Consider the following 50,886-nt stretch of genomic DNA (forward strand, 5'->3'; position numbering starts at 1 on the left):
CTGTTTGAGGAAACCTTCGCTGGCTCCCACACACAACTGATGGTTACACCAAAAGAAGCAGACTATTGGATTGATCGCTATGCAAAATTAGTGGCTTCTATGCTAATGAATTGGGCAAGTGATTTATAAAATAATGAAGAAACAACGCTTAGAGTAGACCTTCTAAAACACGCTTATTTATGCGTAAAACAAGAAATTTATTTTCGTTCTAATTAACATCCCCCCTCCATACGATATGGGGAGGAGGGTGTGACTTTGCTAAAAAAACTACAATGGTCATTTGGTATATTATTGTTCTTTTTCGTATTACCTGTCATTGCTGGGCAACTTCCGTTCAACAAGCAAGCATCGACTCCGATCAAACAATCAGAAGATAAGCAAGTCGTGTTTGCTGCTACCAATTTAGCTGAACAAAGTGTACTGGAACAAACGAAAGAACCTGAACCAGATCAAGCCCTAGACCCGGACCCATTTAAAGTGTTAGTGTTATTTACCCATACGCATGAAGCATATGAACCTATGGTGAAAGCAGTGAGTGGTAAGGTAGCGACTTCTCATGAAACGGTCAATATTATGAGCCTGAAGGATAAGATTGTGAATCATTTTAATGTAAATGGTTTAAAGACGGATGTTCTTGATGTAGATATTATGAAGAAATTACAAGAAGAAGGTAAAGGCTATCATGAATCTTATAATGTGATGAGGCCATATTTAAGTAAGCATTTAGAAACAAATAATTATGATTTAATAGTTGATTTACATCGTGACTCATTAAAACATGATCTTACAACGATCTCATATAATGGGGAAAATTATGCGAAAATCGCTATTGTTGTTGGGGCAGAACATGCTAATTACCGCTGGAATACAGCCTATGCTGAAAGTTTATCATCCACACTAAACGCCATCGTTCCAAAAATTTCCAAAGGGGTTATTTCTAAAAGTGGTGATGGGGTTGATGGGCGATACAATCAGGATTTAGCAAAGCAAATGATGATTATTGAGATTGGTGGAATTGGTAATACTGAGGAAGAGGTTAATCGTACGATTGCTGTAATTGGTAAGGCAATATCAAAAGCGTTTGTCAATGATTCAACAAAATAGACCAATCATATTAAAAAGTGGGACTCTTGTGGGCTCACTTTTTTAATATTGTATGATAATAAAATTTCCAGAAATAATTCTCATTAATTGTCTTTCCATTGCTTCATTCTTGTCTTATAATTTTCAAGTTGGCTCGCGAATTTCATGATAAAACGTTAAATGAAGGCATATGCAAATAAAGCAAACTTACTTTTGGAGTATATACCATTTTTGGGAATGCCTCTATAGCAAATATACATATGAATTTTTAGAAGACTAAAAATGATAACGTTTCATTTTTCTCTCAAACTTTTATCGTATTTCAATCGTCAAACATATAAGTGAATAAGCAAAAATAATAGAGAGGGGATGGTTATCAATCCAAAAGGTTTATTACGTGACAACAGGTTTTATCTTGATGCAGAAGGGAATACCTTCAAAAAGCGATACTCCTTGTAGCATTTGGATGTAACTAACATCATTTAACCAAAGTCGTGTGCGGTTATTACAGATTGTGACAGCGCTTTTAGATTGACTTCTACTTTGTACAGCTAGAAAAAACCAACACATTATACCGAAACGAAATTGAGAGATTATTGAAGGAAGGAATAGTATGTCAGGCAAGTCATTAAATCATCGTTATATTCCTGGACTAGACGGGATTCGAGCATTGGCTGTATTAGCAGTTATTGCTTATCATTTTAACTTCAGTTGGGCTAGAGGTGGCTTTTTAGGAGTAGATATCTTCTTTGTATTATCGGGCTATTTAATCACCTCTACCATCTTACCTTTAAAGGGCAATCAATTAACAGTCAGCCTAAAGAAATTTTGGGTGGGACGATTTAGAAGGCTACTACCAGCTGCCTACGTTATGATTGTTACATCATTTGTTTGGGCAATGCTCTTTCATAAAGAGCTTCTCCATACTTTGCGCGGGGATGCATTGTCCTCCATTTTTTATTCAAGTAATTGGTGGTTCATTTTTCATAAACTCTCTTATTTTGATAGTTTCGGTTCTCCATCACCTTTAAAAAACCTATGGTCATTAGCTATTGAAGAACAATTTTACTTGATTTGGCCATTGCTCTTAATGATTGGACTTTTTGTTGTTAAAAAACAAAATAAACTAGCAAATATCATCTTTTGTGGTGCCCTTTGTTCAGCATTCGTAATGGCGTTACTCTATCAGCCAGGCGCTGATCCTAGTCGTGTTTATTATGGAACGGACACACGTTGTTTTGAATTATTAATAGGCTGTTGGCTAGCACTCGTTTGGCCTATGAAAAGATTATCTTCTCAAAAATTATCAGCGAACCATGTGAAGAAACTAAATACGATGAGTTTCATTGCACTTACTATTTTTTTAGTAAGCATAGTGTATGTGGATGAATATCAATCCTTTCTTTATAGAGGAGGCATGTTTTTATTTTGCTTGAATGCTGCTGTTTTGATTGCATGTATTTCTCATCCAGTCAGCATACTAGGAAAAATATTAGCATGGAAGCCATTATGTTGGATAGGCTCTCGTTCATACGGCATTTATCTATGGCATTATCCTGTCATGGTTTTAGGGACACCCATTCATGAAATTGGTAATCCTTCCCATTGGCGAATATTCCTGCAGCTTTTACTAATCCTGATGATTGCAGAGCTATCCTATCGCTTCATTGAGATGCCCATCCGGAAAGAAGGGTTCCGAGTCTATTGTCAAAAATATCTGATTTGTAATAAAAACAAGTGGGGAAGCCTTACTTTTCCACGAAAAATATCAACGGTTATGGTTCCTCTTTTTCTGCTTGTATTTTTCACAGGCATGACAGGTGTAGTGGGTGAAAGTCAGCAAAACCCATCTAAAACGCTGCCAACAACGATAAAAATTAATGGCGATGAGCCTACACCCAATCTGAACAAGCAGGACAAACAAGCTGAAGCCTCAACAGACAAGCCTTCTCAAAGTAAGGAAGAGGGAGTAGAGGATGTTCAGGAGATAGAAACGCCTAAGCAAGAAGAAAATAACACCATTATAGAGCCTGAAAAAGATGAGTTTTATCGTGGCATACTAGCCATTGGTGACTCCCTAATGATTGATATTGCACCGAGCTTACATAATATGTATCCGACTATTACAATCGATGGAAAAATAGGCCGTCAAGTTTCGCAAGCTGTAAAACTTGCACCAAATTATGCAAGTTTTAATCAACCTAATCATGCAGTCATTCTACAATTGGGGACAAATGGTTATTTTACGACTGACCAAATGGATGCACTCCTTGAAGCTTTTTCAAATGCCGATATTTATTTAGTGAATACACGTGTGCCGCGATCTTGGGAAGCAAAGGTGAATGAAGCTTTACTGCAAAAAGCACAGGAACATGAGCGAATAACACTAATTGACTGGCATGCAGCAGCAATCAATCACCCTGAATACTTTGCCCCTGACGGTGTACATTTAGAGAAAAAAGGGATAGAAGTTTTAACAAAGCTCATTCAACAATCCTTAAATAAATAAAATAAAAAAGGTCAGTATACACAGTTTTATCTGCGTAGCTGACTTTTTCTATATCTTAGAAAGGGAACTATTTGCTCTACCTATATTTATTCTATTAGTTGTTCCTGTATGGTAAGCTTGATATTTGATCTGTTCCATTATGTGGAAGATGGTGCGGTGTCCATTCTTTCTTTTACTAATCATAGTTTAGGTTTATAAAAATGGGATTGTGTTCACGCTTTTTAGCAATATGGATGATGATATCTTTTGGAGATAGCGTGCTTTTTCTTGGTTGATCAGGCGAGAATCTCTCCTCATGTCGAGTAGACGCATTTTCATTTCAACTGCTACACATCGAGTACCACTATATCTGATTTGCCTGCATTTATATACTTAATACTGTAAAATTTAAAAACGTCATGGAACACTGAAAGTATTGATATTATAGGCTTTCAAGTCTAGTTGCTGTTGTACTTTGCGTTATGTTCATAGTATAATTCATTATAGTTTAATTAGGAGTGGAAAAGATGAACCGAGAAGCACGTTTAAAACGACAAGAGAATATACGAAATTTCTCTATTATTGCACATATTGACCATGGGAAATCAACGCTTGCTGACCGTATTTTAGAGCAAACAAAATCTTTAACTTCCCGTGAAATGAAGGCACAGCTCCTCGACTCAATGGATTTAGAGCGTGAGCGAGGCATTACAATTAAGTTAAATGCAGTTCAATTAAAGTACGAAGCAAAAGACGGCGAAGTGTATACATTTCATTTAATCGACACACCAGGACACGTCGATTTCACATATGAAGTATCACGAAGTTTAGCTGCTTGTGAGGGTGCCATTTTAGTTGTGGACGCAGCACAAGGTATTGAAGCACAAACACTAGCAAATGTTTACTTAGCACTAGACAATGATTTAGAAATTTTACCTGTAATCAATAAAATTGATTTACCTGCAGCTGACCCTGAACGTGTACGTCAAGAAGTAGAAGATGTTATTGGATTAGATGCCTCTGAAGCAGTATTAGCTTCTGCGAAAGCAGGTATTGGTATCGAGGATATTCTAGAGCAAATCGTAGAGAAGGTACCAGCGCCAACTGGTGATCCAGATGCACCACTACAAGCTTTAATTTTTGACTCTGTTTATGATGCCTATAAAGGTGTTATCATTTCGATTCGTGTCATCAATGGTACTGTCAAGCCTGGCGATAAAATTCGTATGATGGCAACAGGTGCGGAATTCGAAGTTATTGAAGTTGGGGTACATACACCAAAAGTTGTGCCACAGGCTGAGTTAACAGTGGGTGATGTAGGTTATTTAACCGCATCTATCAAAAATGTAGGTGACACACGGGTAGGGGATACTGTAACCTATGCAAACCGTCCTGCAGCTGAGCCATTAGCTGGTTATCGTCGCTTAAACCCAATGGTCTACTGTGGTTTGTATCCAATTGATACAGCCAAATATAACGATTTACGTGAAGCGTTAGAAAAGCTAGAGTTAAATGATTCAGCTCTACAATATGAGCCAGAGACATCGCAAGCACTTGGTTTTGGTTTCCGCTGTGGATTCTTAGGATTACTACATATGGAAATTATTCAGGAGCGTATTGAGCGTGAATTTAATATCGACTTAATTACAACAGCACCTTCCGTAATTTACAATGTTCATATGACAGATGGTACTGAGCTGAAAGTCGATAACCCTTCCTTTATGCCAGACCCGCAAAAAATTGATCGTGTCGAGGAACCATATGTGAAAGCAACAATCATGGTACCAAATGATTATGTGGGAGCGGTAATGGAACTTTGTCAAATGAAGCGTGGTAATTTCATGACGATGGATTATATTGATACATCGCGTGTAAGTATTATTTATGAAATGCCATTATCAGAAATTGTCTATGATTTCTTTGACTATTTAAAATCAAATACAAAGGGCTATGCTTCATTCGACTATGAACTTATTGGTTACCAGCCATCGAAATTAGTGAAAATGGATATTTTATTAAATGGTGAGCAAGTCGATGCCCTAAGCTTTATCGTACACCGTGACTTTGCCTACGATCGAGGCAAAATCATCGTAGAAAAATTAAAAGAATTAATCCCACGCCAACAATTTGAAGTACCAATTCAAGCAGCAGTTGGACAAAAAATCGTGGCGCGTTCAACAATTAAAGCCATCCGTAAAAACGTATTAGCGAAATGTTATGGTGGAGATATTTCCCGTAAACGAAAACTTCTTGATAAACAAAAAGAAGGTAAAAAACGTATGAAACAAGTAGGCTCAGTCGAAGTCCCTCAAGAGGCATTCATGGCTGTGCTGAAGATGGATGATTCGAAGTAATATTGATATAACAGGGTTTATAGGGGTTTAAGCAAATAGTTTTGTATCAGTTAGGTGGAGATTGCCACCGATTTGCCACTGCATTGAAATTGTGCAAGCAATTTAAAAATCTTTAGCGATGGAATCAAAAATATCGGCAGCATCTCTTGCCATCTTCTGTGTTAAATGGACATAGCGGTCTTCAGTAATTGCTGATCTGCTATGTCCTAATCTTTTTGAACTGTTTTTATTGGTTGTCCATTTTCAATTAGCATCGTTAATAATAATGCCGAGATACTCGTATTTATTGAGTATCTGGGTATTTGGCTACTATCAGCTACTTTTTTTCAGGTAGTTGGCTAATTTACAGTGAATCTTTTCACAGAGTCTCGAATCTCCTACTTTTAATTAAGTTATCTTCTCCTTACTCTTTTTCTTTTCTCTTCAATTTTTCTGAATAATAAATAAACTATTGTAATTATAAGATAAAGTATGACAAAATTTGGTATCACATTATTATCACTTTTACTGGCTATATATACATATCCCCCTACTACCACCGCTAAAATTAATGGCTTATATATTGAATTCATAATCAATCCACCTTTTCTTAGTGTTAGACATAATTCACAATATTCTCTTGGAATATATAGTTTATATATTAATATTTTAAATGTTAATCTATAATTAATTATCATATATGGAAATATTTATTTAAATTATTTTTTATGAGGTATTATTAAACTGAAAGAGATTAAGAAGTATATTATTTGTGAAAATCATATAGAGAGGGGAAGTTTAATTTAAATGAGAAAAGTGTACTTGTTATTTGCGATTATCGGCACAGTATTCCCGTATTATTTTTTGGTGCAATTCTTGAACAAAAACGGATTTGATTTAGGGTTATTAGTAGATTTATTATTTGCAAACTCGATATCGACCTTCTTCGCTGTTGACTTTTTTATTTCATGCTTTGTTTTTATAATCTTTATGTTTAATGAGTCAAGAAAGTATAACATTAAAGAAAAGTGGATATGTCTATTAACTTTGTTTACAGTTGGTTTATCGCTGGCATTACCGTTATTTTTGTTTTTCAGAGAGTCATACATAAAGAAAGAAGTGTTGTTAAACTCCAATGAAAGAATGTGAAAATCTTACATTTTCTATGGTGTTGTATTGATTTTGTGTTACATGGATGGCAAACGGAGCAGGTTAGTTTAACAACCGTAAATAATTCTACAGTCCTTATTTAGATAGAGATTACATTAATTAGGGGGAGAAAATGAGTGATTTTAGAGGGATAATCTTAGAAGGCTATTCGAATGCTGGAAAAACATCAGTCTTAAAAGCGTTGAAACAACTTCACGCAAGTGATGATGCCGAACGTAGTGTCATAGTTCTCAGTGAGCATTATTCGCAAGTATTACACAAAGTAAATGGTGAATTAAAGTCGTTAAGTCGAGAGGAACACTTACAAGTCTTAAGAGAAAGAGTCACGATGTTGAAAATGTTAAATAATTGGTCAAGAGAAATTGGACAAACTCAACGTTCAAAAGGCTTATTCTTTATTTTGGAAAGGTTTCATTTAAATCATCGAGTAGCATTTTCTCATTCAATATCAGATGAAATTAAGGAATTAGAAGCCCAGTTACTTGGAATGGGAGCAAGATGTACTTTGTTAACTGTATCACCAGAGAATTTAGAGGAAAGAATAAGTAGTAGAAATCCCAATGAATGGGAAGGGAAAACCATGCAAGAAAAGAAATTAGCGTGTGAATTATTATTAGACCAACAACAAGAGTATAGGAGTCAAGCTGAAAATTCAATCATACCTACAATTGAAATAAATACTGATAATAAAGATTGGGATTCCTACGCAAGACAGATTTACTTATTCAACTAACGGAATGCTTTAATTAAATACACCATAAAAGACCACTCCAAAATGGGTGGTCTTAAATTTTTCCCCATCAAACCTATAGCAAGGCTGGGAAGCGGTCTAATATGAAGTCTAATCATGCATTTCATATAAAAGAAACCCCATATAAAAAACGTTCAGTAACTTTTAATAATTGATTAAATATAAGTGATAGTATTCCAAAAAATATAAATAGACCTAATTTGGAGAATTGGCTTTTATAATAAATGGAAATAGTTATCCAAATAAAATTTAATTGAGGTATTATTAAAAGAGTTCGAACAAAATTGAACTAGGGGGAGGAGTATGTAATATGAAAATACAAAGCGTTATTATAACAATTGTCGCACTTTTATTTGTAATTATTGCAGGGTGTAGTTCAGAGACAGAAGAAGAGTCTATGGGCGAAGTTGAAAAGGAAATTCATACGCAAGAACTAGTAGAGTCTATGTTCAGTGAGGACAGCCTGGAGGCAGCGAAAGAAAGAATAGAGGAACGGGGCGGCTCAGTTTATATGATTCCACCACCTGAGCATACTGCTATCTGAGAAAATCAATCAACTGTAGTAGAACTTAAAGAGTCGGACATTTTAGACGGAGAAGATTCTAGTTTTGAAAATTATGACAACGTAGGAGAAATACGTCTTGATACGTTAGAGCTGGACTCTACTTTTGAGGAGCAAGATACATATATAAATGTCATGCTTACAGAATTAGGAATGGAGAAAGCTTATTATGCAATGCGTAAAACTTTATTGTGGACAGCCGGTAATCCTCCAGATGGACTCGAAAAACATAGTGATGGCACTCTATCTTTTTATCTAAGTAAATACTCTGAGCTTATAAATTGTCACTTTCAGAGCGCTAACCCTGACGTGAAAGAAAAAATTATCAGAAACATGCAGAACGCTTATAAAAACAATACACCTATAATTGTCTATGGAGAATTTGAGGAGTTTCTAGACGAAGAAGGATACTCTGGCTATCGTCTTATCATACATCGGATAGGCTTTAAAGAGGTCATAAATTAATAAAAGAATTTGATAAAAATCTTGAATTATTCATGGAAATGATGTTTAGAAACCTGCCAATTAAGACCACTCTGTTATGGGGGCTTCGATGTTTTCTTCCACCTTCATGTCACAGTGTTCAGAGCCTACTAAGAGATAAAGAAAAATATAATGAGCATTTCTGCGAGCTTATGAAAATGGTAATCGGTAATATGATAAATGCATATAAAAAAGAGGAACTTCGGAATAAAATTTGGTGCTTCCTTTGATTCCAAAACAACCATTATTTAACTATTCAAAATGGTATAATACATACACAACGTAGTAATTAGTCATAATAATGCCCAGTTACTTGTTTTTTATTGAGTACTTGGGCATTTTTTGTTTTGGCTACTATCCTCTGCTTTTTTTCAGATAGTTTACAGTGAATCTTTTCAAAGGTCTCGAATCTCCTACTTTTAATTAAGTTATTTTTCCTTACTTTTTTCTTTTTCAATTTTTCTGAATAATAAATAAACTATTGAAATTATAATATAAAGTATGACAAAATTTAGAAGCACGCTATTTTCACTTTTACTGGCTGTATATACGTATAACCCTATTACCACTGCTAAAATTAATGATTTGTATATTGAAATCATATTACTTCCACCTTTTCTCAATATTAGAAATAATTTTATAGTACTTTCATATAATTTTATATTAATAGCCCTTTGTAATTGCAATCTCTTCAATTTTTGGAAAAATCAAATTATTCGCGAAGTGCAATTTAAAGATTTTACGAAACGCTCCGTAGCTACTTGCTTGGAAATATGGAATTCAAAATCCCTAACAATACATTCATCTAGATTATTTCTATTACTATGTAGGAGTTTATGACATGACTATTAAATGGAACAGAGAAGAAATACTTTTCGATACTCTATATGAAGCTGACACCTGGGCAGATTCAATTGCAAATGAAATATATGGAAGAATTTACAACGGATATGATACTCCAGATTACAAAATAGCCTATTCGCTTGCTTTTAGATTAGCTTCTATAAAAGAGTGTAGAGTTTATACAGAAAATAGTATTGAAGGTAGATATAAAGTTTGGGTCATTTTTGAAATTGAATAGTAATGATGAGGTGCTCATTTAATATTGAGTAGTTAATTTTTAGTAATTTAAGGTTCTTCCTTTTCATTTATTTAAATGTAGTGGTGTAGAAACTAACGAAGCAACAGTATGTCCTGAGCTTCTCTCACTCTCTCTTTCATTTCCTGGAGCTTTAAGGTATATAGGCACCCACAACTTCAAACGTTAGTTTGTCATCAACAATAATATATTTTATATCTATTTCTTTATCAGATGGGAACAACAGAATGTGTACTATTTGGATAACTGTTTCTACCTGAGCTTGCAGCGTATTGCAGTTAATTATGGTCACAGTTAAGTAGAGTTATTACTTTGGAATTGTTGGTTTAAATAGTTCACATTTGTTTCATGAATAAATTGGGTGATTGTTTAAATGAAACCAAGCATAGAATTAGCTTGATGGTCATGTTGAAGAATTTTATAATATCGTTATAGAACAGTATTTGGTAGTTGAGTTTAGATTAGTAAGTCAAGAAAGGTGAGAGGTCGTTGGGACAAATTAAAATTTATGGTGTTAAGGGAAGGTTAAATCCCATTAAGGAAACATTATCGAATATTATCCATTCTTGTATGGTGGACGCACTTGAATATCCATTAGATAAGAAATTTCATCGCTTTTTTCCTATGGACAAAGAGGATTTTTATTTTGCAAGTGAAAGAACTGAATCATATACAATAATAGAAATTAGTATGTTTGAAGGTAGAACGATTCAAGCTAAAAAACAATTAGTAAAGCTACTATTTGAACGCATAAATAACAAATTAAATATTTCACCTCAAGATGTTGAAATTACAATTTTTGAAACGCCTAAACATAATTGGGGAATAAGAGGGTTACCTGGGGATGAATTAGCACTTAATTACAAAGTAAATATTTGATATAAAGCTGCTAATTTTTTAGAGTTAATTCGACTATGTGAAATGTGCTCTGTCTTATTAATTATCTGACCACTAAAAATCGGTAAATGAAGAACCTATAAGGACTAAAATAATCTACATAACTTTATTTAATGAATGATTCTAAATAATGCTTGAAGTAATGGGTTTGTCGCTATTCACAATTTATTTACTATTTTTAGGGAGGAGAAAATTGTATCAGTTATATCATAGACATTTCACATCATCAAGGAGATATTGATTGGTCTGAAGCGGTTAAAGATGTTGATTTGGCTATCATCCGCACTCAATATGGTACAAGCACAATTGACCGTAAATACGTTCAAAATATAGAAGCTTGTATGAAGTACAAGGTACCTTTTGGTGTTTATATTTATGTTACCTTTAAAAATGATACTGAGGCATTGGAACAAGCAAAAGACTTCTATAACAGAGCAAAAAACTATAATCCGCTATTTTATGTTGTAGATATCGAAGAAAGCTTTGGTGCTAGTGTCCAAAATATCGTACAAGGCACACAGGTGTTTATTGATTATTTAAAAAGTAAGGCTGTAAAAGTCGGGCTATATACAGGCCATCATTTTTACAAACCTTATCTGATGGATACCGTTAAAAATTATGATTTCCTGTGGATTCCTCGCTATAGTGGCTCTAGCTCACCTGGACTAAAGCCAAACTTTGCCTGTGATTTATGGCAGTACACAGACAAAGGGATTGTAGCAGGTATTAAAGGAACTGTAGATTTAAACCAATTAAATGGATCTAAGTCTTTATCCTGGTTCACAGATACTGATAAGAAGAAGGAAATATCATTGTCTCAGTATGAAGAATTAAAGAAAGAAAATAAACAACTAAAACAGGAACTTACTGAAATGAAAGAGTTATTAGTTGGGATAAAATCAAATGCTATGGTATCACCAGCACATAAAGAAGATTGGGAGTGGGCCATTGAAGAGGAAATTATACGAGGAGATGGCAAGTGTATGAATCCTACAGATACACTCACAAGACAACAAATGGCAACGATGCTCAAACGGTTCTATGATAAATTTATTAAATAATAGCATTGTCTCGCCCATAAGTACCTGAGAACTAGCAGCAAAATATTTAGCCTAATATTGTGTGTATTCGTCATAAAAGGAATCACTATTTATAGTGATTCCTTTTATAGTGCGACCAACCTGTTTGAAATTTAGTGAAACAATAGGAAAAACTTGGCTAATAAAAAAATGGGGACTCCTACAATTATTACGCCTGCAAAGAAATAACAAAACAACATAAAAACATCGAAAACCGCACCCGCTAAATCATCAATGAATTTTAACATTTCATTCCCCTCCAAACATAATAAGTATTAGCATTTATAATCTCTTTATTGCTTATCAATCATCATACTGATCTAAAGTCTTTTTAGAGTCTTATCCCACATATCGAGAGTCCCGTAAATTGTTATTAGGATATTTTCACCAGATGGTAACACTTGAAAGCTAAGTGGAAATCATACTGAGTATTCATTGTAATTTGTCATACCCTAAACCACGAACCTTATGTGTAATTCCTAATAACACCCTGTAAATCATTTGGGAAAGTGTTTTATATTGTATGCATAAAGCATGTTATTGACTAAAGATTTGTTTTTTACATTGAGGTTCTTGTGTAATCTGATAGAGCATTTTTTACTTCTATATTTGAAATGGTAGTGTTCGTTTCCATATCATATGGTGACTATTTGCTCCCCAATAGTTCTCAAGGACAAAATCAGGCTGTCCAAATTTCTTCTGCCAGATCATTTGCGCTTGTTTATATCCACTATCTAAACAAAAACTAGGAACCCTTTGATTTTCTAACGTCAGGAGCATTTTCTGTAGTAGCATGGTGCCAATCCCACGATTTTGATAGTCAGGATGAACAAAAACGGTACCGATTTCTAGACAATTGAATAGTTCCTCTTTGATCGTTTGTTGAATGATTTCGTTGGCTGCACCGCATTCGATAGTGCCTATTATGTCATTGGTTTCTTCATTTAAAGCTAACCAGAAAAATCTTTTTTTGCCCTGGCTTTCTAAGTCCATTGCTACATACTGTTTTTTCGTTTCCCATTCATCCTGTTGATCATCCACTAGCTCGGCAATTCCTTCTTTTTTATAAGTATCCCGAATGACAAGATCAAAGAATTCGTGTAACGCCTGGATGTCCGACTGTTCTGGACGTCTAATAAGTAATTTCATGATTGCTTGCTCCTTATAATGGATGTCGTTGGTGATTTAGTAAGGATCGAGCTCGTTGCACATCCACATCTAGTAAGTCATTTATATCTTGCTGTCCTGCGGTCAATCGATCAAGTGCCAGCTGTAACCAATGATCGGAGGCATCATATTTTTCAGCGTGCCATAGCAACTCTCCATAACAAATGGCAGCACGAATAAATGTGATATGGTCATTCAGCAGATTTGCCAAATGGGTGGCTTGTTTGAGACATGCTTCCCCTTGTTTTACCTTGCCATAATCTAAATAGCGAAGTGCTTTCAAAAATTCCGTGTTGGCTTGCTGTATTATCTGTTCATTCGTATGTTGCATGACAGATCGCTCCCATCCGTTATTTTTGTTCACGTTATGCATACTACCAGTCTATTTTAATGATTATAACATGTTCCCCTTATTTGGTTAATGATGGGGTATGTTAAAATGCAAGAAAGACACTTGGTCATCAAAAGGAGAGAATTCCATTGAAAGATTTAGAAAAGAAACTCGATGCAGTATTACAGCAAATGCGTGATTTTATTGATGAGCTTCAGGAGCGGGAGTCAGCCTATCCCATGGTTTTTTATCATCACCCAGAAGAGGATATTAGCCAATTTGTGGATGGTAGGTGGTCATTGCCAGCAGAGTATGTTTATTTTTTGAGACATTATGTTGTTGAAAGGGTTACATGGGCTACAGGTGATTATATTAATCTAAATATCTATGGCGCAAGAGATTTAATACGTGGGCAGGAGGGCTATAATTATAATCCAGTGACAGATGAGATGATTGAGGATTGGCCACATGATTATTTAGTCATTGCAACAGATGAAGGCGATCCCTATTGTCTGGATCTATCAAGAGGTGATACGGCTGTTTTTACCGCTCCCCATGGGACAGGCAATTGGCATTTTTCAATGGCTTATGACAATTTAATTTTGTTCCTTGAAAGTGTACTGATTCCACCTAGTTTAGAAGAAATGTTGCCTGAAGAAAGTTCTGTAGCGTACTATGAACTAACTATTACTGGGGACGGAAAAGATAAACTAAAGACATTATTGTTGCTAAAAAAATTATTATCTTATGATTATTCACAAGCGAGAAAGGCTTTAGAACAGCCTCCGCTAGTAATTTATAGGGGAGTTGAAGCAGGTGCCTTAAAGTTAGAAGCCGAGTTACAGGCTATCCGTGCAGATTTTCAAAAAAGGAAAATTAGCTTAGCTGAATTTATTGAATGAGGGAAATTAACAAGAATGATGGATATCCCTCCTCTAAAGCAGGAAAGGAAGTGTAAGGATGAAAATTAACAAAGCATTAGCACAACACTATCAATGGGGTGCACAGTGTGATGGCTGGCATCTTGTTCAAAATAAGGAGCTTAGTGTGATACATGAGCGAATGCCTGCTCAAACAGCTGAGGTAAATCACTATCACCATCATGCACAGCAATTTTTCTTTGTTCTTTCAGGCACAGCTACAATAGAACTGAATGACCAAAGAATTGAGTTAAAGCAACATGACGGAATTGAAGTACCACCAAATTTACCACATCAAATGCGAAACGATTCACAAGAAGATGTTGAATTCCTCGTGATATCGCAGCCAAATAGCAGGGGAGATCGAGAGCTTCTCTAACTATACGAAAGTAAACTTCATTCTTTTGCATGAAGCCATTCTAATCAGCTACTTGTATAGTAGGGAGTGTAAAGGGGTGCTTAAAGATGAAGATTACGAAGGTAAAATTATATGTCCATGATATGCAAAAAATGGAGCAATTTTATGTTGATCTGTTAGGTTTTACTTTGTTAGAAAGAACAGCTGACTATTTTACAATTGCCGTGGGAGAAAGCAGGATGACATTTGAAAAGATGCCTTCTAAAATGCCAAAGCAGTATCATTTTGCATTAAATATTCCTAGTAACTTATTTCAACAGGCAAAGATTTGGGCAGAAGAGCATGTAGGCTTGCTGGATTCAGAGGGGCAGGATGAAGTCTATTTTGAGTTTTTAAAAGCATATGCATGCTATTTCTACGATCCAGAAGGCAATATAGTAGAGCTTATTGCAAGACAGGAAATAAATCCGAAACATGCTGAAGTTAATTTTTCTGTAGAGCAAGTGTTACATATTGGAGAAATCAATTTAACGTCAGATGACATTCAAACAATTGCTGAAAAATTAAAGAAGTATGCTATAAACCCTATAGCAAACAAGGAAATTCAACTGGATGGCCTTAATTTTCTAGGAAACTATGAAGACGGAGCCAATATCCTATTAGGACCGAGTGGGCGTCTGTGGTATTTTTCTGATAAGAAAGCAGTTATCAGCCCGATTAGTATTGAAATAGACGAAGCTTTACAATTAAATATGGATGAAGAAGGGCAATTAAAGCTTCTGCAACTCTAACATCATAAACTTATCGTTGATTAAATATATGTTGTTTTGTATATTTATTCAAAATAAGGAGGGTGTTATATGTATATAATCAAAGAAACAAATCCGACGATAGACTCGTATAAAGCATTGCACCAAACAACTGGCTGGAATGCAAAAGGGCAGTATACGTATGAACAATTATACAAGGCTATTTGTAATAGCTGGTTCAGTACATCTATATATGATGAAGGCAATCTAATTGGCTATGGACGTATTATCTCTGATGGTATCTATCAAACATTTATCTGTGATGTGATGGTGCACCCTGATTATCAACGAAAAGGAGTTGGCACAATGGTGATGGATGCTCTTTTAGAGCAATGTCAGAAAGAAAATATAAAATGGGTTCAATTATTTTGTGCCAAAGGTAAACAACCTTTCTATCAGAAGCTTGGATTTAAGGAACGTGAAATAGATGCTCCTGGTATGATGTTGTTCTATACAGAATGAATAAAGGAGCTAGAATCGTTGAAAGCAAAATGCCTAAAAATTTATGAATTTGGAAATCCGCAAGAGGTTGTAAGGCTAGAGAATAAAACAATCGAGCCTCCTCAAGGTCAAGAAATTCTTGTTCGCATGCTAGCCAGACCGATTAATCCCTCAGATTTAATACCAATATGGGGGAAATATGCTCATAGAATCACTTTACCAACTATCCCTGGCTATGAGGGAGTAGGAATAATAGAAGCTGTTGGACCGCTTGTTTCACCAAAGATTATTGGTCAGCGCGTATTACCGTTACGGGGAGAGGGAACTTGGCAGGAAGTAGTGAAAACGCAAGCAGATTTTGCAGTGACTATTCCTGACACGATGAATGATTTTACAGCAGCACAAATGTATATTAATCCAATTACAGCCTTCGTAACATGCTCAGAGGTACTTAATTTACAATCAAACGATGTCTTATTAGTAAATGCCTGTGGTTCTGCCATTGGACATCTCTATGCTCAACTTGCGAAATTGCTAGGCTATCAGCTTATTGCAGTGACACGAAGTAATCAGCATACTGAAGAATTACTGCAACTTGGGGCAGCTTTTGTCATTGATACCTCTCAAATGCCACTTTACGAAACCGTTATGGCATTAACAAATGGTAAGGGAGCAGATGCAGCAATTGATTCGATTGGCGGAGAGGCCGGCAATCAGCTTGCCTTCTGCGTAAAGCCCGAGGGTATTTTTTTAGCTATTGGTCTTTTATCGGGTATTCAGGTAAATTGGACAAACATTGTGAAGGAAGCAAAGGTGCAAGCGAGGATGTTTCATTTACGTCATTGGCAACGTCAGACGTCAATTGAAAAATGGCAACAAACGATGCAACAACTTATATACCTTGTACAGGATGGTTCCTTAAAAATGATGAATGTACATGCTCATTTTCCATTATTGGCTATCCATAAGGCAATCGATGCTGTTGAGGGAACGAAAAAAGGAAAAGTATTTTTAACGAATGTTGATTAAGGAACATACTACCATCGTAGTTGAGCTACTACGGGTAGTATGTTTTTTTATAGGGAATGAGCGTTTTTAGCTCTGATAAAAATAGTTTACAATTGTCCTGCTCCAAAAAGTGAGCAAGTCGCTCAAAAGAAGTGAGCCTCCGCCCAGATTAAAGAATTCACTAGCAATAGTAGTAACATATCATTAAAACTAACTAAATTAGTAATTTGAGGTAATAAAGAGGTATGATTAGGCTAGGTGTTTTTAAATAAAGGAGTACAGATGATGAAGAAGATCAATCAACTAAAAAAGTCAATACAACGACTGAGTGAAGCTGATGCAAAGAAGATGCTGCTTTTAACTTTAATAAATGAACAGTCAAGAGACAGCATGTTACAGTTTTTATTACAACAAGCCGAGGAGCGGGATCCTTCAAAGGTACAAACGGTGCATATTGTATTCGGTCATTCACCTGGGGGGAGCTTGAAAACAGCCTTTCGTAATCCTGACTATGCTAAGTCCGAGGAGATTATTGTTGTGCCAGGTAATTTTTCTGTTGGTCCTTTGAAAGATGTACATACACGGGACGGAATTGAAGCTCGTTTTCAATGGTTGGAACAGCGCTATCTAATAGAAGATGATGGATTGATCATATGTGAGCGGGAGATGAAGGAAGCAATAGAGAAAATTAAAAATATCCCACCTCATCAGGATATACTGATTTGGACTTGTCAAAATGCTCACGAGCAAATAGGACTTCGACTCGTTTTGGCGATGCTCGAACAGAAAATAAATGATATCTATGTATTGGATACTTTTCAGCTATTCCATGAGTTATATACTTTACCACAGTTAGCAGAGGATCATTATCCAAGATCGACTGGAGAGGTCAGCACAGAGGATTTACTTTACTTTTATGAACATTTCCAAGGATGGCCATTAAAAGAGGCATTGAGGCACTCCCTATGCAAAGAAGGGTTAAATCTGTTAATGGATGATTACGATTGCATACATACATGGAAATACCATGAACTTTGGTGCAATAACAACGAAGATAGAGAAGATGACTTTATCATTGCCTGTGCGAAACGTTTACAGGAAGAACAAGAGGAAGTACACTATCAAGTTGCAGCTAGATTAATTGGGGAAGTACTGGGTCATATGGAAGAATTGAGAGAGGTTGAATGGATTGACTATCGTCTGCGCCAATTAATTCAACAAGGGATTTTTTCTTATCAAGGCGAGTTGAAGGGAATATTACACTATAAAGTAAAGTTAGCAGATGCAATGAACTGTAATCCTACATGATTTTTATGATATAATTTTTCCTGATATAGACGGTTAGAAGGAGTGAGATCATTGTTAAAAACAGAAGTATTTGAACAATTAAAAACAGCAATGAGAGAAAAAGATACGTTAGCGAAGGGTGTATTATCTCTTTTAAAGTCAGCATTAGATTCAGCTGAAAAAGAAAAGGGAGAGGCATTAACAGCTGAGGAAGAAATGGCTATTATTAATCGAGAGGTCAAACAAACAAATCAGGCTTTAGAAGGTGCACAAACGGCTGGGCGAGCAGACCTGATTGAAAAAGAGGAAGCCAAATTGACACTTTTGAAATCCTTTTTACCAAAGCAATTATCAGAAGAAGAAATTGCAGAGAAATTAGTGGCAGCGGGTGTTGGAAAAGGAATGAACATGGGCGAAGCCATGAAAATTGCAAAACCATTGCTGACAGGTCAGGCTGAAGGTGCCGTTATTTCAAAAGTTGTGAAAAGTATTATTGCCTAAACTTTTACTATTTAGGTAGGAGAATTTGGAAAGAAAAATCCGCTATGCCGAAAATGGGCCTAGCGGATTTGTTATATTTTATAACTGGAATTTTTGAATGATATTGCGGAGTTGTTGAGCCATTTCAGCTAAGTTATTAGAAGAGGCTGTTATTTCTTCGATACTTGCGGATTGCTCCTCAGAGGCAGCTGCTACGTTTTGAATATTGCCTGAAGCTTGTACAGCTACAACCCCCACTTGTTCAACAGAACTAGCAATACTGCTAACACCTTCATTGATATTGGACATCACGTTATTGACATGGTCCATTTCTTTCGTTAGTGCAGTGACTTGGGCATAGATCTCAGCAAATGCCTCTCCGGATGCATTGAATGTTGTTGAGCTTTCGGCAAGATTACTACTACTGATAGCCATTGATTTGACGGCTTGCGCAGATTCCTCTTTAATCGTTTCAATGCGTGTACGAATACTGTTAGTTGCCTCTAAAGATTGATCGGCTAATTTACGGACTTCCTCCGCCACAACTGCAAAGCCTTTACCGTGTTCGCCTGCACGCGCTGCCTCAATCGAAGCATTTAATGCAAGTAAATTCGTTTGATCTGTAATTTGGGTAATCAGTGTCACAATATCCCCAATTTCATTTGTGTATGTGCTTAAACGTTCTACTACAGCTGCTGACTCTTGAATAGCCTGAGATGTTACGGCCATTTTTTCAGTAGCATCTTGGATCGTTGTGTTGCCCTTTTCTGATATAGCAGATGCTTGGAATGCCTTATCTGTAACATCGGTTACACTTGTCACTACCTCTGACATTTTGCTAGAGATGGTTGTAATATGACTATCCACTTCTTCAATCGAAGAGGTTTGCTTTTCTGAACCCGCTGCAACCTCTTGCATAGAAGAGGTTATTTGCTGAATGGATGCACTTGTCTGTTCAGAGCTTGCTGTTAGTTCCTCCGACATGGCGGCCACTTGTTCAGCATTTTGTGCGATTTGTGTGATTAACGAACGCAAATCTTCCGTCATGTTTTCAATGCCTGATGAAAGCTGTGCAATTTCATTGGAACCTTTTATTTGAAGAGGTTCGACAGCCAAATCTCCCTGTGCAACTTGACCAACATAACGCGTCATTTTTTTGATTGGCTTCGTAATGCCCACACTAATAAAGTAAGCAACGATTATACCAAAAATTACAAAGACGATCGTTAAAATAATACAAATCCAAAGTGTTTCCGTTTGTAGCTTAGAAATGAAGGAAGCATCCATATCTAAACCGAAAATAATATCTGTATCTTTAAATGGGATAAAAATGGATTTATGGATACCATACTCATCCTTGTAAATATCACTTGTTTGTGTGTTACCAGTAGCTACGGCTTCATGCATTTCTTCACTAAATACATAATCTTGCTGATGATTGTCGGTATTACTTAGAGCGACGATATGCTCCTTACCGTTTGCTTTAGAAAGGACATAGGCATTTTCAACATCATATTTTTTAACCGTTGTATTCAATTGATCTAAAAGCTTTTTGTATTTGTCAGGGCTACCATTATCTGCTGCCTTTACATCATTTTTCTCAATATCTTCAAAAATCGTGGTCGATGTAATCTCTAAAGTAGATTCAAATTGTTTAATAACAAAATTGTCAATAATGCGGTAAGAAACGGCAAATAGCACAATACTAAAGAGCAAGGAGATAATCGCTATTGGAATGGTGAAACTGGCAATATATTTGTAGAGTAAAGAACTCTTAAATTTAGTGACGATACGCAATGTGTGACGCCTCCAGTACTTTAAGCTTTTGCTGTAAGAAATGAATCATAGTAGAGATATGTTCTGTCTCCGTATAAGGTGAAATAGAGAAAAACTTTGCCGCTGCAACGGGTACTTGTTGTGTTGTATCACTAGTACTAACCGTGCAAACACGCGTTGTGTCACCAAAGAATACTTCGTCTCGACCTTCTCCAATAATTTCAAAGAATGAAGCATTGATACCGTTTATGTGTTCTATTTGGTCTTGTGTATAGTGACCAGCTTGTTCAGCTTGCCAATTCATGCCATCTGGATATAAACGAAACGCTGTGACTGGTCCGATATTGGATTCATTAACCACCTGTAGCATTGGCGTTTTCGCAGCTAATTGAGCACGGAATGCTAAATTCACACGTACATAATTAGCTAATAGTTGTTGATAGCCTTCCTTACCAAATGCCTGCAATGCAGCAAAAATAGCAATGGAGCTACCCATTCGAGAACATTCTAATGTATAGCCAGTATGATAGGAGCCATAACCACGGTTGCCTACATATGGCGTATCAAAATCCTCAATATCTAGTAGCTGTAAACTTTTACCTTCCTTAATTAAGAATAGACTAGTTAAATAAGGTGTTTGACCAAGCTTTTGGAAGTCAAAGCAAAGGCTATCCGCAATGGCTAGATGTTGCATACGTTCATGGATTTGTGCTAATCCTTGTAAAACCTCCTCCTCGAATTGGAGTGGATTTTTATTAAAATCATAATCATTGAAGAAGGCATAAAAACCACCTAAAGCCGAATCAGCATGAATATGTACTGGTTGTAAGTTGTATTTCTTCTCAAGCGTTGTTGTGACTTCTTTGATGGCTTGGACATCATCAATACCAAATTGATCGGTAGCACCTGTTGTCGCGACTACATAGACAGGAATGCCACCGTTTTCGATGACTTCTGTCATACGTGCACGTAAGTCTTCCACATCCATCGAATGATCTTTGCCCGCTTTAACACGCACTAAATGTTTACTGCCGATCCCCACTGCTTCTACTGATTTTAAAAGACTGTAATGGGCATTCTCTGAAGCAAAGCAATATAAATTAGTAGGGACACCATCTTCTTTTGCTTGAGGGAATTGTTTTGCAATGGCAAGACGAAGTCCACTGAAAACGGCACCTTGTCCACCCCACGTTGTATAGCCAAAGCTTTTTGTATAATCATAGCCTACTAATTTAGACATCATGGCTACTACTTTAACCTCACACTCAGCGGCAGCAGGACCATAAACATCCCATAAATTATTGCCATTCAATAGGGCGTTGGTAAACTGTCCTAACACTCCAGGAATACTTGCCATTGGTAAAACATTCGTAACAAAGTTACGTGTATGATAAGGATGTCCTTGCATTAAATGCGTCAATTCTTTTACAACTTGATCGAGTCCAATCCCAGTTGTTGGCACTTGATGCTCTTGCATTAGCTCTTGATAAAAATTAGCAGATCGCTCTTTTATTGGGCCAAGAGTTGTCTTGTTTGGATTCTTTAATTCATCTAATGAGGAAACAATTTTCTCTAATAGGGATAAAAAATTCTCTCTTTGTTGGATATTTCCATCCTCGCTTTGGAATAATTGTTGGATATTTTGCATATTCATCATCCTTTATAGTTCATATTTCCTCTATTTTTACCTTAATAAAAATAGGACATTATACTAAAGGTATAATAGCATATTTTAGCAGAGATGGTGATTATATTTTACTGAAAAAATATTTATAGACATTTCTGAAAATTAAACATCTAATGGCATTATATAACTGTGATGTTTTAATTAAGGAGTACAGGGGTTTATGCGATGTAGGAAGCAATAATTAGAAGAGTGTGGGGAATTATATAAATAATAATGATGATACTATTAATAAACTGATGCTTTTTAACTATCCTTATCCTATTGTAGGAATCTGCACAAAAGGGAGTGCAGATTCTTAGCGGCTTCATGTATTATTCGGAATATTTGAGCAGTTCATCTACCGTGACAAAGGTATAGCCCTCATCCGTAAGGGACTGAAGAATTCCTTCGATTGCCTGTAGTTCATTGTCAGTTTGATCATACATAGGATGCATTAAAATGATGGAGCCTGGTTGAATATTTTCTTTTACATAATTGATTTTATCCGCTGCCTTTGTAAAGAACGTATCAGGCTCTAAATTCCATGTGATGGTCTTACGTTGATGTTTATTTAAGTAATAGGGAAAGCCGATTAGCTTTTTACCATATGGTGGTCTTACAACAGGTATTTCTTGATCCCCCATATTGGCAATAAGGGCATCGGTTTTTTCTATTTCATTTTTAATAAAGGAAGGGCTTTTTAATACCATACGTTGGTGAGAATACGTATGATTACCAATTTGATGTCCGGCTACCACTATTTTTTTAGCCTCTTCAGGATGTTGTTCGATGTCCTGACCAATGAGAAAAAATGTGGCTTTTACTTGGTAGTCATCCAGTAACGATAGGATAGCGCCAGTATTATCAGTTGGTCCGTCATCAAATGTCAATGCCACGACCTTTTCCTGCGTTTCAACCCGAGAGGTAATAGAACCAAACAATTGATAGTCACGTGCATTCATTAATTTATAGGCTGAAAATGCGAATGCAAGAATAAAGAAAAGTCCGATGCCGATATAAGATAGTTTCCTTTTCATTCACTGTCTCCTCTCTTTTTCACCATAAAAGATGTATGGTGTTAATGTATGTTATCTCGAATACAATATCAATGGTGTTACGTTTTGAACGTCAATTATCTGTTTGAATACCAAAAAAATAACCATACTACAGTGGAGGTGAGAATATGTATAAATTATTATCACATAACGATTTAGACGGAGTTGGGTGTGGGATATTAGCCAAGCTTGCTTTTAACGATAAAGTGAAGGTACGCTACAACTCCATTACGGCACTTGATCGTGAAATCGAATTCTTTTTGGAAAACGACCAACAGAAAACATTTTTGTTTATTACGGACCTTTCTCCGAATAAAGAGAATGAAGAAAAGCTTCATGATTATTATCTGGCGACGGGTAATGTGCAATTGCTAGATCATCATAAGACAGCACTCCATTTCAATCAATATGAATGGGGAAAGGTGTTAATTGAGGATGAGCAAGGCTCTTTAACGTCAGCTACATCTCTGTTCTTTCAATACCTAATGACCCATGGACTATTAGAAAAAACAGCCGCCATTTCAGAATTTGTAGAGTTAGTAAGACAATACGATACATGGGAATGGGAAAAGAATGGGAATTTCCAAGCGCAAAGATTAAATGCACTGTTTTTTCTAGTGTCAATTGAAGAGTTTGAAGAGAAAATGCTTGAGCGTTTAAAAACAAGCGATCATTTTGACTTCGATGAATTCGAAAAGAAAATTTTAAGCATGGAAGAAGAAAAAACAGAGCGTTACATTCGGCGCAAGAAACGTGAGCTTATTCAAACAAATTTGGGCGATTTCTATGCTGGGGTTGTCTATGCAGAATCCTATCTTTCTGAGCTTGGCAATGAATTGGGAAAGGAAAATACGCATCTTGATTATATTGCGATGATCAATATGGGCAGTAAAAAAATATCCTTTCGAACAATCCATGATCATATTGATGTGTCAGCTATTGCCGCCAAATATGGTGGAGGTGGTCATCAAAAGGCTGCTGGCTGCTCATTAACGCTGGATGCATACAAGCAGTTTGTAGTGGACACCTTCCATATAGAGCCTATTCCAGAAGATGCAAAAAGAAATCGTTATAACGTAAAGGGGTCTACGTTTGGGACTTTCTATAAAAACCAGCAAGATGAAATGTTTATGCTCTATTCAAACGATAAAGTTGACTGGATAATTGAAAAAAATAACACGCCACTAACACAAACCTTTGCAAGCTTTAATGAAGCGGAATGGTTTTTAAAGCGAAACAATCAAGTGTGGCTAGTCAGAGATGATCTCTTTGTGGACTATTTAATGCGTGAAGTCAATAAAGTTCGTCATCTACATAAAGGGATGTAATATCCTTTTATACATAATGAATCTTCAACATAGAAGGTTATATAATGCATGATTGAGCACTACAATAAATCATAATGATTTTTATAAAAATGAGGTGTACGGTTGTCCAATGATATGATTCGAGTTGTGGATTTGGATAAGGAAAATCGGAAAAGTAAGAAATGGTTTATTGTTGTAATCCTTTTATTAATGATTGCTAGTGGATCGATGCTGTATTTGTGGTGGGATCAGGATGTGAATTTTGAAGCCTATAAAACGGATGTAGGAAAAACAGCTAGCAATAGCTTAGGGCGGTTAACATTAAATGAAGTGATTATAGATGACAATCAAATTTTATTGAATGCAACTTTCGAGCCTGGAAAAGAGTTTAAGCCAGGCCATCAAGTATTTTTCTTTCCGCAAATTCTCGTTAATGGTCAAGATTATATGGTTCGTAATGGAGGACAGTCCATAGCGAAGTCTGCCAACGTTTATACGATATACAATAGCATTAAAATGGATGATTTTCCGTCAGATGAACAATTAGAATTAGATATTCGTTATAAAGATTGGAATGTGGAAACACCAATTGATAAGCCATGGGAATTTCAGGTAGATGCTTCACAAGAGCAATTACAACAAGACCGTGAAACCTTTTCCGTTAATAAAAAAGTGAAGCATGTTGATCAGCAAGAAATAACCATTGACAAAATTGTCTCCACCCCTATTTCGACAACGATTTATTTTCATGCTGAACAAAGTGTGGTCAATGATGCGTTGCACTTCAAAATCCAATCAAAATCAGGACAATCATGGAGCTTTGCAACACCCTATCCATTAAATAAAGAGGGTACAAGGTGGGGGAGCCGTGTAGATGCACTATACCTAACAGAAAGAAATTATACATTAATTCCAATCAATAGTGAGGGCAGTAAAGTAGATTCTGCAATTAAAATAAAGAAAGATTAATAGTGAAGGAAATTTTACAAACTCTTAATCTAAAAAAAATAGCTTTCCGTGTAAGATGAAATAAAAGATATGGAAAGTAGTTGAGAGTTTGAAAAGGCTTTGGGAGATTTTTTTTGTTGCTTTAAAATTGGGCTGTACCTCGTTCGGAGGCCCAACAGCTCATCTAGGTTATTTTCAACAGGAATATGTACAGAAGCGTAAATGGCTTTCTGCACATGATTATGGTCAACTTGTTATGTTAAGTCAATTTTTGCCTGGACCTGCATCCAGTCAGGTAGGGATGGGGATTGGTTTACTTAGAGGTGGAGTTTTAGGAAGCTTTCTATCATTTCTTGGTTTTACATTACCATCTGTGCTGATACTTATTCTTTTTGCCTATTTCTCCATGTTTACAGAGCTGAAGATGGATTGGATTCATGGTTTGAAGTTAGTAGCAGTAGCGATTATCGCCCATGCTATTTGGGACATGAGCAAAAAATTACTGTCAACAAAATGGCATTGGTTGATTGCTTTCTTGGCATTGATAACAGTATTGATGTGGATACATCCACTTGCACAAATTGCAGCAATATTAATAGCTGCTTGCTTTGGCTTTCAACTACTAAAAAAAACCGACGAGGGTAATACCTCAAAATTAGTATATATACCGATTTCAAAAACTACTGGCATTGTTTTACTAGCGCTCTTTTTCATGCTACTCCTAGGTTTACCTATATTAAGCGCTTTATGGCATCATGAGTGGTTTTCATTGATGGAGAAATTTTATCTTGCAGGTGCCTTAGTATTCGGTGGTGGTCACGTTGTCTTACCTTTACTGGAAACACAATTTGTTCAAAGTGGTCAAATAAGTACCTCAGATTTTCTAGCTGGCTATGGTATGACACAGGCGGTTCCGGGTCCTTTATTTACATTTGCTGCATATATCGGTATGGTCATTGCTGGCGTTCCAGGGGCTATTATTGCTACTTTCGCAATCTTTCTACCAGCATTTTTGCTAGTAGTTGGGGCGCTACCATTTTGGATTAGCCTAAGTCGTATTGCCCGTCTGAGAGGTGCGATGGCAGGCGCAAATGCGGCGGTCATTGGTATTCTAGCCGCTGCTTTTATTCATCCAATTGTGACACAAACCATCCTCAGCGCGTTAGATATTTTCATAGTGGCTATCTTTTTATGGTGTTTAATTCGATGGAAAATACAGCCTTATTTATTGGTGCTGTTAGGAATTGCTGTGGGCGTCATTTTTTATACATGAAAAAAATCTGCACTTTCGATTGTTAGATGCTTACTAATAATCGGAGGTGCAGTTTGTTTTGTAATTACAGAATCAATATTAATGAAAAGCACCAATGGGTTTCATAGCGTTCCTTCTAAGGATTCGTTATAATGTAGAAATGGAAAAGACTTAACGCGAAAGAAGGGATTGCTATGGCACGAGGTGTTTACATTCATATTCCTTTCTGTCATCAAATCTGTAATTACTGTGATTTCAATAAATTTTATTTTAAAAATCAACCAGTGGATGAATATATAGAAGCGCTTGGAAAAGAAATGGCCCTGACAACAGAAAAACATCCTGAAAAATTCCGTAACATCGAGACGATTTTTCTTGGTGGCGGAACACCGACAGCTTTATCACCTGAGCAATTGGACAAACTACTAACGTATATTCATACGTATATTCCAATGAAGAGTGTGACAGAATTTACATCAGAGGCAAATCCTGATGAATTGTCTGCTGCGAAATTGCAGGTATTGTTTGACGGTGGTGTTAATCGTTTAAGCATGGGGGTTCAATCTTTTGACCAAGGATTGCTACAGAAGATTGGGCGCACGCATAGTAATGATCATGTCTATGAAACAATCGCCTTGGCTAGAAAAATTGGCTTCTATAATATCAGCATTGATTTAATGTATGGTTTGCCTGGGCAAACGATGGCTCAATGGAAGGATTCATTAGCCAAAGCTTTTACTCTTGATTTGCCACATTTCTCTGCTTATTCTCTTATTGTGGAACCGAAAACGATTTTTTATAATCAGTACGCAAAAGGGAAACTGTATTTACCGACAGAAGATCTAGAAGCGGATATGTATGATGTGCTGATGCAACAAATGGCTTTACAGGGGCTTCAACAATACGAAATTAGTAATTTTGCAAAGCCTGGGTATCATTCAGAGCATAATAAGATTTATTGGGATAATGATGAGTATGCGGGGTTTGGCGCAGGGGCTCATGGGTATTTAGCAGGTATACGCTACTCCAATCATGGTCCATTAAAAAAGTATATGGAAGCTGTTGAGGCAAATGAGCTACCAATTGTCCACGCACATGAAGTAACCCAGGTGGAAAAAAGAGAAGAACAAATGTTTTTAGGGTTAAGAAAAACAGAGGGCGTTATGCACTCTATATATGAAGAGAAATTTAAAACATCTATGTCTGCCCATTATGATGTGGTAATAAAAGATCTTGTGTCAAAGGGGCTTTTAGAACTGGATGAGCTTGGTGTACGCCTGACAAGAAAAGGACGTTTTGTGGGCAATGAAGTATTTCAACAATTTTTGCTAGAAGATTGAGCGATATCGTTGACATAAAATGTGGGATTTGATAACTTAATAATAGTATTAGCACTCCTCTTAGTTGAGTGCTAACAGAGGTGATAATCATGCTAACAAATCGGCAGTTACAGATATTGCAAGTCATTGTAGACGACTTTATTGTGTCTGCTCAGCCGGTAGGTTCTCGCCAAATCTCCAAAAAACAAGGGATTACATTTAGTCCAGCCACTATTCGAAACGAAATGGCGGATTTAGAGGAATTAGGCTTTTTAGAAAAAACGCATACCTCCTCTGGTCGAGTGCCTTCGGAAAAGGGTTACAGATTTTATGTAGATCATTTGTTGAGTCCTCAGGGTATTAATTCCAAGGACATTCAACAAATTCAATCAATTTTTAATGATCGACTAGTAGAAGTAGAGCATATTATCCGAAAGTCAGCCAACATTTTATCAGAGCTGACATCGTATACTTCCATACTTTTAGGACCTGATGTCCAAAGGCATCGTGTTAAACGATTTTCAATTGTCCCCCTTTCTAGCGACACAGCAGTAGCGATTATCGTGACGAATAATGGGCATGTAGAAAATCGCATGTTCAATCTACCACCTGACTTTACCGCTTCTGATTTAGAGAAAATGGTGAATATCTTAAATGAGCGTCTTATTGGTGTTTCATTAGAAGATCTCCATAAAAGCCTTGAAGCTGAAGTGCTAGCCGTGTTACAGCAACATGTTCGATCAGCGGATGATTTTATTCATGCACTTGTCACAGCAACAATGCATAATTCAGAAAGTAAAATATTCTATGGTGGGAAAACGAATATGTTCAACCAACCAGAATTCCATGACTTAAATAAAGTCAGGATGATTTTGGACTTAATGGAGACGACTAGCCAAGTGCAGTCACTTTTCCATCCAAACGAATCAGGTATTCATATTCGGATAGGCTCAGAAAATAAACAGCTAGAAATGGAAAATTGCAGTGTCATTACCACTACCTATTCCATTGGTGATGATCAACAGGGAGCCATTGCTATTATTGGTCCTACACGCATGGATTATAAACGTGTTGTGGCTTTATTAGACATAATGCGCTTGGATTTAACACAAGCCTTTATGAAGAATCGTAGTGAATGATAATGAGGAGGATTCAAGTGACGGAAACAACGGAAAACAAAGATTTAGTTCAAGAAGATGTACAAGCTGAAACGGCAACTGAGGAAGTAGAGCAAACAGAGGTTCAGGAAGAAGTAGAGTTAACAATTGAAGAACAGTATGAGGCTAAGCTGGCTGAACTACAGGCAAAGCTAGCTGACGAAGAAAATCGTCACCTACGTTTACGTGCCGACTTCGATAATATGCGTCGTCGTAATCAGTTAGACCGTGAGGCAGCTGAAAAGTACCGCGCACAAAGCTTACTATCTGATCTATTACCAGTCCTTGATAATTTTGAGCGTGCTTTACAAGTAGAGACAACTTCTGAAGAGACTGCATCGATCATTAAAGGAATTGAAATGGTGTATCGTTCTTTAATTGAAGCAACAGAAAAAGAAGGTCTGCAAGTGATTAAAGCTGAAGGTGAGCAATTTGATCCAACGATTCACCAAGCTGTTATGCAAGAACAAGATAGTGAAAAAGAAACGGGTATTGTCTTACGCGAGCTACAAAAAGGGTATATCTTAAAGGATCGTGTATTACGCCCAACAATGGTATCTGTGAACGAATAGTCTTTGCGCTATTTAGTCAATTAAAATTAGTTAGAAAACGCATCCCTTGCGTTGACATAATAGGAGGAAATTTTAATGAGCAAAATTATTGGTATTGACTTAGGAACAACAAACTCTTGCGTTTCTGTACTTGAAGGTGGAGAACCAAAAGTAATTCCAAACCCAGAAGGAAACCGTACAACACCATCTGTTGTTGCCTTTAAAAATGGTGAACGTCAAGTTGGTGAAGTGGCGAAACGTCAATCAGTAACAAATCCTAACACAATCATTTCTATTAAATCAAAAATGGGTACGGCTGAAAAAGTAACAATAGAAGATAAAGACTACACACCACAAGAAGTATCTGCGATGATTCTTCAATACTTAAAAGGCTATGCTGAAGACTACCTAGGAGAAAAAGTGACAAAAGCAGTTATTACAGTTCCTGCTTACTTTAACGATGCACAGCGTCAAGCAACAAAAGATGCTGGTAAAATCGCAGGTCTAGAAGTAGAGCGTATCATCAACGAACCAACTGCTGCAGCTCTTGCTTATGGATTAGATAAACAAGATCAAGATCAAAAAGTATTAGTATTTGACCTTGGAGGCGGTACGTTTGACGTGTCGATCCTTGAGTTAGGTGACGGTGTCTTTGAAGTACTAGCTACAGCTGGTGATAACAAACTAGGTGGAGATGATTTCGATGACGCAGTTATCGAATATCTTGTAGCTGAATTCAAAAAAGAAAATGGCATTGACTTATCAAAAGATAAAATGGCAATGCAACGTTTAAAAGATGCAGCTGAAAAAGCGAAAAAAGATTTATCTGGTGTAACATCAACTCAAATCTCTTTACCATTTATTACAGCTGGCGAAGCAGGACCATTGCACTTAGAAATTTCTTTAACTCGTGCGAAATTTGACGAAATTACTTTACCATTAGTAAATCGTACAGTAGGTCCAGTACGTCAAGCATTATCTGATGCAGGTCTTTCTACTTCTGAAATTGACCAAGTTATTTTAGTTGGTGGTTCAACACGTATTCCAGCGGTACAAGAAGCGGTACGTAAAGAAACGGGGAAAGAGCCTCACCGTGGTGTAAACCCTGACGAAGTTGTTGCAATGGGTGCAGCAGTACAAGGTGGCGTATTAACAGGTGATGTGAAAGATGTTGTATTACTTGACGTAACACCTCTTTCACTTGGTATTGAAACAATGGGTGGCGTGTTCACAAAATTAATCGACCGTAACACGACTATTCCTACTTCAAAATCTCAAGTTTTCTCTACAGCAGCTGATAACCAACCAGCAGTAGATATTCATGTTCTACAAGGTGAGCGTTCAATGGCAGCTGACAATAAAACATTAGGTCGCTTCCAATTAGCGGATATTCCACCAGCACCACGTGGTGTACCTCAAATCGAAGTAACATTCGATATTGATAAAAACGGTATCGTATCTGTAAAAGCAAAAGATCTTGGTACGAACAAAGAGCAAACAATTGTAATTCAATCTGATTCTGGTTTATCAGAGGAAGAAATTGAACGCATGGTAAAAGACGCTGAAGCTAATGCTGAAGCAGATGCTAAACGTAAAGAAGAAGCAGATCTTCGTAACGAAGCAGACCAATTAGTATTCCAAGTGGATAAAACAATTGCTGACCTAGGTGAGCAAATTACAGAAGATGAGAAAAAGTCTGTTGAAGATGCTCGTGATGAATTGAAAAAAGCGCTTGAAGCTGGTGAATTAGAAGGTATTAAAGCAGCTAAAGAAAAATTAGAAGGCGTATTACAGCCACTAGTGATGAAAGTTTATGAACAAGCGGCAGCAGCTGCTCAAGCAGCTCAAGGTGGCGATGCAGGTGCAGACACTGGCGCTGGTAAAAAAGATGACGGTGTTGTAGACGCTGAATTCGAAGAAGTAAAAGATGATAAATAAGAAGTAGCACAGTTAAGTGATAAAGCCAAAGACCGCTTGCGGCTTTGGCTTTTGTCATGATGTGAGGTCACTTCACGTAAATGGCACCATTTATGGGTTAGTTGCATACGTTAGCTGCTAGGAAGTGAGTATCTTCAATCTTATGGAACTTATAGAACCTTTAATCTAAAAAAAGAGGCAGTTTTTTCAACTGCATGTTACAATAGATTTTATGCAAACAGAGCGGAGTGTGAATCATGGAGAAACGCGATTATTACGAGGTGCTTGGTTTAACAAAATCGGCTACAAAAGACGAGATTAAAAAAGCATACCGTAAATTATCAAAACAATATCACCCTGATCTTAATAAAGAGCCGGGTGCAGATGAAAAATTCAAAGAAATCGCTGAAGCATATGAAGTATTAAGTGACGACCAGAAAAAAGCACGCTACGACCAATTTGGTCATGAGGATCCGAATGCTGGTTTTGGTGGTGGCTTTGGAGGAGGCGGCTTTGGCGGCTTCGAGGATATTTTCAGTTCATTCTTTGGCGGTGGTGGTCGCCGTCAAGACCCAAATGCTCCACGTAAAGGGGATGATCTGCAATATCGTATGAACATCCAATTTGAGGAAGCTATTTTTGGGAAAGAAACAGAAATAGAAATCCCAAAAGATGAAACGTGTGAAACATGTCACGGTTCAGGAGCAAAGCCAGGCACGCAACCTGAAACATGTTCAACATGTAAAGGTGCTGGACAAATCAATCAAGCAGTGGATACACCATTTGGTCGTATGATGAATCGTCGTACATGCTCAACATGTCATGGAACAGGTAAAATCATTAAAGAAAAATGTACGACTTGTCGTGGAGAAGGAAAAGTCCAAAAACGTAAGAAAATTAAAGTGACGATTCCAGCAGGTGTGGATGATGGACAACAAATTCGTGTATCTGGTCAAGGTGAGCCAGGTATAAACGGTGGGCATGCAGGGGATTTATATATTATGTTCCGCGTTCAAGGTCACAAGGATTTCGAACGAGATGGAGACGATATTTACTTCGAGCTGAAATTAACATTCCCTCAAGCTGCACTTGGGGATGAAATTGAAGTACCGACAGTTCATGGGAAAGTAAAATTACGTATTCCAGCTGGAACACAGTCTGGTGCTCAATTCCGTCTAAAAGATAAAGGTGTGAAAAATGTTCATGGTTATGGTATGGGTAATCAGTATGTGACAGTAAAAGTTATGACACCAGAAAAATTAACGGAAAGACAAAAACAATTACTACGAGAATTTGCCGAAATTAGTGGCGATATCCCTGAAGAACAAGGTAGTTCACTATTCGATAAAATTAAGAAAAAATTCCAAGGTGAATAATTAGAGGAGCTGAAGAGCTACGTGAAGTGGTCAGAATTATCCATTCATACAAAAAATGATGCGGTAGAAGCAATTTCGAATATTTTGCATGAAGCAGGTGCAAGTGGTGTTGTCATCGAAGATTCTGCAGAGTTTGCGAAGCCACGTGAAGATCAATATGGTGAAATTTATGCGCTAAATGAAGATGATTTTCCGAAAGATGGCGTGATTATTAAAGCTTATTTATCGGAGTCTAGTTTTTTAAATGAAACAGTCGAAGAAATTAAAGCAGCTATCACAAATTTAACGAACTTTAACATTGATATCGGCGAAAATGTGGTATCCATTGTGGAAGTCAATGAAGAAGATTGGGCAACTGCCTGGAAGCAATACTACCATCCTGTTAAGATTTCTGAACGCTTTACTATCGTACCGACATGGGAGGAATACACACCTGTTTCAACAGATGAGCTAATTATCGAATTAGACCCTGGTATGGCATTTGGTACAGGTACCCACCCGACGACGGTGATGTGTTTACAAGGACTTGAAAAGGTCATTAAAGAAGGGGATACAGTTGTTGATATTGGTACAGGATCAGGTGTATTGTCTATTGGTGCAGCATTACTAGGTGCCAAAAGTGTGCATGCGCTCGATTTAGATGAAGTGGCTGTACGTTCAGCGCGAGAAAATGTGGCATTAAATAAAGTGGAAGATAAGGTGGCAGTATTCCATGGTAATTTATTGGATACTGTAAAAGAGCCAGCAGATGTGGTAGTCGCTAATATTTTGGCTGAAATCATCATGTCCTTCACAGATGACGCGTATACAATTGTAAAACCAGGTGGATTATATGTCACTTCGGGCATCATCGGTGCAAAACGTGATGATGTTAAAGTAGCACTAGAAGCTTCAGGTTTTGTGATCGAAGAAGTATTATTAATGGAAGATTGGGTAGCCATTATTGCCCGTCGTCCACTATAACATGACTGAGGAAGCGCCAAATCGTGAGCCGTGTGCTTGTGATTTGGCGTTTTCCTTTCTTGCTAGAAAGGACTGTGTGGCATGCAACGTTATTTTATTGAGACAGCTATAGAAAATGCACGTATTAATGGAGAAGATGCACGGCATATTGAACGAGTGATGCGTATGAAGCAAGGCGACAAAATTGTAGTTGTTGCACAAAACACTGCGCATATATGTACAATTGAAGGGTTTGAAGGGGATGAGGTCGTCATTGAAGCGACAGGTCAAACAATCCCCTCTCCAGAGTTACCCATTCAAGTAACAGTAGCCTGTGGTTTACCGAAGGGTGATAAGCTGGAGCTTATTACCCAAAAAGCCACAGAGCTGGGGATGTTTGCTTTATTACCCTTTGAAGCTGAACGCTCCATTGTAAAATGGGACAAGAAAAAAGGGGCAAAAAAGCAAGAAAGATTACAGAAAATTGCTAAGGAAGCTGCGGAACAAGCTCACCGCACACATATTCCAACAGTTTTTGAACCCATCTCATTTAAACAGCTAGTACAACAAATAGATCATTTCGATGCCGTTTTTATTGCTGATGAAGAGGATGCAAAAGCTGAAAAGCGCACAAGGTTTGCGGAGAAGCTAAAAAACGTGTATGATAAGAAGTCGAAATCAATACTAATTATCTTTGGTCCTGAGGGGGGCATTTCTCGTCAAGAGTCAGAAGCGCTATTACAAGCAGGCGCTCAAACGATGTCATTAGGACCGAGAATTTTACGAGCAGAAACAGCGCCATTATACGCACTGTCTGCCATATCGTATGAATTTGAATAACAGCTATGTATAATTTACTATCAACATAACCTAGAAAAAACCACTTAATATTTGAACTGCCCCGTAAAAGCTAGACATCAATCTAACTTTTACGGGGGTTTTTTTACTTAAATCATATTTGAAGGGGGTCTGCGTTAAATCCCTGCTTAAATGGAGTTTTACCCCGTCGTGTAAGGTAACGGGGAAAATCACAACCTCAAACATTCCAAATAAAATAATTAAAAGAACAAGTTCAATGTCCATACATAGATTTAATTGCGACATACTCTAGCGATAGGAGAGCTCACTAATACTATAAATTGAAATGAGGGAATTTTTTGAGTGAACAATTTATTAATCAGATTCAACCTTGTCCAGTAACATCAACTGAACAAATCCCCTTAACGAATGAGATTACACCATTAGTTACTACACCGCTTACGACGCCAACTATTAAAATTCCAGTTGTACTGGCAGAACCAACACTGCAAATCGTTGTCGAGTCGGATATTACACTTAATCCTGCAGCGACAGAGATTAAACGAGTGAAAAAGAATGTCTTCCTAAATCAAGTGAAATTGGTACCGGTTAGCTTTGCTCGTATTGCTGGCACTGATTTCTTTAGAGTAACACGAGCTAAATTATTTGTAGCAGGACATATTCGGAAAAATATCGAATATGCTTCATCAGCATGTAATGGGGCACTTCAGGATAGAATTGCTGATGTTCCGTTTTCTGGTTTTACAGATCTTATTTTTCCACAAACAGCAGGAGGCGCTACACCAATCTTAGGCATTTCTGAGTTTGCTGAAGCGAACTTCCTTAACGAAAGAACACAAATGGATGCTCGATTAGATAAGGCTTTCTTCCAAAATCTCGTTAAATACAATGAACAACCATTTGGTGAATTAGTAGCAGCCAACTTCTTTGAACTTGATTTTTCACCGATTATGGCAGCTCCTGAAGAAGCATTCAGCACATTACGTGAAAAAATTGTATTAGAACTTACTGTAAAAGTATTGCAAGTTCAACAAATCCGTTTGGGCGCTGGAAGTAGTGTAGTAACACCTGTTCTTCAAGGGCTTACTCCACCAGCAACACCAATTGTTCCTGGTATTATTCCACCTACTGAGCCTTGTTAATTTTTTATATGTAGTGGAGCAAAGATGGTAACAATAATACTGATATAAAATCAAATATGTTGTTGGGCAGTTGAAAGTTCACTTTTACACGAACTTTTAACTGCTTTTTTTGGCAAGATAAGGACATGCACCTTCCAATTGTATCTAATGGTGGGGACTGTGACAAAAGTAAAAATATTGCATAATATGGATTGTAATTAGTATTGTAAATTTTCAATTATATAATTTTAAAGGTCATAACATAATCGTATCAGAAGAATTAGCTAATAGATTAAAACTTAAATAAAAATTGATTGTTATGCCTTTTTGTCAAATTATTATTTGGGAGTGAACGAATGGCAACTCCATGGATTAATTTTAGAGAAATGAAGAAAATATCCTCTAAACAAAATAAATACACTGAGTGGAGGTATCAAACTAAAATAGATGACGAATCTCCATTAGAACAGACTTTTAATGGAAATAATAATCTGCTTGGTGAAATAGAATATAAACCATTTACAGAGGAATCTACTTTAACTGACCATATAATCTCTACTGAAGAGCTACCCGAACCTATGGAGCCGACTATTGAGGAAGAAAACGAACATCACCCAAATTTTGAGAACTTCAGGGAGGATGCTAGCTTAGCAGAGCTATTAGCATCTAATGAAGAGCTACCTATACCTAAAGAAACAAATGTTGAGCAAGAAAACGAACATCCTCTAGATATCGATGAGAGTAGGGGAGAGGAACTGACTTTATCGGAGCAATCAATCACCCATGAAGAACTACCCATAATTACAGAAAATAATATTGAGCAAGAAAACGAACATCACTTAGATATCGATGAGAGTCACACAAAAGAGACATTAATAGAGCAATTAGCCTCCATACCTATAGAAGCGAATGTTAAGGAGAACAAAGAACATTTCCGAAATACGGATGAGAACCATGTAGAGGAATTAACTTTAGACCAGATAGCATGCAATCAAATCGTACCTAGTCCAACAAAGGTAGAAATTGACCATCTACTAGATAGTGATGAGAACTCTCTTGAAGAACAAAATTCAACAGCTCAATCAGAAGATAATCCAAAATTTCTCAATAAAGCTCTGTCTGAGGCTGGAAATAATATGCATTTGGATGATATAGCAGAAAAGGAGAAAAATAATCCTTCAAATCGTAATAAAGGGATTGCAAAGTCTTTAATAGGTGAAGTATGCACCATTATCCAAAAAAGTCCCTTTTCTACTTATGTAGAAATTAACGATTTTCTTCATGCTCCTATTTATGGTGAAAATGTTCAAAATACAATATTTGAATTTCTTGATTTAAATGATAACCTATCTCCCCAACTTCAGACGAAGCTACTCCAAACCATTTCGGTTTTCCCTGAACAACCAGATTGTCGTTTGGTTAGCTCCAACATTAATCAAATGATTTCTTTAATGAGAACGGATACTAATAAAAAAAATGGTAGTGAGCAGCATCCGTTTAAATCTGTAGTAGTTCCCTTACATAACTCACAAGCAATTAAAAAAGGAGAAATTAACTCCTCTGAGCCTTTTATACATATACGAGTTCCTGTTGTCCTAGGGGAATACAAAATAGAAATATGTATGGAGGGAAAAATTGCTTTTGATAAAGGAATTGAAGAGGTTAAAGAGATCACAAATGAGGTAGTACTATCCGATTGTAGATTTGTACCTTTTCGTAGATCCCAGCCATTGGGAAATGGAACAAGAACGGTATCAAAGGGGAATTTATTTATAGAGGGCTACATACAGCACAATATTGAGTATAGGGTATCTAATACGCAAAATAAGGCAGCCATTCATCCAAATCGATTGTGTCAAAATATAGTATTAGAATTAATTATCCAAATGTTACAAGTACAAAAAATTAAAGTACTGTTTGACTGGCAAGGTAATGGAGGATTATAGAAATTTATCCCTTAATTCAAATAAGAATATAAAACTAATATATACGTCCATGTATAGATTTAAATGCTACATATTCTAGCGATAGGAGAGCTCTCTAATACTAAAAAAATGAAATGAGGGAAATTTTTTGAGCGATCAATTAGAAAGTCAATTTCAACCTTGTCCTGTAACATCAACTGAACAAATTCCATTAACGAATGAGATTACACCAGTAGTCACTACACCGGTTACAACGCCAACTATCAAAGTTCCAGTTGTATTGGCAGAACCAACACTGCAAATCGTTGTTGAGTCGGATATTACACTTAGCCCTGCTGCTACAGAAATCAAACGAGTGAAAAAGAATGTCTTCCTAAATCAAGTGAAACTTGTACCAGTCAGCTTTGCACGTATTGCTGGCACTGATTTCTTTAGAGTAACACGAGCTAAATTATTTGTAGCAGGACATATTCGGAAAAATATTGAATATGCTTCATCAGCATGTAATGGGGCACTTCGAGATAGAATTGCTGACGTTCCGTTTTCTGGTTTTACAGATCTTATTTTCCCACAAACACCTGGAGGCGCAACACCAATCTTAGGCATTTCCGAGTTTGCTGAAGCGAACTTCCTTAACGAAAGAACACAAATGGATGCTCGATTAGATAAGGCTTTCTTCCAAAATCTTGTTAAATACAATGAACAACCATTTGGTGAATTAGTAGCTGCCAACTTCTTTGAACTTGATTTTTCACCGATTATGGCAGCTCCAGAAGGGACATTCAGCACATTACGTGAAAAAATTGTCTTAGAACTTACTGTAAAAGTATTGCAAGTTCAACAAATCCGCCTTGGTGCTGGCAGTAGCGTAATAACGCCTGTTCTTTTAGGACTTACACCTCCTACTAGTCCTTGATAAGTGCTAGTTTAGAGTACAGGAGAATATTATAATATACTAACAAAGCTAGTAGTACAGAAGGATATTTTGTTTGTACTACTAATTTTCTTATAGGAGCTGTAAATCTTTAAAACATCTATCAATATTATGAAAAATCAAATACAAGTGAATGATTAGCTTCATACAAGGAAAAAGGGTTGCCTATATAAAATGGGCAGCCCTTTTTTTACTATTTATTTCACTGTTTCTAAAACGCGTACAAATTGTCCTTTTGAGTGAGGGTAGCCTGCTTGTGTAATTTTTACTTTTACAAGTTGTCCGATTAGACTTTCTGGACCCTCAAAAACTACTTTTAAGTAGTTGTCTGTATAGCCTGTTAGAAGGCCTTCTTCTTCACTGCCATCATGCACAAATTCTTCAGGAATAACTTCTAGCACTTGATCTTCAAAACGAGAAGCATACTCTTTTGCTAGTTGATCATTTAAAGAGATAAGTCGGTGGACACGTTCATTTTTAATGTCTTCATCAATTTGATCTTCCATACGTGCAGCTGGAGTTCCTGTCCGAGGAGAGAATGGGAAAACGTGTAGCTCAGAGAATTTATGATCACGGATAAAGTTATATGTGTCCATAAACTCTTCTTCTGTCTCGCCGGGGAACCCAACGATTACATCAGAAGTAACAGCTAAATCAGGTAAAGCCTCATGTAATTTTGTTAAACGTTCACCGAAGAATTCCATTGTATATTTACGACGCATACGTTTTAATACCGTATCAGAACCAGATTGAATCGGAATATGTAAATGATTCACGACAATCTTTGATTCACGTAGTACTTCAATTACTTCATCCGTTAATTGACTAGCCTCAATGGATGAAATACGAAGACGCTTTAAGCCTTTCACATTGGCCTCTAAATCACGTAGTAATTGAGCAAGATTATAATCTTTTAAATCTTGTCCATAGCCACCTGTATGGATACCAGTTAAGACAATTTCAAGATAACCAGCGTCGACTAATTGCTGTGCTTGATGTAATACTTCTTGTGGGTCACGAGAACGCATTAAGCCGCGTGCCCATGGAATAATACAAAATGTACAGAAATTGTTACAGCCTTCTTGGATTTTTAATGAAGCACGTGTACGGTCTGTAAAGGCAGGTACATCCAATTCTTCGTATACTCGGTTTTTCATAATATTACGTACAGCATTAATCGGTTGACGTTCCGCACGATATTGTTCAATATAACCAAGTAATTTCGTACGATCTTGTGTTCCGACAACGATATCGACACCAGGAATAGCCATAATTTCTGCAGGGGAGGTTTGTGCATAGCATCCTGTTACACAAATAACTGCATCCGGATTTTGACGAATTGCTCGACGAATGACCTGACGAGATTTTTTATCTCCAGTATTCGTAACTGTACATGTATTAATGACGTAAACGTCTGCTTGTTGATCAAATTCTGTACGATCATAGCCCTCTTCTTTAAACAGCTGCCAAATTGCTTCTGTTTCGTAATGATTTACTTTACAACCTAGAGTATGAAAACTCACGATTTTTGATCGCTCGTTACTCATGATATATATCATCCTTTCAATTCACATTACCTTGTGTTTGCAACATTTAAATAGTTTTTTTGTGTACATATTTTAGATACGTGATTTATGATAACATAAACCTTATGAAATCAGTACTTATAAGATTTTTTTGTGAAATAATTAAGTGATTTGTCTTCTGATGACTTCTATGTTCTTAAAAGTTTACATTTCAGCTTTTATTATATAGAAAGAAATTAGACGTCAACGTGAAAAAATGGTATGATTCGAAGAGGTACGTACATCTTGTTTAATGAAGGAGCGGTCCACAATGGAAAAGAATTTTGCACGTATGATTGATCATACATTATTAAAGGCTGAGGCAACGAAAGAACAAATTGAAAAATTATGTGCAGAAGCTAAACAATTTAACTTTGCTTCTGTTTGTGTAAATCCTACTTGGGTAAAGCGTAGTAGTGAATTATTACAGGGTACAGACGTTTTAGTTTGTACGGTAATTGGGTTCCCACTTGGTGCCAATACGCCAGCAGTCAAAGCATTTGAAGCAAAAGATGCTATTGCTAACGGTGCAAAAGAAGTAGATATGGTTATTAATATCGGTGCGTTAAAAGATAAAAACTATGAACTTGTACAAGCAGATATCGCCGCAGTAGTAGAAGCAGCTAAAGATAGCGCACTTGTAAAAGTCATTATTGAATCATGCTTACTAACAGTCGAAGAAAAAGTGAAAGCATGTGAGTTAGCTGTAGCAGCGGGTGCAGACTATGTGAAAACATCTACAGGTTTTTCTACTGGTGGAGCAACAGCAGAGGATATCGCGCTTATGCGTAAAACTGTAGGTCCAGAACTTGGTGTAAAAGCATCAGGTGGTGTTCGTAGCTTAGAGGACATGAAAAAAATGGTAGAAGCTGGTGCGACTCGTATTGGGGCTAGCTCTGGTGTAGCTATTATGAATGGTTTAATTGCCGACTCCAACTATTAATATTATCCTTTTATAGAGCCATAAGCTCATGTGTACATTGACATGAGCTTATGGCTTCTTTGTGTTTAATCAGCATAATAATTTTCTGTGCACATATACTCCACTGATGAATGTAAATACAGAAAGGAGGATGTCATGTTTACACAGTATAAGTCTTGGAGGCCCTATATTAGCCCCTTTGATCCATGTAAGCCTATAGAAGTTAAGTATTATGCAACACCCCCACAATTATATATGGGTTTTCAACCACCTGGACTACCACAATTTCCAACCGCAAGAGAAGCGCTGAAGGCAGGAACGCTATGGCCACAGTTGTTTAGCCCATACCCATTTCCCCTAAAAGGAGGGAGGAAGCATGACTAAAAAGATGCCGCCCGAATTTTATAAGCAATTAGAAGAAATTCAAGCAATTGATTTCGTTATTGTTGAATTAAACCTCTATTTAGACACTCATCCACACGATTATGACGCCATTCAGCAATTTAATGAAAATACAGAGAAAAGTATGAAACTTAAAATTGATTTTGAGCAAAAATATGGACCACTCATGAATTTTGGGAGAAGCTATTCGAATTATCCTTTTAACTGGATTGATACACCATGGCCATGGCAAGTCTAAACAAAAGACTAGGAGGAATAATCTTTGTGGTATTATGAAAAGAAACTCCAGTATCCGGTAAAAGTTAGTACATGTAACCCAATGCTTGCAAAGTTTTTAATTGAGCAATATGGAGGGGCAGATGGGGAACTGGCAGCAGCTCTACGCTACATGAATCAACGCTATACGATTCCTGACAAAGTAGTAGGGTTATTGACCGATATAGCAACTGAGGAATTTTCACATTTAGAAATGATTGCCACGATGATTTATAAGCTAACAAAAGATGCAACACCAGAAATGCTGAAAGAAGCTGGCTTGGGTGATCATTATGTAAATCACGATCGTGCTCTATTTTATCAAAACTCCTCAGGGGTACCATTCACAGCAACCTATATTCAAGCTAAGGGTGACCCTATCGCGGACCTGTATGAGGATATAGCGGCTGAAGAAAAGGCACGTGCCACATATCAATGGATTATTGACTTATCAGATGACACGGATTTAAATGATAGCTTGAAGTTTTTACGTGAGCGAGAAATTGTTCATTCCCAGCGTTTTAGAGAGGCTGTTGAAATTTTAAAAGATGATAGAGATCAAAAGAAAGTTTTCTAAGACGAAAAAGGCTGTATCAAGTAGAACTTGAAACAGCTTTTTTGTGATTACTGAATATTTGAGAATAATGTAAGATCTTTTCGATGCCCAATCATTACTAATAAATCTTCCTTTTCAATAATCTGCTCAGGAGAAGGGGAAATAATAATTTCCCCTTCGCGCACAATTGCAATTACACTGACGTTATATTTTGCGCGCAAGTCTAAATCGCGAAGGTTTTGTCCAGCCATTTTAGAAGGAATCATAATTTCTTCAATACTGTATTCCTTTGATAATTCGATATAATTCAACATGTTTGGGGATAGGAGTTGATTAGCCACACGTTCACCCATATCTCTTTCAGGATAAATAATCCAATCAGCTCCAACTTTATCTAACACTTGCCCATGTCTTTTACCTAGTGCCTTTGCGATCACTTTTTTGATCCCTAGCTCTTTTAATAAAGAGACGGTTAAAATACTAGACTGCATATCATTACCGATCGCCACGATGACACAATCGAAGTTACCAATACCAATTGATTTTAAAGCTTTTTCTTCTGTTGTATCAGCAACGACAGCGTGAGTCACATACGGTTCTGCATCCTCTACTCTTTCTTCATTTATATCAATTCCCAATATTTCCTGTCCAGCTTCATGCAATCTGCGTGCGACGCTTGTTCCGAACCTACCTAAGCCAATAACAGCGTATTGTTTAATGGTCATAGCGTTTTAAACCCCTCTCATTTGGTTAGCCAATCATAATATTTCCTTTTGGGTGACGGAAACTCTCTTTTTTTCTTCGTTTTGCAATGGCAAAAGCAATGGTTAGTGGTCCAACTCTTCCTACGAACATTGTAATAATCAGAAGAAGACGACCAGCAGGTGTTAGCTCTGGGGTTAGGCCCATCGAAAGACCAACAGTACCAAATGCAGAGGTAGCTTCAAATAAATACATCATAAAGCTATGATGTTGTTCCGTGATACTAAGAATAATCGTCACGACTACTACAATTAATCCACCGCACATTGTAACCGTCAATGCCTTTAAAATAGTTTCAGTGACAATTCTACGTTTGAAGAGAACCACATCTTCTTTACCTCTAATTTGTGACCACATAGTAGCTACTAAAACAGCAAAGGTTGTGATTTTAATCCCTCCAGCAGTCGATCCAGAGCCTGCCCCAATAAACATCAAAAGTATCATTAAAAATAATGTAGAATGCGTTAAGTCCCCAATAGCCAGTGTATTGGAGCCAGCAGTTCGTGGTGTAACCGCTTGGTAAAGGGAGCCTAACACTTTACCCCATTCTGATAATGGTCCAAGTGTCTTTTCGTTGCCATACTCAAACAGAAATATCAAAATGGTTCCACTAACGGTTAGCAAAAGTGTCGTTACTAAGACAATTTTTGAATGGACAGAAAGCCTTTTAGTCACACGATATTCATACAATTCATTCATAACAATAAAGCCTAATCCACCGATAGTAATAAGAGCACAGATGGTGAAAACAACAAAGGGGTCATCAACATAGGCAGTCATTCCGTTAAAACCACCCATTAAATCGAAGCCCGCGTTGTTGAAGTTGGATATGGCATGAAAAAATCCAAAATAAAGGGCCTTTCCAATAGGCATATCAAAAGAAAAACGAATCGATAGAATAAGACCACCGATTATTTCAATACATGCTGTAAAGAGTAATATTCTTTTCACTAATCGAACTAGACCAGCAATAGAGATATTATTAAAGGCCTCTTTAAGCAGCAGTCTTTCTTTTAATGAAATTTTCTTTCCGAGCAGTAAAAATAATAATGTGGCAAATGTCATGAATCCTAAACCACCAATTTGGATCAAGAATAAAAGGACCACCTCGCCAAAAATAGAGAAGGTATCACCTGTATCAACTACGATTAAACCCGTGACACAAGTAGCTGAAGTAGCAGTGAATAAGGCATCTAAAAAGGTCAAACCCTTCCCATCCTCAGTAGAAAATGGCATTGTTAAAAGAAACGTCCCTATGGCAATGATTAGGGCAAAGCCCAAAACGAGAACTTTGGGAGGGTTTAATGCTCTTTTAAAATTGTTCATTTAATTTACCTCAATTCTGTAAGTAAACAACTGGTTGTTAAATGGCATAATAAAAAGACCTACGATAAAAGCATGAAAAAGGCAGAAAGCATGCTAATAATGGTGGTCAATAACGACCTCCTTCGCTTTAGCCGACGAAGTTAGCTGACGGGTAGGATGGCGAAAGAGCTTTCTCATCCCTTCTGCTACTGCAGAATTAACCCCAAAAGATTGGTTCCTCCGTTCTCAAATAGTTGAGATTTGGCCGATTTGAAATTGAATGTGATTATTCTACGCCCTTATTCTATTTTTTGTAAACCCTTTAATTGTTAGGAAAATGTAATTATTTTTATTGTGGGTGAATTGGGTATGAATAATTCACACAAAAATAAAACCAAAAATTCACTTGATAATTTCGCATACTTTCTATTGACCATTATTAGACAATACGATATAATTTTTTAGTACACAACAGAAGGTTATTTGCCTAATTGTGTATTGACGTGTGTTCGGAGGGAGGGAAAGAGAGATGTCAAAAACTGTCGTTCGCAAAAACGAATCGCTTGAAGATGCTCTTCGCCGCTTCAAACGTACTGTATCAAAAAGTGGTACAATTCAAGAAGTTAGAAAGCGCGAGTTCTACGAAAAACCTAGCGTAAAACGTAAAAAGAAATCAGAAGCTGCACGTAAACGTAAGTGGTAATTTAATTTCCCATTAAAAATCCCTACGTTCATAACACGCAATTGTATGATTCACTGAGCAGACAAAGTTATACCTGAGATTAATCACATTTTTGATTAATTTCAGGTATTTTACATTGCTCAACTTTACGTACATATGAAAAAGCCGAATGAAATCAATTTGATTCATTCGGCTTTTTTGCACATACTAAGTGTTGGTAATTGGCATTAGATCGAATGATAAATAAGTTAATAAATTTTTAAGATTTGCGAAACTTTTCGCATGATTGACCGTATATACAGAGGAGAGGCATGTTAGAAGGGAGGGAAAAAGATGCGAAAACGGAGAATCCTCAGCTATTTACTAGTGATATGGATGACTTTTTTGTTAGCGTTTCCATTAACTTCGGCTTTTGCCAGTAATAAGGTCTATCATGTTCCGATTCATAATGAAGTAGAGCGAGGACTTCATGCATTTTTAGAACGAGCTTTTAAAGAGGCTGAAGAAAACAATGCAGAGGCGATTATCTTAGAAATACATACGCCTGGCGGTTTTGTGAATGCAGCAAGCGATATCGCTATGCTTATGGATGCAACGCAAATAAAAACGATTGCTTATATTAATAAGGATGCGCACTCAGCAGGAGCTTTTTTAGCCTTACATGCGGATAAGATCTACATGGTTCCGAATGGAACAATTGGTGCAGCGGCAGTTATCGATTCAGCAGGTAATGCAGCCGACCTTAAGGCCAATAGCGCTTGGCTTGCTCAAATGAAAGCAGCAGCAGAAACGTCAGGGCGCGACCCTAAGTATGCATTAGCAATGGCAGATACCAACTATGAACTACCAGAATACCGTGCTGGTGGAAAGAATCTGTTAACCCTATCCGCCTCAGAGGCATTAAAGGTTAAATATTCTGAAGGGACGGTTAAGGATTTTCAGGAGCTTCTAGAAGTAACCAACTTGAATGGTAGTGATGTTGTTTCAATTGAACCGACCTTTTCTGAAAAATTAGCTCGTTTTATTACAAATCCCATCATTGTACCTATACTGTTGTCAATCGCTAGCTTAGGACTTGTGATGGAGCTTTATTCGCCAGGATTTGGTGTTCCAGGTATAATGGGCTTATCAGCACTTGGTTTATTTTTCTTTGGACACATGGTGGCCGGCTTTGCGGGATATGAAACGTTATTGTTATTTATTATTGGCTTAGCCCTTTTAATTGCAGAGTTTTTTGTCCCTGGTGGAATTGTTGGTATTTTAGGTGGTGTCTTAATAGTACTAAGTCTGATACTGGCAGGTGCAAATATGATGCAAATGATAGTAGCAATTCTCATTGCGCTTGTGATAGCGATGATAGGAATGGTGATTCTGATGAAATTTTTCGGAAAAAAACTGCATGTCTTAAACAGGCTTGTGTTAATGGATGCAACGACGACAGAAGAAGGGTATGTATCCAATGTGAATCGCACAGAACTGTTAGGAAAAATTGGGAAAACGCTTACGCCACTTCGTCCATCTGGAACTATGGTACTTGGTAGTGAACGCATTGATATTGTATCAGAAGGTGGCTATATCGATGCCAATCAACATGTAGAAATTATTAAAGTTGAAGGCTCACGCATTGTTGTGAGACAAACAGATAAAGAGATGGAGGAATAGAAAATGGGTTTTGATTTAGCTTTGATTGGTCCTATTGCCGGACTAGTTATTTTATTCATTGTGCTTGCGGTATTCTTTACCTTTGTACCCGTAGCACTGTGGATTTCTGCATTAGCAGCAGGTGTACGTGTTAGTATTTTCACATTAATTGGGATGCGCTTACGTCGTGTTATTCCGTCTCGAATTGTTAATCCTTTGATTAAAGCACATAAAGCAGGTTTACCTGTAACGATTAACCAGTTAGAGAGTCACTATTTAGCAGGTGGTAATGTTGACCGTGTAGTGAATGCCTTAATTGCGGCTCACCGTGCCAATATTGAGCTGTCATTTGAACGTTGTGCAGCAATTGATTTAGCTGGGCGTGATGTATTAGAAGCTGTTCAAATGTCTGTTAATCCAAAAGTTATTGAAACACCTTTCATTTCAGGTGTAGCAATGAACGGGATCGAGGTTAAAGCAAAGGCTCGTATCACTGTGCGTGCCAACATTGAGCGTCTAGTCGGTGGTGCTGGTGAAGAAACAGTTATTGCCCGTGTAGGGGAAGGGATCGTTTCTACAATAGGTTCGGCTACTAGTCATACGGAAGTATTAGAAAATCCAGATATGATTTCACAAACGGTTTTATCTAAAGGTTTGGATTCAGGAACAGCCTTTGAAATCTTATCCATTGATATTGCGGATGTAGATATCGGTAAAAACATCGGGGCCGAATTACAAATTGAACAAGCACAAGCGGATAAAAACATTGCGCAAGCAAAAGCTGAGGAACGTCGTGCAATGGCTGTAGCAAACGAGCAAGAAATGATTGCACGTGTTCAAGAGATGAAGGCAAAAGTAGTAGAAGCAGAGGCAGAAGTACCGCAAGCGATGGCTGAAGCCTTACGTTCTGGTAATCTTGGTATTATGGATTATATGAACTATCGCAATATCCAAGCGGATACAGCAATGCGTGACTCTATTTCAAAAGTAAGCAATGATAAGCCTGAAAAAAATGAACCCAATGCTTAATAACGGAAAGGAGCGGAACTAACATATGGAACAGTTAATAATCTTCGCCATAATTGCCATAGTCAGCTCTATTTTCGGAAAATCAAAAAATAAAAAGCCTCAGAAGCAGATGATGCCTCCTTTTAATAAAGACACCGCGGTGGAGCCTCCAGTTACGGAGAAAGAGCCACATCGTAGTGGGAAAGCACAGAGTTTTGAAGACTTTGCACGAGAATTTATCGGAGATTGGATTCCAGAAAATGAGAAAGTTGAGGAGCCTAAAAAATTTGTTGAAGAACAAGTGAAAAAGGAAATACCAAGCTATGTTGCCCCAGCTGTCATTCCAACTGATATTCCTAGCCGTTCTTCTAATCGAGAAAGTCGGGGACGATTAGCTGCTGGAAAAAAGGAAGTGCAATCTGTTGGCGCTCATTCGACTTTACAACTACCTCAATCTAAAAATGATCTTGTGCAAGCAATTGTGATGGCCGAAATATTAGGACCACCAAAATCAAAAAGAAAATAACTAGCATGTCCTCCTTTTTCGATGCATATATTGCCGAAGAAGGAGGCATTTTTTATGAAAAAATTATTTCAATTAACGCCACTACTTGAGTTGTTAGAATACGAATCATTAAAAATTATTGGACCTTACCGTTTTATTCATGCAGATGCGACGACCTGTTCGTTTGTCTATGCAGATTATCATATTACTGTCAATGCGGATTCAGTGACAATCAATGCGCTTAAAGAAGAAATGCTACATCTATCTGTTAACAATCTTCAGGAACTTCATATGAAAATGACAAAGAATATGGGTGTGAGCTAAAATGTGGAATAATCGGCCAATTATTATACGTATAAAGCGCCATGAAAATGTTCATCCTTTTATTCAAGCATTGCACGCTCAACATGTCCCGTTAAAGCGTGTTGTCTTTCGTGATCAGGAAGTTTCCTTTGAAACGACAATGCATTACCTACCAAAAATACGCCGTGTACGAAGACGTTTTCGCTTAAAAATGGCTGTTTTTTATGCAGATGAGCTTCAAGTTTTTCGTGCACAAATTTGGACTCTATTGGGCTTAGCCTTCATGATTGCTATTCCAATCCTTTGTGCACAAGTCATATGGCGAGTGGACATTGAAGCCGCGACACCAGAACTGGAGGAGCGTTTAGGTAAGACCTTTCATGAAACCTTTCAACTAGAAACCCCTTTATCTCAAAAAAAGTTACCTTCTAATACGGTTATACGACAAAAGCTGTTAGAGCAACACCGAGAACTATCATGGGTTCATATTGATAAACACGGCGGACGAGTAATTTTGAGACCACAAGAATCACCGAAACAAACAGAGCAAACAACTGACAAATTAGCCTCCCATATTGTAGCAACGAAAAGTGGTGTCATTACCCACTTCAATATACAGCATGGTGAGCGAAAGATTTCAGTGAATGATACAGCCTATGAGGGTGACGTCCTCGTAAGTGGTGTATTAGAAAGTGGCACAGATCAAGTTTTTGTTGGGGCGAAAGGTGAGGTTTATGCAGATTATTGGCTTGAATGTTCATTTAAAATTCCAACAAAAATTACCGTGGAAACCTTGCAGCAAAAGCAATGGCGGGTGTTGATAAAGGGTATACATGAGGAAAAGGTGGATTATGTTCAAAAAAAGGATTTACCGAATTGGCTAGCCCCCTATGTTTCGATTGTGGAGGAGCAACAGACGAAAACCATGCAAGTGGAGTTGGATGAATCGAAAATTGAGACATTGCTTATTCCTTTATTGCATGAAAAAGTATTACGCTCGTTACCTGCAAAAACAATCATCAAGAAAGAAAACCTTTTACAGGCAAAGTGGGGGAATGGTACAGTTGAAGGGAAAGTTCTATTTTTAGTCAATGAAAACATTGCAAGTCCAATACAAGGCCTACAAGGAGAATGATTATGTCAGAACAGTTAACTGTATTACAGGTGGATAATCCAAACGAAGCGGTTATGCTACTCGGTATTTCCGATGCAAATATGAAATTAGTTGAAGAAGCACTTAATGTTCAAATCATTACGCGTGGTGAACAAATTCAACTTGCGGGTGAAGAAAATGCTAAGGAACAGGCAACCTTTCTTCTGCATGCTTTATTGAAGGTCATTCGCAAAGGAATTAATATTGATCAACGTGATGTCACTACAGCTATTGAAATGACACAAAAAGGAACTATCGAATATTTTGCAGAACTATATGATGAAGAAATAGCACGCACGACGAAAGGAAAGTCAATTCGTGCAAAAACAATTGGTCAACGAGAATACATACAAGCAATCCGTCATAAAGACGTTGTTTTCGGTATTGGTCCAGCCGGTACGGGGAAAACGTATTTAGCGGTAGTTATGGCAACACAGGCACTTAAAAATGGCCATGTTAAGCGAATTATTTTAACTCGCCCTGCTGTTGAAGCTGGAGAGTCTCTAGGCTTCCTTCCAGGGGATTTAAAGGAAAAGGTCGATCCATATCTACGTCCACTCTATGACGCTTTAAACGACATCTACGGCTCTGAACAAACACAGCGGCTAATTGAACGTGGAACGATTGAAATCGCCCCTTTAGCCTATATGCGTGGCCGTACATTAGATGATGCCTTTGTTATTTTAGATGAAGCACAAAATACAACTCATCAACAAATGAAAATGTTCCTAACACGTCTGGGCTTCGGCTCTAAAATGGTCATCACTGGTGATAAAACGCAAATCGACTTACCTAAAAATACAGAATCTGGCTTGATTGTAGCAGAGCGTACATTAAAGTATGTTAAATCCATCCATTTCCAAGTATTAGAACAAGGCGATGTCGTACGTCATCCAATCGTAGCCAAAATCATCCAAGCCTACGAAGAACAGCAACTTTAGAATTGCGTAGCCATTCTAAAGTCTGCCCCGAAAGCGAAGCGACAGGGGCAACAAGGTTTTAAAGTCTTGCCCGAA

At 37.2% G+C, this 50,886-nt stretch carries 51 protein-coding genes and 1 riboswitch (1 of these 52 cut by a window edge); of the genes, 42 read left to right on the plus strand and 9 right to left on the minus strand.

All coding sequences use genetic code 11. The features are described 5' to 3' along the window. The 11 genes from gpr to CD31_RS05830 form a co-directional block, all read left to right on the plus strand. Positions 1–129 carry the final stretch of a GPR endopeptidase gene (gpr, locus tag CD31_RS05780; protein WP_036076265.1) on the plus strand. 888 nt of this gene lie to the left of the window's left edge, so the window shows 129 of its 1,017 coding nt (coding positions 889–1,017); its start codon lies off the left edge, out of view; its stop codon occupies positions 127–129. Positions 130–249: 120 nt separating this feature from the next. Further along, the gene (spoIIP, locus tag CD31_RS05785; RefSeq protein WP_225340378.1) at positions 250–1,104 is read left to right on the plus strand and encodes a stage II sporulation protein P; all 855 of its coding nucleotides are present in this window, start codon (positions 250–252) and stop codon (positions 1,102–1,104) included. A gap of 592 nt (positions 1,105–1,696) precedes the next feature. Then, positions 1,697–3,592, plus strand: coding sequence for an acyltransferase family protein (locus tag CD31_RS05790; protein WP_036076266.1), 1,896 nt, complete (start codon positions 1,697–1,699; stop codon positions 3,590–3,592). Positions 3,593–4,098: 506 nt separating this feature from the next. Continuing rightward, positions 4,099–5,925, plus strand: a complete 1,827-nt coding sequence (gene lepA / locus CD31_RS05795; protein WP_004226914.1) for a translation elongation factor 4 — start codon at positions 4,099–4,101, stop codon at positions 5,923–5,925. Between the two features lie 786 nt (positions 5,926–6,711). After that, positions 6,712–7,053: a DUF2834 domain-containing protein gene (locus CD31_RS05805; RefSeq protein ID WP_036076268.1), complete on the plus strand. Its 342-nt coding sequence runs from the start codon at positions 6,712–6,714 to the stop codon at positions 7,051–7,053. A gap of 133 nt (positions 7,054–7,186) precedes the next feature. Next, positions 7,187–7,807, plus strand: coding sequence for an AAA family ATPase (locus CD31_RS05810; protein ID WP_036076269.1), 621 nt, complete (start codon positions 7,187–7,189; stop codon positions 7,805–7,807). Positions 7,808–8,135: 328 nt separating this feature from the next. Beyond that, the gene (locus CD31_RS23785) at positions 8,136–8,369 is read left to right on the plus strand and encodes a hypothetical protein (RefSeq protein ID WP_244905071.1); all 234 of its coding nucleotides are present in this window, start codon (positions 8,136–8,138) and stop codon (positions 8,367–8,369) included. A 192-nt stretch (positions 8,370–8,561) separates the two neighbouring features. Then, on the plus strand, positions 8,562–8,852 hold the full coding sequence (locus CD31_RS23790; RefSeq protein WP_245188806.1) for a hypothetical protein: 291 nt from the start codon (positions 8,562–8,564) through the stop codon (positions 8,850–8,852). A gap of 859 nt (positions 8,853–9,711) precedes the next feature. Next, positions 9,712–9,951 carry a hypothetical protein gene (locus CD31_RS05820; RefSeq protein ID WP_036076270.1) on the plus strand — a complete coding sequence of 80 codons (240 nt, stop codon included), beginning with the start codon at positions 9,712–9,714 and terminating at the stop codon, positions 9,949–9,951. Positions 9,952–10,458: 507 nt separating this feature from the next. Continuing rightward, positions 10,459–10,848: a tautomerase family protein gene (locus CD31_RS05825; RefSeq protein WP_036076271.1), complete on the plus strand. Its 390-nt coding sequence runs from the start codon at positions 10,459–10,461 to the stop codon at positions 10,846–10,848. Between the two features lie 233 nt (positions 10,849–11,081). Continuing rightward, positions 11,082–11,927 carry a GH25 family lysozyme gene (locus tag CD31_RS05830; RefSeq protein ID WP_280522782.1) on the plus strand — a complete coding sequence of 282 codons (846 nt, stop codon included), beginning with the start codon at positions 11,082–11,084 and terminating at the stop codon, positions 11,925–11,927. A gap of 131 nt (positions 11,928–12,058) precedes the next feature. Here CD31_RS05830 and CD31_RS23960 read toward each other — a convergent pair whose 3' ends face one another. The 3 genes from CD31_RS23960 to CD31_RS05840 all read right to left on the minus strand — a co-directional run bounded on the left by CD31_RS23960 (position 12,059) and on the right by CD31_RS05840 (position 13,443). Next, a complete protein-coding gene (locus CD31_RS23960) occupies positions 12,059–12,193 on the minus strand; it encodes a hypothetical protein (RefSeq protein WP_004226973.1) in 135 nt (44 codons plus the stop codon). Between the two features lie 355 nt (positions 12,194–12,548). Then, complete coding sequence (locus CD31_RS05835; RefSeq protein ID WP_036076273.1) at positions 12,549–13,094, minus strand: GNAT family N-acetyltransferase; 546 nt, start codon at positions 13,092–13,094, stop codon at positions 12,549–12,551. A 13-nt stretch (positions 13,095–13,107) separates the two neighbouring features. Further along, a complete protein-coding gene (locus tag CD31_RS05840) occupies positions 13,108–13,443 on the minus strand; it encodes a hypothetical protein (RefSeq protein WP_036076274.1) in 336 nt (111 codons plus the stop codon). 149 nt (positions 13,444–13,592) lie between these two features. Between CD31_RS05840 and CD31_RS05845 the strand changes: the two genes are divergently transcribed. From CD31_RS05845 to CD31_RS05875, 7 genes are all read left to right on the plus strand, one after another. Next, on the plus strand, positions 13,593–14,345 hold the full coding sequence (locus tag CD31_RS05845; protein WP_036076275.1) for an SMI1/KNR4 family protein: 753 nt from the start codon (positions 13,593–13,595) through the stop codon (positions 14,343–14,345). Positions 14,346–14,403: 58 nt separating this feature from the next. Continuing rightward, complete coding sequence (locus tag CD31_RS05850; protein ID WP_036076276.1) at positions 14,404–14,742, plus strand: cupin domain-containing protein; 339 nt, start codon at positions 14,404–14,406, stop codon at positions 14,740–14,742. A gap of 86 nt (positions 14,743–14,828) precedes the next feature. Next, a complete protein-coding gene (locus tag CD31_RS05855; protein WP_036076277.1) occupies positions 14,829–15,512 on the plus strand; it encodes a VOC family protein in 684 nt (227 codons plus the stop codon). Between the two features lie 69 nt (positions 15,513–15,581). Next, positions 15,582–15,992 (plus strand): GNAT family N-acetyltransferase, encoded by a 411-nt coding sequence (locus CD31_RS05860; protein ID WP_036076278.1) that lies wholly within the window; start codon positions 15,582–15,584, stop codon positions 15,990–15,992. 18 nt (positions 15,993–16,010) lie between these two features. Then, the gene (locus CD31_RS05865; protein WP_036076279.1) at positions 16,011–17,000 is read left to right on the plus strand and encodes a zinc-dependent alcohol dehydrogenase family protein; all 990 of its coding nucleotides are present in this window, start codon (positions 16,011–16,013) and stop codon (positions 16,998–17,000) included. Positions 17,001–17,264: 264 nt separating this feature from the next. Then, entirely contained in the window at positions 17,265–18,287 is a 1,023-nt protein-coding gene (locus CD31_RS05870; protein ID WP_036076280.1) for a DUF1835 domain-containing protein, read from the plus strand. A 51-nt stretch (positions 18,288–18,338) separates the two neighbouring features. After that, positions 18,339–18,767, plus strand: a complete 429-nt coding sequence (locus CD31_RS05875; RefSeq protein WP_036076281.1) for a GatB/YqeY domain-containing protein — start codon at positions 18,339–18,341, stop codon at positions 18,765–18,767. A 78-nt stretch (positions 18,768–18,845) separates the two neighbouring features. On the opposite strand, the gene CD31_RS05880 is transcribed toward CD31_RS05875, so the two are convergent. From CD31_RS05880 to CD31_RS05890, 3 genes are all read right to left on the minus strand, one after another. Beyond that, entirely contained in the window at positions 18,846–20,543 is a 1,698-nt protein-coding gene (locus CD31_RS05880; RefSeq protein WP_036076282.1) for a methyl-accepting chemotaxis protein, read from the minus strand. Continuing rightward, complete coding sequence (locus tag CD31_RS05885) at positions 20,527–22,170, minus strand: pyridoxal phosphate-dependent decarboxylase family protein (protein ID WP_036076283.1); 1,644 nt, start codon at positions 22,168–22,170, stop codon at positions 20,527–20,529. The genes CD31_RS05880 and CD31_RS05885 overlap by 17 nt, the downstream gene beginning before the upstream one ends. Before the next feature lie 350 nt (positions 22,171–22,520). Further along, positions 22,521–23,225 (minus strand): polysaccharide deacetylase family protein, encoded by a 705-nt coding sequence (locus CD31_RS05890; protein WP_036076284.1) that lies wholly within the window; start codon positions 23,223–23,225, stop codon positions 22,521–22,523. A gap of 146 nt (positions 23,226–23,371) precedes the next feature. On the opposite strand from CD31_RS05890, the gene CD31_RS05895 reads away from it, so the two are divergent. The 13 genes from CD31_RS05895 to CD31_RS05955 all read left to right on the plus strand — a co-directional run bounded on the left by CD31_RS05895 (position 23,372) and on the right by CD31_RS05955 (position 38,793). Continuing rightward, the gene (locus CD31_RS05895; protein WP_036076285.1) at positions 23,372–24,571 is read left to right on the plus strand and encodes a DHH family phosphoesterase; all 1,200 of its coding nucleotides are present in this window, start codon (positions 23,372–23,374) and stop codon (positions 24,569–24,571) included. A 102-nt stretch (positions 24,572–24,673) separates the two neighbouring features. Then, positions 24,674–25,519, plus strand: coding sequence for a DUF4179 domain-containing protein (locus CD31_RS05900; protein WP_036076286.1), 846 nt, complete (start codon positions 24,674–24,676; stop codon positions 25,517–25,519). 88 nt (positions 25,520–25,607) lie between these two features. Beyond that, positions 25,608–26,771: a chromate efflux transporter gene (gene chrA, locus CD31_RS05905; protein ID WP_081977458.1), complete on the plus strand. Its 1,164-nt coding sequence runs from the start codon at positions 25,608–25,610 to the stop codon at positions 26,769–26,771. Between the two features lie 173 nt (positions 26,772–26,944). Then, positions 26,945–28,090: a radical SAM family heme chaperone HemW gene (gene hemW, locus CD31_RS05910; protein ID WP_016992467.1), complete on the plus strand. Its 1,146-nt coding sequence runs from the start codon at positions 26,945–26,947 to the stop codon at positions 28,088–28,090. Between the two features lie 89 nt (positions 28,091–28,179). Further along, complete coding sequence (gene hrcA / locus CD31_RS05915; RefSeq protein ID WP_016992466.1) at positions 28,180–29,208, plus strand: heat-inducible transcriptional repressor HrcA; 1,029 nt, start codon at positions 28,180–28,182, stop codon at positions 29,206–29,208. Positions 29,209–29,225: 17 nt separating this feature from the next. Beyond that, the gene (gene grpE / locus CD31_RS05920; RefSeq protein ID WP_016992465.1) at positions 29,226–29,798 is read left to right on the plus strand and encodes a nucleotide exchange factor GrpE; all 573 of its coding nucleotides are present in this window, start codon (positions 29,226–29,228) and stop codon (positions 29,796–29,798) included. 75 nt (positions 29,799–29,873) lie between these two features. Next, a complete protein-coding gene (dnaK, locus tag CD31_RS05925) occupies positions 29,874–31,715 on the plus strand; it encodes a molecular chaperone DnaK (protein ID WP_036076287.1) in 1,842 nt (613 codons plus the stop codon). Between the two features lie 236 nt (positions 31,716–31,951). Further along, a complete protein-coding gene (gene dnaJ / locus CD31_RS05930; protein ID WP_036076288.1) occupies positions 31,952–33,070 on the plus strand; it encodes a molecular chaperone DnaJ in 1,119 nt (372 codons plus the stop codon). A 21-nt stretch (positions 33,071–33,091) separates the two neighbouring features. Next, complete coding sequence (gene prmA, locus CD31_RS05935) at positions 33,092–34,033, plus strand: 50S ribosomal protein L11 methyltransferase (RefSeq protein ID WP_016995415.1); 942 nt, start codon at positions 33,092–33,094, stop codon at positions 34,031–34,033. Positions 34,034–34,114: 81 nt separating this feature from the next. Continuing rightward, on the plus strand, positions 34,115–34,852 hold the full coding sequence (locus tag CD31_RS05940; RefSeq protein ID WP_036076289.1) for a 16S rRNA (uracil(1498)-N(3))-methyltransferase: 738 nt from the start codon (positions 34,115–34,117) through the stop codon (positions 34,850–34,852). Positions 34,853–35,169: 317 nt separating this feature from the next. After that, positions 35,170–35,973: a CsxC family protein gene (locus CD31_RS05945; RefSeq protein WP_036076290.1), complete on the plus strand. Its 804-nt coding sequence runs from the start codon at positions 35,170–35,172 to the stop codon at positions 35,971–35,973. A 335-nt stretch (positions 35,974–36,308) separates the two neighbouring features. Then, positions 36,309–37,898, plus strand: a complete 1,590-nt coding sequence (locus CD31_RS05950) for a BC_2427 family protein (protein WP_036076291.1) — start codon at positions 36,309–36,311, stop codon at positions 37,896–37,898. A 127-nt stretch (positions 37,899–38,025) separates the two neighbouring features. After that, positions 38,026–38,793 (plus strand): CsxC family protein, encoded by a 768-nt coding sequence (locus CD31_RS05955; RefSeq protein WP_016994111.1) that lies wholly within the window; start codon positions 38,026–38,028, stop codon positions 38,791–38,793. 215 nt (positions 38,794–39,008) lie between these two features. Here the strand turns inward: CD31_RS05955 and mtaB are convergent, their stop codons facing one another. After that, a complete protein-coding gene (gene mtaB, locus CD31_RS05960) occupies positions 39,009–40,358 on the minus strand; it encodes a tRNA (N(6)-L-threonylcarbamoyladenosine(37)-C(2))-methylthiotransferase MtaB (RefSeq protein WP_016994110.1) in 1,350 nt (449 codons plus the stop codon). 289 nt (positions 40,359–40,647) lie between these two features. On the opposite strand from mtaB, the gene deoC reads away from it, so the two are divergent. From deoC to CD31_RS05980, 4 genes are all read left to right on the plus strand, one after another. Next, entirely contained in the window at positions 40,648–41,319 is a 672-nt protein-coding gene (gene deoC / locus CD31_RS05965) for a deoxyribose-phosphate aldolase (protein ID WP_036076292.1), read from the plus strand. Positions 41,320–41,454: 135 nt separating this feature from the next. Next, complete coding sequence (locus CD31_RS05970) at positions 41,455–41,682, plus strand: spore coat associated protein CotJA (protein ID WP_016994108.1); 228 nt, start codon at positions 41,455–41,457, stop codon at positions 41,680–41,682. Beyond that, positions 41,675–41,938 carry a spore coat protein CotJB gene (locus tag CD31_RS05975; protein WP_016994107.1) on the plus strand — a complete coding sequence of 88 codons (264 nt, stop codon included), beginning with the start codon at positions 41,675–41,677 and terminating at the stop codon, positions 41,936–41,938. The genes CD31_RS05970 and CD31_RS05975 overlap by 8 nt, the downstream gene beginning before the upstream one ends. Before the next feature lie 24 nt (positions 41,939–41,962). Continuing rightward, complete coding sequence (locus CD31_RS05980; protein ID WP_036076293.1) at positions 41,963–42,532, plus strand: manganese catalase family protein; 570 nt, start codon at positions 41,963–41,965, stop codon at positions 42,530–42,532. A 47-nt stretch (positions 42,533–42,579) separates the two neighbouring features. Here CD31_RS05980 and CD31_RS05985 read toward each other — a convergent pair whose 3' ends face one another. Together CD31_RS05985 and CD31_RS05990 are read right to left on the minus strand one after the other, a co-directional pair. Beyond that, positions 42,580–43,236 (minus strand): potassium channel family protein, encoded by a 657-nt coding sequence (locus tag CD31_RS05985; RefSeq protein WP_016994106.1) that lies wholly within the window; start codon positions 43,234–43,236, stop codon positions 42,580–42,582. Positions 43,237–43,261: 25 nt separating this feature from the next. Continuing rightward, entirely contained in the window at positions 43,262–44,599 is a 1,338-nt protein-coding gene (locus CD31_RS05990) for a TrkH family potassium uptake protein (protein WP_016994105.1), read from the minus strand. A gap of 114 nt (positions 44,600–44,713) precedes the next feature. Next, a riboswitch (cyclic di-AMP (ydaO/yuaA leader) is annotated at positions 44,714–44,855 on the minus strand. A gap of 252 nt (positions 44,856–45,107) precedes the next feature. Between CD31_RS05990 and rpsU the strand changes: the two genes are divergently transcribed. From rpsU to CD31_RS06025, 7 genes are all read left to right on the plus strand, one after another. Then, on the plus strand, positions 45,108–45,281 hold the full coding sequence (gene rpsU / locus CD31_RS05995; protein WP_004227078.1) for a 30S ribosomal protein S21: 174 nt from the start codon (positions 45,108–45,110) through the stop codon (positions 45,279–45,281). 312 nt (positions 45,282–45,593) lie between these two features. Then, a complete protein-coding gene (locus CD31_RS06000) occupies positions 45,594–46,922 on the plus strand; it encodes an NfeD family protein (RefSeq protein WP_016994104.1) in 1,329 nt (442 codons plus the stop codon). A 3-nt stretch (positions 46,923–46,925) separates the two neighbouring features. Then, positions 46,926–47,930, plus strand: a complete 1,005-nt coding sequence (gene floA / locus CD31_RS06005; RefSeq protein ID WP_016994103.1) for a flotillin-like protein FloA — start codon at positions 46,926–46,928, stop codon at positions 47,928–47,930. A 25-nt stretch (positions 47,931–47,955) separates the two neighbouring features. Next, positions 47,956–48,435: a hypothetical protein gene (locus tag CD31_RS06010; RefSeq protein WP_036076294.1), complete on the plus strand. Its 480-nt coding sequence runs from the start codon at positions 47,956–47,958 to the stop codon at positions 48,433–48,435. A gap of 54 nt (positions 48,436–48,489) precedes the next feature. Further along, positions 48,490–48,738, plus strand: coding sequence for a hypothetical protein (locus CD31_RS06015; protein ID WP_016994100.1), 249 nt, complete (start codon positions 48,490–48,492; stop codon positions 48,736–48,738). 1 nt (position 48,739) lies between these two features. After that, positions 48,740–49,852 (plus strand): sporulation protein YqfD, encoded by a 1,113-nt coding sequence (locus CD31_RS06020; RefSeq protein ID WP_036076295.1) that lies wholly within the window; start codon positions 48,740–48,742, stop codon positions 49,850–49,852. 2 nt (positions 49,853–49,854) lie between these two features. Further along, entirely contained in the window at positions 49,855–50,811 is a 957-nt protein-coding gene (locus CD31_RS06025) for a PhoH family protein (RefSeq protein ID WP_036076296.1), read from the plus strand. The last annotated feature ends 75 nt before the right edge of the window (positions 50,812–50,886 follow it).

Origin of the sequence: Lysinibacillus boronitolerans JCM 21713 = 10a = NBRC 103108 (genome assembly GCF_000772935.1) — a bacterium.
GTDB classification, from domain to species: domain Bacteria; phylum Bacillota; class Bacilli; order Bacillales_A; family Planococcaceae; genus Lysinibacillus; species Lysinibacillus boronitolerans.

Coding starts and splice junctions, on each gene's coding strand:
- CD31_RS05790 (WP_036076266.1), top strand. CDS start 1,697: ATGTCAGGCAAGTCATTAAATCATCGTTATATTCCTGGACTAGACGGG.
- lepA (WP_004226914.1), top strand. CDS start 4,099: ATGAACCGAGAAGCACGTTTAAAACGACAAGAGAATATACGAAATTTC.
- CD31_RS05805 (WP_036076268.1), top strand. CDS start 6,712: ATGAGAAAAGTGTACTTGTTATTTGCGATTATCGGCACAGTATTCCCG.
- CD31_RS05810 (WP_036076269.1), top strand. CDS start 7,187: ATGAGTGATTTTAGAGGGATAATCTTAGAAGGCTATTCGAATGCTGGA.
- CD31_RS23785 (WP_244905071.1), top strand. CDS start 8,136: ATGAAAATACAAAGCGTTATTATAACAATTGTCGCACTTTTATTTGTA.
- CD31_RS23790 (WP_245188806.1), top strand. CDS start 8,562: ATGCGTAAAACTTTATTGTGGACAGCCGGTAATCCTCCAGATGGACTC.
- CD31_RS05820 (WP_036076270.1), top strand. CDS start 9,712: ATGACTATTAAATGGAACAGAGAAGAAATACTTTTCGATACTCTATAT.
- CD31_RS23960 (WP_004226973.1), bottom strand. CDS start 12,193: ATGTTAAAATTCATTGATGATTTAGCGGGTGCGGTTTTCGATGTTTTT.
- CD31_RS05835 (WP_036076273.1), bottom strand. CDS start 13,094: ATGAAATTACTTATTAGACGTCCAGAACAGTCGGACATCCAGGCGTTA.
- CD31_RS05840 (WP_036076274.1), bottom strand. CDS start 13,443: ATGCAACATACGAATGAACAGATAATACAGCAAGCCAACACGGAATTT.
- CD31_RS05850 (WP_036076276.1), top strand. CDS start 14,404: ATGAAAATTAACAAAGCATTAGCACAACACTATCAATGGGGTGCACAG.
- CD31_RS05855 (WP_036076277.1), top strand. CDS start 14,829: ATGAAGATTACGAAGGTAAAATTATATGTCCATGATATGCAAAAAATG.
- CD31_RS05860 (WP_036076278.1), top strand. CDS start 15,582: ATGTATATAATCAAAGAAACAAATCCGACGATAGACTCGTATAAAGCA.
- CD31_RS05870 (WP_036076280.1), top strand. CDS start 17,265: ATGAAGAAGATCAATCAACTAAAAAAGTCAATACAACGACTGAGTGAA.
- CD31_RS05885 (WP_036076283.1), bottom strand. CDS start 22,170: ATGCAAAATATCCAACAATTATTCCAAAGCGAGGATGGAAATATCCAA.
- CD31_RS05890 (WP_036076284.1), bottom strand. CDS start 23,225: ATGAAAAGGAAACTATCTTATATCGGCATCGGACTTTTCTTTATTCTT.
- CD31_RS05895 (WP_036076285.1), top strand. CDS start 23,372: ATGTATAAATTATTATCACATAACGATTTAGACGGAGTTGGGTGTGGG.
- hemW (WP_016992467.1), top strand. CDS start 26,945: ATGGCACGAGGTGTTTACATTCATATTCCTTTCTGTCATCAAATCTGT.
- hrcA (WP_016992466.1), top strand. CDS start 28,180: ATGCTAACAAATCGGCAGTTACAGATATTGCAAGTCATTGTAGACGAC.
- dnaK (WP_036076287.1), top strand. CDS start 29,874: ATGAGCAAAATTATTGGTATTGACTTAGGAACAACAAACTCTTGCGTT.
- dnaJ (WP_036076288.1), top strand. CDS start 31,952: ATGGAGAAACGCGATTATTACGAGGTGCTTGGTTTAACAAAATCGGCT.
- CD31_RS05940 (WP_036076289.1), top strand. CDS start 34,115: ATGCAACGTTATTTTATTGAGACAGCTATAGAAAATGCACGTATTAAT.
- CD31_RS05950 (WP_036076291.1), top strand. CDS start 36,309: ATGGCAACTCCATGGATTAATTTTAGAGAAATGAAGAAAATATCCTCT.
- mtaB (WP_016994110.1), bottom strand. CDS start 40,358: ATGAGTAACGAGCGATCAAAAATCGTGAGTTTTCATACTCTAGGTTGT.
- deoC (WP_036076292.1), top strand. CDS start 40,648: ATGGAAAAGAATTTTGCACGTATGATTGATCATACATTATTAAAGGCT.
- CD31_RS05970 (WP_016994108.1), top strand. CDS start 41,455: ATGTTTACACAGTATAAGTCTTGGAGGCCCTATATTAGCCCCTTTGAT.
- CD31_RS05975 (WP_016994107.1), top strand. CDS start 41,675: ATGACTAAAAAGATGCCGCCCGAATTTTATAAGCAATTAGAAGAAATT.
- CD31_RS05985 (WP_016994106.1), bottom strand. CDS start 43,236: ATGACCATTAAACAATACGCTGTTATTGGCTTAGGTAGGTTCGGAACA.
- CD31_RS05990 (WP_016994105.1), bottom strand. CDS start 44,599: ATGAACAATTTTAAAAGAGCATTAAACCCTCCCAAAGTTCTCGTTTTG.
- rpsU (WP_004227078.1), top strand. CDS start 45,108: ATGTCAAAAACTGTCGTTCGCAAAAACGAATCGCTTGAAGATGCTCTT.
- CD31_RS06000 (WP_016994104.1), top strand. CDS start 45,594: ATGCGAAAACGGAGAATCCTCAGCTATTTACTAGTGATATGGATGACT.
- floA (WP_016994103.1), top strand. CDS start 46,926: ATGGGTTTTGATTTAGCTTTGATTGGTCCTATTGCCGGACTAGTTATT.
- CD31_RS06010 (WP_036076294.1), top strand. CDS start 47,956: ATGGAACAGTTAATAATCTTCGCCATAATTGCCATAGTCAGCTCTATT.
- CD31_RS06015 (WP_016994100.1), top strand. CDS start 48,490: ATGAAAAAATTATTTCAATTAACGCCACTACTTGAGTTGTTAGAATAC.
- CD31_RS06020 (WP_036076295.1), top strand. CDS start 48,740: ATGTGGAATAATCGGCCAATTATTATACGTATAAAGCGCCATGAAAAT.
- CD31_RS06025 (WP_036076296.1), top strand. CDS start 49,855: ATGTCAGAACAGTTAACTGTATTACAGGTGGATAATCCAAACGAAGCG.